General features: G+C 43.8%; 53 protein-coding genes. 27 read left to right on the plus strand and 26 right to left on the minus strand.

Annotated elements, in window-relative coordinates; translation table 11 throughout:
- The first annotated feature begins 197 nt into the window (after positions 1 to 197).
- Positions 198 to 947 (plus strand): tRNA-uridine aminocarboxypropyltransferase, encoded by a 750-nt coding sequence (locus tag R7P80_RS24220; RefSeq protein ID WP_225492026.1) that lies wholly within the window; start codon positions 198 to 200, stop codon positions 945 to 947.
- Between the two features lie 173 nt (positions 948 to 1120).
- The gene (nagK, locus tag R7P80_RS24225; protein WP_005495063.1) at positions 1121 to 2029 is read left to right on the plus strand and encodes an N-acetylglucosamine kinase; all 909 of its coding nucleotides are present in this window, start codon (positions 1121 to 1123) and stop codon (positions 2027 to 2029) included.
- 204 nt (positions 2030 to 2233) lie between these two features.
- Here the strand turns inward: nagK and R7P80_RS24230 are convergent, their stop codons facing one another.
- From R7P80_RS24230 to R7P80_RS24255, 6 genes are all read right to left on the minus strand, one after another.
- Positions 2234 to 2500 carry a DUF2960 domain-containing protein gene (locus R7P80_RS24230; protein WP_005377584.1) on the minus strand — a complete coding sequence of 89 codons (267 nt, stop codon included), beginning with the start codon at positions 2498 to 2500 and terminating at the stop codon, positions 2234 to 2236.
- A 74-nt stretch (positions 2501 to 2574) separates the two neighbouring features.
- The gene (locus R7P80_RS24235) at positions 2575 to 4353 is read right to left on the minus strand and encodes a bifunctional molybdopterin-guanine dinucleotide biosynthesis adaptor protein MobB/molybdopterin molybdotransferase MoeA (RefSeq protein WP_225492025.1); all 1779 of its coding nucleotides are present in this window, start codon (positions 4351 to 4353) and stop codon (positions 2575 to 2577) included.
- Positions 4350 to 4937, minus strand: coding sequence for a molybdenum cofactor guanylyltransferase MobA (gene mobA / locus R7P80_RS24240; RefSeq protein ID WP_005453897.1), 588 nt, complete (start codon positions 4935 to 4937; stop codon positions 4350 to 4352). Before mobA ends, R7P80_RS24235 begins: the two co-directional genes overlap by 4 nt.
- A complete protein-coding gene (locus R7P80_RS24245; RefSeq protein WP_017820675.1) occupies positions 4915 to 5634 on the minus strand; it encodes an energy-coupling factor ABC transporter ATP-binding protein in 720 nt (239 codons plus the stop codon). Before R7P80_RS24245 ends, mobA begins: the two co-directional genes overlap by 23 nt.
- Before the next feature lie 50 nt (positions 5635 to 5684).
- Positions 5685 to 6383, minus strand: coding sequence for an ABC transporter permease (locus R7P80_RS24250; RefSeq protein ID WP_005389524.1), 699 nt, complete (start codon positions 6381 to 6383; stop codon positions 5685 to 5687).
- Positions 6384 to 6389: 6 nt separating this feature from the next.
- Positions 6390 to 7208 carry a substrate-binding domain-containing protein gene (locus tag R7P80_RS24255; RefSeq protein ID WP_005389522.1) on the minus strand — a complete coding sequence of 273 codons (819 nt, stop codon included), beginning with the start codon at positions 7206 to 7208 and terminating at the stop codon, positions 6390 to 6392.
- 334 nt (positions 7209 to 7542) lie between these two features.
- Here R7P80_RS24255 and R7P80_RS24260 point away from each other — a divergent pair, with 334 nt between their 5' ends.
- From R7P80_RS24260 to R7P80_RS24270, 3 genes are all read left to right on the plus strand, one after another.
- The gene (locus R7P80_RS24260; RefSeq protein WP_225492024.1) at positions 7543 to 8994 is read left to right on the plus strand and encodes a sigma-54-dependent transcriptional regulator; all 1452 of its coding nucleotides are present in this window, start codon (positions 7543 to 7545) and stop codon (positions 8992 to 8994) included.
- Positions 8984 to 11023 (plus strand): cache domain-containing protein, encoded by a 2040-nt coding sequence (locus tag R7P80_RS24265; protein ID WP_225492023.1) that lies wholly within the window; start codon positions 8984 to 8986, stop codon positions 11021 to 11023. Before R7P80_RS24260 ends, R7P80_RS24265 begins: the two co-directional genes overlap by 11 nt.
- 216 nt (positions 11024 to 11239) lie before the next feature.
- Entirely contained in the window at positions 11240 to 12832 is a 1593-nt protein-coding gene (locus R7P80_RS24270; protein WP_025766654.1) for an ABC-F family ATPase, read from the plus strand.
- Between the two features lie 240 nt (positions 12833 to 13072).
- On the opposite strand, the gene R7P80_RS24275 is transcribed toward R7P80_RS24270, so the two are convergent.
- A complete protein-coding gene (locus R7P80_RS24275) occupies positions 13073 to 13897 on the minus strand; it encodes a formate dehydrogenase accessory sulfurtransferase FdhD (protein WP_005377552.1) in 825 nt (274 codons plus the stop codon).
- Between the two features lie 323 nt (positions 13898 to 14220).
- Here R7P80_RS24275 and R7P80_RS24280 point away from each other — a divergent pair, with 323 nt between their 5' ends.
- From R7P80_RS24280 to R7P80_RS24335, 12 genes are all read left to right on the plus strand, one after another.
- A complete protein-coding gene (locus R7P80_RS24280) occupies positions 14221 to 14685 on the plus strand; it encodes a DUF3305 domain-containing protein (protein ID WP_005377550.1) in 465 nt (154 codons plus the stop codon).
- Positions 14675 to 15301, plus strand: a complete 627-nt coding sequence (locus tag R7P80_RS24285) for a DUF3306 domain-containing protein (protein WP_225492022.1) — start codon at positions 14675 to 14677, stop codon at positions 15299 to 15301. Before R7P80_RS24280 ends, R7P80_RS24285 begins: the two co-directional genes overlap by 11 nt.
- Before the next feature lie 311 nt (positions 15302 to 15612).
- Entirely contained in the window at positions 15613 to 17274 is a 1662-nt protein-coding gene (locus R7P80_RS24290) for a 4Fe-4S dicluster domain-containing protein (protein ID WP_005377546.1), read from the plus strand.
- Positions 17275 to 17283: 9 nt separating this feature from the next.
- Positions 17284 to 17910, plus strand: coding sequence for a molecular chaperone (locus R7P80_RS24295; protein WP_225492021.1), 627 nt, complete (start codon positions 17284 to 17286; stop codon positions 17908 to 17910).
- 73 nt (positions 17911 to 17983) lie between these two features.
- Positions 17984 to 18184 carry a twin-arginine translocation signal domain-containing protein gene (locus R7P80_RS24300; protein ID WP_005377542.1) on the plus strand — a complete coding sequence of 67 codons (201 nt, stop codon included), beginning with the start codon at positions 17984 to 17986 and terminating at the stop codon, positions 18182 to 18184.
- Between the two features lie 10 nt (positions 18185 to 18194).
- The gene (locus R7P80_RS24305) at positions 18195 to 21050 is read left to right on the plus strand and encodes a formate dehydrogenase subunit alpha (protein ID WP_213870151.1); all 2856 of its coding nucleotides are present in this window, start codon (positions 18195 to 18197) and stop codon (positions 21048 to 21050) included.
- 11 nt (positions 21051 to 21061) lie between these two features.
- Positions 21062 to 21670 (plus strand): formate dehydrogenase FDH3 subunit beta, encoded by a 609-nt coding sequence (fdh3B, locus tag R7P80_RS24310; RefSeq protein WP_005377536.1) that lies wholly within the window; start codon positions 21062 to 21064, stop codon positions 21668 to 21670.
- A gap of 14 nt (positions 21671 to 21684) precedes the next feature.
- Positions 21685 to 22737 carry a formate dehydrogenase subunit gamma gene (locus R7P80_RS24315; protein WP_053307096.1) on the plus strand — a complete coding sequence of 351 codons (1053 nt, stop codon included), beginning with the start codon at positions 21685 to 21687 and terminating at the stop codon, positions 22735 to 22737.
- Positions 22721 to 23137 carry a hypothetical protein gene (locus R7P80_RS24320; RefSeq protein ID WP_053307097.1) on the plus strand — a complete coding sequence of 139 codons (417 nt, stop codon included), beginning with the start codon at positions 22721 to 22723 and terminating at the stop codon, positions 23135 to 23137. Before R7P80_RS24315 ends, R7P80_RS24320 begins: the two co-directional genes overlap by 17 nt.
- 422 nt (positions 23138 to 23559) lie before the next feature.
- The gene (locus R7P80_RS24325) at positions 23560 to 27939 is read left to right on the plus strand and encodes an RHS repeat-associated core domain-containing protein (RefSeq protein WP_225492020.1); all 4380 of its coding nucleotides are present in this window, start codon (positions 23560 to 23562) and stop codon (positions 27937 to 27939) included.
- A gap of 16 nt (positions 27940 to 27955) precedes the next feature.
- Positions 27956 to 28837 carry an immunity 49 family protein gene (locus tag R7P80_RS24330; protein WP_053307099.1) on the plus strand — a complete coding sequence of 294 codons (882 nt, stop codon included), beginning with the start codon at positions 27956 to 27958 and terminating at the stop codon, positions 28835 to 28837.
- 342 nt (positions 28838 to 29179) lie between these two features.
- Entirely contained in the window at positions 29180 to 30400 is a 1221-nt protein-coding gene (locus R7P80_RS24335; protein WP_017634904.1) for an ammonium transporter, read from the plus strand.
- Positions 30401 to 30432: 32 nt separating this feature from the next.
- Here R7P80_RS24335 and R7P80_RS24340 read toward each other — a convergent pair whose 3' ends face one another.
- Entirely contained in the window at positions 30433 to 30606 is a 174-nt protein-coding gene (locus tag R7P80_RS24340; protein ID WP_005377524.1) for a hypothetical protein, read from the minus strand.
- A 118-nt stretch (positions 30607 to 30724) separates the two neighbouring features.
- Between R7P80_RS24340 and cobB the strand changes: the two genes are divergently transcribed.
- Positions 30725 to 31456, plus strand: coding sequence for a Sir2 family NAD+-dependent deacetylase (gene cobB, locus R7P80_RS24345; protein WP_005377522.1), 732 nt, complete (start codon positions 30725 to 30727; stop codon positions 31454 to 31456).
- Positions 31457 to 31544: 88 nt separating this feature from the next.
- Here cobB and R7P80_RS24350 read toward each other — a convergent pair whose 3' ends face one another.
- The 5 genes from R7P80_RS24350 to potA form a co-directional block, all read right to left on the minus strand.
- Positions 31545 to 32582, minus strand: coding sequence for an extracellular solute-binding protein (locus tag R7P80_RS24350; protein WP_025766646.1), 1038 nt, complete (start codon positions 32580 to 32582; stop codon positions 31545 to 31547).
- A 249-nt stretch (positions 32583 to 32831) separates the two neighbouring features.
- Positions 32832 to 33863 (minus strand): extracellular solute-binding protein, encoded by a 1032-nt coding sequence (locus R7P80_RS24355; protein ID WP_033905300.1) that lies wholly within the window; start codon positions 33861 to 33863, stop codon positions 32832 to 32834.
- Between the two features lie 102 nt (positions 33864 to 33965).
- Positions 33966 to 34736: a spermidine/putrescine ABC transporter permease PotC gene (gene potC, locus R7P80_RS24360; protein ID WP_005389180.1), complete on the minus strand. Its 771-nt coding sequence runs from the start codon at positions 34734 to 34736 to the stop codon at positions 33966 to 33968.
- Positions 34736 to 35596, minus strand: coding sequence for a spermidine/putrescine ABC transporter permease PotB (potB, locus tag R7P80_RS24365; protein ID WP_005377512.1), 861 nt, complete (start codon positions 35594 to 35596; stop codon positions 34736 to 34738). Before potB ends, potC begins: the two co-directional genes overlap by 1 nt.
- Entirely contained in the window at positions 35577 to 36692 is a 1116-nt protein-coding gene (gene potA, locus R7P80_RS24370; protein ID WP_017634901.1) for a spermidine/putrescine ABC transporter ATP-binding protein PotA, read from the minus strand. Before potA ends, potB begins: the two co-directional genes overlap by 20 nt.
- Positions 36693 to 37092: 400 nt before the next feature.
- On the opposite strand from potA, the gene R7P80_RS24375 reads away from it, so the two are divergent.
- From R7P80_RS24375 to ttcA, 4 genes are all read left to right on the plus strand, one after another.
- Positions 37093 to 37890: a hypothetical protein gene (locus R7P80_RS24375; RefSeq protein ID WP_005389175.1), complete on the plus strand. Its 798-nt coding sequence runs from the start codon at positions 37093 to 37095 to the stop codon at positions 37888 to 37890.
- Positions 37883 to 38719, plus strand: a complete 837-nt coding sequence (locus R7P80_RS24380; protein WP_025766642.1) for a glucosaminidase domain-containing protein — start codon at positions 37883 to 37885, stop codon at positions 38717 to 38719. The genes R7P80_RS24375 and R7P80_RS24380 overlap by 8 nt, the downstream gene beginning before the upstream one ends.
- A gap of 13 nt (positions 38720 to 38732) precedes the next feature.
- On the plus strand, positions 38733 to 39395 hold the full coding sequence (locus R7P80_RS24385; protein ID WP_225492019.1) for a DUF2987 domain-containing protein: 663 nt from the start codon (positions 38733 to 38735) through the stop codon (positions 39393 to 39395).
- A 198-nt stretch (positions 39396 to 39593) separates the two neighbouring features.
- Positions 39594 to 40487 (plus strand): tRNA 2-thiocytidine(32) synthetase TtcA, encoded by an 894-nt coding sequence (ttcA, locus tag R7P80_RS24390; protein ID WP_005377502.1) that lies wholly within the window; start codon positions 39594 to 39596, stop codon positions 40485 to 40487.
- A 140-nt stretch (positions 40488 to 40627) separates the two neighbouring features.
- On the opposite strand, the gene uspE is transcribed toward ttcA, so the two are convergent.
- From uspE to ccoN, 10 genes are all read right to left on the minus strand, one after another.
- The gene (gene uspE, locus R7P80_RS24395) at positions 40628 to 41575 is read right to left on the minus strand and encodes a universal stress protein UspE (RefSeq protein WP_005377500.1); all 948 of its coding nucleotides are present in this window, start codon (positions 41573 to 41575) and stop codon (positions 40628 to 40630) included.
- A 180-nt stretch (positions 41576 to 41755) separates the two neighbouring features.
- On the minus strand, positions 41756 to 42502 hold the full coding sequence (locus R7P80_RS24400; RefSeq protein WP_005377497.1) for an FNR family transcription factor: 747 nt from the start codon (positions 42500 to 42502) through the stop codon (positions 41756 to 41758).
- A 90-nt stretch (positions 42503 to 42592) separates the two neighbouring features.
- Entirely contained in the window at positions 42593 to 43273 is a 681-nt protein-coding gene (locus tag R7P80_RS24405) for a sulfite exporter TauE/SafE family protein (protein ID WP_017634899.1), read from the minus strand.
- Positions 43274 to 43281: 8 nt separating this feature from the next.
- Positions 43282 to 43446, minus strand: coding sequence for a cbb3-type cytochrome oxidase assembly protein CcoS (gene ccoS, locus R7P80_RS24410; protein ID WP_005377493.1), 165 nt, complete (start codon positions 43444 to 43446; stop codon positions 43282 to 43284).
- 15 nt (positions 43447 to 43461) lie between these two features.
- Positions 43462 to 45825 carry a heavy metal translocating P-type ATPase gene (locus R7P80_RS24415; RefSeq protein WP_213987403.1) on the minus strand — a complete coding sequence of 788 codons (2364 nt, stop codon included), beginning with the start codon at positions 45823 to 45825 and terminating at the stop codon, positions 43462 to 43464.
- Between the two features lie 4 nt (positions 45826 to 45829).
- Entirely contained in the window at positions 45830 to 46306 is a 477-nt protein-coding gene (locus R7P80_RS24420; RefSeq protein WP_213987402.1) for a FixH family protein, read from the minus strand.
- 105 nt (positions 46307 to 46411) lie between these two features.
- Positions 46412 to 47386 (minus strand): cytochrome-c oxidase, cbb3-type subunit III, encoded by a 975-nt coding sequence (gene ccoP / locus R7P80_RS24425; RefSeq protein WP_005377487.1) that lies wholly within the window; start codon positions 47384 to 47386, stop codon positions 46412 to 46414.
- Positions 47386 to 47559 (minus strand): cbb3-type cytochrome oxidase subunit 3, encoded by a 174-nt coding sequence (locus R7P80_RS24430; RefSeq protein ID WP_005377485.1) that lies wholly within the window; start codon positions 47557 to 47559, stop codon positions 47386 to 47388. Before R7P80_RS24430 ends, ccoP begins: the two co-directional genes overlap by 1 nt.
- A 9-nt stretch (positions 47560 to 47568) precedes the next feature.
- Positions 47569 to 48189, minus strand: coding sequence for a cytochrome-c oxidase, cbb3-type subunit II (ccoO, locus tag R7P80_RS24435; protein WP_005377475.1), 621 nt, complete (start codon positions 48187 to 48189; stop codon positions 47569 to 47571).
- Between the two features lie 12 nt (positions 48190 to 48201).
- Positions 48202 to 49629, minus strand: coding sequence for a cytochrome-c oxidase, cbb3-type subunit I (gene ccoN, locus R7P80_RS24440; RefSeq protein WP_005396488.1), 1428 nt, complete (start codon positions 49627 to 49629; stop codon positions 48202 to 48204).
- Between the two features lie 257 nt (positions 49630 to 49886).
- Between ccoN and R7P80_RS24445 the strand changes: the two genes are divergently transcribed.
- From R7P80_RS24445 to R7P80_RS24455, 3 genes are all read left to right on the plus strand, one after another.
- The gene (locus R7P80_RS24445) at positions 49887 to 50243 is read left to right on the plus strand and encodes a hypothetical protein (RefSeq protein ID WP_005377473.1); all 357 of its coding nucleotides are present in this window, start codon (positions 49887 to 49889) and stop codon (positions 50241 to 50243) included.
- A gap of 113 nt (positions 50244 to 50356) precedes the next feature.
- Positions 50357 to 51538 (plus strand): FIST signal transduction protein, encoded by a 1182-nt coding sequence (locus tag R7P80_RS24450; protein WP_025766636.1) that lies wholly within the window; start codon positions 50357 to 50359, stop codon positions 51536 to 51538.
- Positions 51528 to 53249, plus strand: coding sequence for an ATP-binding protein (locus R7P80_RS24455; RefSeq protein ID WP_005389164.1), 1722 nt, complete (start codon positions 51528 to 51530; stop codon positions 53247 to 53249). Before R7P80_RS24450 ends, R7P80_RS24455 begins: the two co-directional genes overlap by 11 nt.
- Positions 53250 to 53922: 673 nt before the next feature.
- Here R7P80_RS24455 and R7P80_RS24460 read toward each other — a convergent pair.
- The 3 genes from R7P80_RS24460 to matP all read right to left on the minus strand — a co-directional run bounded on the left by R7P80_RS24460 (position 53923) and on the right by matP (position 55137).
- Positions 53923 to 54246 (minus strand): hypothetical protein, encoded by a 324-nt coding sequence (locus R7P80_RS24460; protein ID WP_054702349.1) that lies wholly within the window; start codon positions 54244 to 54246, stop codon positions 53923 to 53925.
- A 114-nt stretch (positions 54247 to 54360) separates the two neighbouring features.
- A complete protein-coding gene (locus R7P80_RS24465) occupies positions 54361 to 54672 on the minus strand; it encodes a DUF3634 family protein (RefSeq protein WP_005377468.1) in 312 nt (103 codons plus the stop codon).
- Between the two features lie 15 nt (positions 54673 to 54687).
- Positions 54688 to 55137 carry a macrodomain Ter protein MatP gene (matP, locus tag R7P80_RS24470; protein WP_005396497.1) on the minus strand — a complete coding sequence of 150 codons (450 nt, stop codon included), beginning with the start codon at positions 55135 to 55137 and terminating at the stop codon, positions 54688 to 54690.
- Between the two features lie 210 nt (positions 55138 to 55347).
- Between matP and R7P80_RS24475 the strand changes: the two genes are divergently transcribed.
- Both R7P80_RS24475 and fabA read left to right on the plus strand, forming a co-directional pair.
- Entirely contained in the window at positions 55348 to 56988 is a 1641-nt protein-coding gene (locus R7P80_RS24475) for an AAA family ATPase (protein ID WP_154204566.1), read from the plus strand.
- Positions 56989 to 57058: 70 nt separating this feature from the next.
- Entirely contained in the window at positions 57059 to 57577 is a 519-nt protein-coding gene (gene fabA / locus R7P80_RS24480) for a bifunctional 3-hydroxydecanoyl-ACP dehydratase/trans-2-decenoyl-ACP isomerase (protein ID WP_005390081.1), read from the plus strand.
- Positions 57578 to 57671 lie beyond the last annotated feature (94 nt).

Here is a 57671-nt window from a genome sequence, read left to right on the forward strand (position 1 = left end):
TGGCGATGGACTAAACAAAGGCCCCCTTTTAGGGGGCTCACACAAAGCCACCTTCTTTAGAAGGTGGTAATTTACTTCTTTATCTATGACCGAGATAAGAGTGAAATTATTTCAACACACTGCTGATGGGCTTATCTTGAGGCGAAACCATAATATCAGTAGAATCGCGCTCTACTTTTTACTTGGCATTACTTACCATGAGAATTCACGCTTTCCACCGTTTATATCAGTACCGACAATCTATCTCAACCAAGCCTTTCAACGCGCGTGGATGTAAAGTGGTTCGTTGCCAATATTGCCAGGTTTCTGAGCAACACTGTTTGTGCGACCTTCAGCCAAACATCAAGGCCAATATTGCATGTATGTTGATTGTTTCTGAAAACGAAGTGTTTAAGCCAAGTAATACCGGTCGTCTAATCGCTGATACGATTCAAGAGACTTACGTGTATCAATGGAATCGCACTGAACCTTCACAAGAGATGCTTGATCTTTTGTCCAACGATGACTACCAGCCGGTCATTGTTTTTCCTGCCGATTACGTTGATCAACCTGAGCGATTGCTAGATGGATTACACTCTGAGCACTTACATCGCACTGATGGTAATAGCAAAAAGTGGTTGTTGATTTTTATCGATGGTAGTTGGCGTGAGGCGCGAAAAATCTTCCGTCGCTCTGAGTTTTTACAGTCTCTACCAGTCTTATCTATCGAGCCGGAGTGTTTATCAGAATACATCATGCGTCGTTCTGAGAACGAGCAGCATCTTTCGACAGCTGAAGTCGCGACTTTAGTTTTGAAACAAGCCGGTGAGAACAAAGCATCGGAATGCCTTCAATTGTGGTTTGAAGCCTTTAGAGAAACCTACATGCTAACCAAGACCCGAGCCAAAAACGATCCTAATCGACCGCATTTGAAACGTTTCAAAGAGTGGGTGAAAACCGAGAGCTGACTCTAAGGAATGAACTTTTGTTGATGGCATGTTGTTCAACTGACTTCAGCGAGGGGATAAATCTGCATTCGGTCACGGTTTGCAGGCGTACAGATATGGATAATGCCACTAGTTTATACTTTTGACTCCAGCCATTTTGGGAGTCGTTTAAGCATTTTTTAGGAGAGAAATACATGTATTACGGCTTTGATGTCGGCGGCACTAAAATTGAATTTGGTGCATTTAACGAGAAGCTTGAGCGTGTAGCGACGGAACGTGTACCTACACCAACAGACAACTACGAGCTGCTGGTTGATACCATTGCGGAATTGGTTAACAAATACGATGCAGAGTTTGGTTGCGAAGGTACAATTGGCCTTGGTCTACCAGGCATGGAAGACGCAGACGATGCAACGGTATTAACAGTTAACGTTCCTGCGGCGAAAGGCAAACCACTGCGCGCGGATCTTGAAGCGAAAATCGGTCGCAGCGTAAAGATTGAAAACGATGCGAACTGTTTTGCGCTATCAGAAGCATGGGACGAAGAGCTTCAAGATGAACCTTCTGTACTTGGTTTGATCCTAGGTACTGGTTTTGGTGGTGGTTTTATCTACGATGGTAAAGTTTTCTCTGGTCGTAACCACGTAGCAGGTGAGGTGGGTCATACTCGTTTACCTATCGATGCTTGGTTCCACCTAGGCGAAAACGCACCTCTGTTGGGCTGTGGTTGTGACAAGAAAGGTTGTTTAGACAGTTACCTTTCTGGTCGAGGCTTCGAGCTGCTCTACGCCCATTACTACGGTGAAGAGAAGAAAGCGATCGACATCATTAAAGCGCACGCAGAAGGTGAGGCGAAAGCTGTTGAGCACGTTGAGCGTTTTATGGAGTTGCTGGCTATCTGTTTTGCAAACATCTTTACAGCGACTGACCCACATGTTGTTGTGCTGGGTGGTGGTCTTTCCAACTTCGAATTGATTTACGAAGAGATGCCAAAACGTATTCCTAAGTACCTGCTTTCTGTCGCGAAGTGTCCGAAGATCATCAAAGCAAAACACGGTGATTCAGGTGGTGTACGTGGCGCTGCGTTCCTAAACATCAAGTAGTGACTGAAACCTTACTCGATATAAAGTAAGAAGAAATTTAAAGCCCCGTTTAGACCATCAAGGTAAAACGGGGCTTTTTACTTATATATCGAAGTAACTCATATACCCAAGTAACTTCTGTATGTTCGGGTATAGAGCACGAACAAAAATAGCATGCATAAAAAAACTCGCGACGAATCGCGAGTTTTCTGTTTGCAGCTAAGCTTATTTGTTCTTTTTGCCTACGCCTAGGTTTTCTTTTTGAGCTAGGGTGATTTTGCTAAAGCCTAATTTTCTGAAGTAGTTATCGCGGTAGTTTCGCACCGCTTTAGTGTCAGACACTGCTTCGATTTGTTGCTCCATCTTTAGGAACTCAGTGATATCGATACCTTCTGCTTCTGCAACCGCTTCTTGAATGTTGCGGTGCTGCTGGTATGAGAACGTCAGTTCTTTGTCTTGGTCTTTGTAAGTGTAAAGAATGGTGCGAGCCATAGCTGTCTCTCTGAAAAGGTTTCTGTATTAAACAAAAAGGCCAGACTCGCTGACCTTTGAATTTCTAGTTTGGGCTAGATTCTGCCTTGAAGTGGGATAATTGTCACGCTTTCTCCCGCTTTTACTGTATCAATAGCTGGGGAGATTTCGATCAAACAGTTCGCCTCACTCATTGAGCGCAAAATACCAGAGCCTTGCTTGCCTGTTGTACGAACGGTTAAACGGCCAGTGTCATCCAGTTCATAGATTCCTCGACTAAACTCGGTACGACCTTGGCGAGAGCGAAGATTCTCAGTCGCGATGGCATTCACTTTCAGAGGCTTCCAGCCTTGTTCGCCTTGCATCTTACGCAGTGCAGGCTCGACAAAGTTAATGAAAGAAACCATCACGGCAACAGGGTTGCCCGGCAGACCAAAGAACGGCTTGTTGTTGATTTGACCAAACGCTAGTGGACGTCCCGGACGCATGTTGATTCGCCAAAAATCGATTTGACCAAGTTTATCCAAGGCAAGTTTGATGTAATCCGCATCACCAACAGATACGCCACCAGAAGTCATAACCACGTCCGCTTGCGCCGATGCGTTTTCCAACGCTTCAATCATTAACTGTTCGTTGTCTTCCAGAATACCGAAATCCAAGATCTCGCAGCCGAGCTTTTCAAGCATGCCCATGATGGTAAAACGGTTGGAATCGTAGATAGAATTCGCTTTTTGCTCTGTTCCCGGCGCTTGTACTTCGTCACCGGTGGAGAACACGGCAACTTTCAATTTGCGGAACACATTCGCTTCACCAAAACCAAGCGAAGCAATCATGCCCATTTCTGGAGAGGCTAGGCGAGTGCCTGCGGTAAAGACGTCACTGCCGATAGCGAGATCTTCACCTGCTTGACGAACGTTTTGGCCTGCTTTGATATTCGCACCGTTAAAGGTGACTTTGTCACCTTCTTGAGAGGCTTGCTCACGCATGACCACTGTGTCGCCGTTACGTGGTGTTGGTGCGCCAGTCATGATCTTCACCGCTTGACCAACTTCAAGAGGCTGATCGTAAGCATGGCCCGCCATCACTTCAGCAACCACTTGGTAGCTATCGCGGTCAACATCATCACTGCGGATGGCGTAACCGTCCATCGCGGAGTTGGTGTATTGTGGCACGTTTACTGGTGAAATGATATGTTCCGCGAGAATGCGGCCATAGGCGTTTTCAATCTTGCATGCTTCTATTTCCGAAACCGTGTTCACCAAAGAAAGGATTTTTTCTTGGCCTTGAACCACAGAAAGGAAAGCCGGAGAAAGAGTGTCGCAACATGCGGCGTCTTTCTCTTTAGATTTTGGTGCTTTTGCATCTTGAACGTATTGAAGAACAAATTGAGCGATGGCATCCAAATCATTGATGTTCATTTGAGGGAGCTCAGAATCTAACTCCGCACTGTCGGAAGCGATAGCAATGATGTTTTCATCGTGAGGGTAAAGCCAAGGTTTACCCACTTCTTCACGGTGCAATTCAATTTTAGGAAACGCGATGTTTTTACAGCCTTCGACCAAAACTACATCGAGCTTGTCTTCATCAAAACGAGTTAAGAGGTATTCAAACTCCGCTTCGGCTTCTGGCGTTTCTGTCATTAACGCAAAACGGTTGCGAGAAGCAATCAGCATTTGAGACGCGCCGGCTTTGCGTAAACGGTAGCTGTCTTTACCCGGCTTATCGACATCGAAGTTGTGGTGCGCATGTTTTAGCATGCCAATGCGTAAACCTGCTTCAGTCAGCTTTGGCAATAGGGCTTCAAGTAGCGTGGTTTTGCCTGTGCCTGAATAAGCTGCAAAACCAAGAATAGGAATGTTTAGCGTGTGTTTCATGATTCTAATTGTCCAAATTGCGCCAGTTCTTCCGGAGTGTTCAAGTTGACGAAACAGTTTGGTGAGTCGCTAAAGTCAACGTAACTGGTGTTGCACTCTTTGTAGAGCAGAATGATTTTGCGGTCGCCACGTTCTAAAAATGCGGTGAGTTTTGGCAGTACGCGCTTGTGGTAGAGCGTGAAAACAGGTTGCTGATGGTCACCATCATGAGCGACCAAAATATCGCTGTCTTCTTTGACGGCCTGGCAGAAACGCTCGACAAGGTCGGTGTTAATTTGAGGGCTATCGCAAGGTACAAATCCGACCCAGTCTGTTTCAGCATGCATCAAACCCGCGTGAATACCGCCCATAGGTCCAGGGAAATCTTTGAATTGATCACTAAATACGAAACCAAATTTGCTGTACGCATCTTGGTTTCGATTGGCATTAATTAAAATGCGTGGTGTTTGTGGAGATAAACGTTCAATAACGTGTTCGATGAGTGGCTTCTGATTTAATTCAATCAGACCTTTATCTTTTCCACCCATACGGCTGGCTTGGCCACCAGCCAAAATGACCCAACTAGTTTGTGTTGGTTGAAGCATATGCATTCTCTTGGGATGTTTCTTTTGGTATGACATACAACAGAGGAGACTCTATCAAAGTCTTGTCTTTAATCCACCACTGTTTTTTACATAAGTCGGTCAGTGCGTTGGCCTGATGGCTTGTCACCACGATACTGGAACCACGATCCAAAAGATCTTTCGCCATCACCACCAATCGTTCAATGGACTCTTGGTCTAAAGACGCACTTGGCTCATCCATCAATAAAATCGACGGTTTTAAAATCCAAGCCCTTGCCATGGCAACGCGCTGTTTTTCACCGCCGGACAACACGGAAATATGTTCGTCCGCTAAGGTTTCTAAACCTACCATGCGCAGCGCGTGAATAACTTGAGCTCGCTTATCTTTTTGCGTGTCTTGTTGATATTTCACTCCATAGACTACGTTTTCATATACAGTGCCGTCAAAAAGGTAAGGGGATTGATGGAGATAAATCACATCGACACGACCATTGCGACACGTCAGTCTTTTCAGCCACGTATCTTTTGGCGCAACAACATCGCCAGTAGAGGGTTTGAGCAAGCCAGCAAGGATTTTGAGTAGGGTAGTTTTGCCCACACCATTGTCACCCTTGAGATAAATGGCATCATTTGGGCCGATGGCTAACTCAGGGATGTGGAAAAGCACACGCTCTTTAAAGCGCATGGATAACTGTTCGGCGGTGATTTTTATAGTCATAATTCGCCTCGACATGGGGTTAATGGTGAGTCGTTTGTTTGCTTCATGTTCTATGTTCTGAGGTAGCCTTTGCCTCTCATACTTGATAAGAAGAAGTTTAGAGCCAACGCTAAAGATAGTAATACAATTCCTAATGCAACTCCTTGCGCAAAAGCACCTTTACTGCTTTCCATTGCGATAGCCGTGGGAATATTTCGCGTCACGCCCATAATGTTACCACCAACCATCATTGAGCAGCCCACCTCGGTCACGATACGTGAAAACCCTGCAATGATAGCCGCAAGTAGAGGAAAGCGGGTTTCCCAAATCATCGTAGCTGCCAAGCGCGGAATGGAGACGCCCAGTGTGATGGCAGTTTCCACTGCACGACGGTCGCTAGATTGCAATGCACCATGCATCATCGATACCAAAACAGGGAAGCAGATCACCATTTGGCCGAAGATCATCGCCTTCTGAGTGAACAGCATTTGCCAATCTCCCCAAGGGCCAGCACGCGACAGCAACATGTACAGCAACAGGCCAATCACCACGGTAGGGACCGCTTGCAGCGTATTTACGATCGACAACAAAAACCATTTACCGCGAAAGTCGGTATACGCCAGTACAAAGGACATCAAAATAGCCGGCAATACCACTAGGGATATTGCCGTAATAGAAACACTAAAGGAGACCGCAACGATCTCCCATAGGTCTGCATCAAAATTCACCAGTAAGCGAAGCGCTTCCAGTGTTGTATCAGCAAGATTCATATTGCGTTATTTGCTCTCAGCATTCGCAACAAACAGTTGTTTACCGTTTAGGCGGAAACCATTGATAAGTTCCTGTCCGCGAGGGTTTACCAACCAATCACTGAATGCCTTCGCACCTTGGTAGTTGATCGTTGGGTAACGCTCAGGGTTAACAAGAATAACTTGGTACGGGTTAAACAGTTTTTCATCGCCTTGGAACAGAATTTCTAGATCCAATTTGTTTTGGTAAGCCAGCCAAGTGCCGCGGTCCGTCATGGTGTAGCCTTGCATTTCAGACGCCATGTTTAGAGTTGGGCCCATACCTTGACCTACGCTACGGTAGCCACCAAAGTTCGGTTCGATTTTAGTTTGAGCCCAGAAGCCCATTTCTTTTTTGTGCGTACCAGAATCATCGCCGCGAGAGATGAACGTTGCGTTTTTGTTTGCGATCTCTTTGAATACATCTAACACGCCTTCGTCATTTTTGATTGTTGCTGGGTCAGCTTTCGGGCCTACAATCACAAAGTCGTTGTACATTAGCTTGCGAGGTAAAACGCCGTAGCCTTTCTCAACAAATGCGCCTTCAGCTTTTGGTGCATGTGTCATCACCAAATCTACGTCACCGTTTTCGCCCATTTTTAAGGCTTTACCAGTACCTGCAGCAATAACATCGACTTTGTAGCCCGTGTCTTTTTCAAATTGTGGAAGCAGGTAATCAAGTAAACCTGAATGGTAAGTACTGGTTGTGGTTGCAAGGCGAACGTGTTCTCCGTCTTGAGCAGAAAACGCAGAGTAACTTACAAGCGTGATTGACGTTGCAGCCAGAGTTAGCGCAATTTTTTTCATTTTTATGTGTTCCTTTCCAATGATTCTTTGGAATCTCTCCAGGTTTTAGGGAGAAGCCTTTTTGGACGAGAGCGATTAGCGTAATACGCAAGTTGTCTCAGGGTGTTGGAATAAGCAAACATCAACATCCTGAGATCACTTAAATGCGCTCCGTATCCACCTTATAGCAAACAAGATGCCAACCTTTTACAAGCTTAAAGTGCTTGGTTTATGCACTAAATCATGGGGTTATTTGCATAAAAGTTTGCGTTGGTACAAAATGTCGCACTTTTTGTAGGGTATCTCTGTTTAAACTTGGTACACTCTGTCCCATCGAAATCCATCTGGGGTAAATATGTCTACTCAATCCCATCTTAGTACAAACCAACAATATAGCGCCTTTTCCGTACTGGTCGTCGATGATGAATTAGGCATGCAAGCCATCTTGAAAAAGGCATTGGGTAAGCTTTTTTCACATGTCGATACAGCTGGTAGCATCGAAGAAGCAGAACAACTGCGTAATTCTCGACATTATGATCTGATCTTACTGGATATTAATCTGCCAGGGCGTTCTGGAATTGAGTGGGAAGAAGCGTTTGAAGATGATGACAAACGTGCCGATGTGATTTTTATGACGGGTTATGCGGATTTAGAAATTGCCATTCGAGCGCTACAGCTCGGTGCTTCCGACTTTATCCTCAAACCATTCAACCTTGAGCAGATGTTAAAAGCGGTCAGTCGCTGTATGGATCGCCGTTTGAACGAACGCATGCAGTACGCCATGACACGCGATTACCAACGTCACAATACCTCAGAGATCATCGGCGGCTCAGAAAAAACGCGTCTGCTTAAGCAACTTATTAACCAATTTGCACCATCACGTGCTTCTGTTTTGGTGGAAGGTGAGTCGGGTACGGGTAAAGAGCTAGTTGCACGAGGTATCCACCAGGCGAGTGGGCGAACGGGCCCGTTTGTGCCAATCAACTGCGGTGCGATTGCACCAGAGCTTTTAGAAAGTGAGTTGTTTGGTCATACATCGGGCGCGTTTACCGGTGCAAAAAAATCGCGTGAAGGTTTGTTCCGTGTTGCGAACGGTGGCACCTTATTTCTTGACGAAATCGGGGAGATGCCACTTGCAATGCAGGCATCATTATTACGTGTGTTAGAGCAGCGTACAATTCGCCCTGTCGGTTCAGAAAGAGAGATCAGTATTGATGTCCGTATCGTAGCGGCAACCAACCGAAACCTGCAAGAAGAGGTCAATCAAGGTAATTTCCGCAGTGACCTCTATTACCGTTTAAACGTTCTGAAAATTGAAGTGTGTCCGCTGCGAGAGCGCAAAACCGACTTATTTGAGTTGGTGCCATTTTTCAGCAACATGCTGACGCGCGAGCTCGGTATGCCTGCGCCCAAATGGGCGCACGAGGACATGGAAGCCATGAGTGAGTACGATTGGCCGGGAAACATTCGTGAGCTGAAAAACTTGATTGAGCGTTGTATCTTGCTTGGCAAACCACCTGCACACTATTGGCGAGAGCTGAATGGCGGGCATTCACTGCCTAATGTATCGATTACTGTTTCTCACTCAGCTGAGTTACCAACCTTTAGAGAAGGCAAAGAATTTACTGGCGAGGGCTATCCAAACAGCTGGACGTTAAAAGAAGTCGAGAAAGCACATATTAAACAAGTCGTTAACTTGCATGAAGGCAATAAGTCTGCTGCTGCTCGTGACTTGGGCGTAGCTCGCAAGACCTTAGAACGTAAATACAAAGAATGGGATTCTGAGGATGAGGAATATGCCAGCTAACGGCCCACAACACAAAGGATTGTCAAAATGGACGCACCGTTTTAAAACCATGGTGCGTTATCGCTTGTTATTCTTAACCTCTGCGCCGATTTTCCTCACATTGTTAGCTCTTATCGGCATTACGATTTATTGGTCTATTCATTACACGTGGCAAAATGCGCTGCTTGATGTCTCGGAACGTCTTGGTGTTGCAAATAACAGCGTAACGTTGTTACAGCAAAAGCAAGCCAATTACGTGCGGGCGTTTGCCGATTCGTACGATTTCCGTATTCGCATTAATCAAGGAACGCCACAAGGTGACCTGCAAAAGTGGGTCACAGAGCAGAAGAAAAGATATGCTTTAGATTTTCTCTCTTTCCAACGCGTTAATTCCATGGAAAACAAATTCCGCTTTATGGATCTCACCAAGCGCGAATCGTTTTTTGATGTACTCAATAAAGAAGAACTCGAACGCCTCGATCCTGAACTCGCCAAACGAGCAGAAGTGCCTATTCTTGCTGATGGTGACAGGGAGGTGCGTGGGTTAGTCAGTCGGACCGTGATTCCGGTATACAGCCAAGCGAACGATTTGATCGGCTTTCTTGATGGTGGTTTGCTCCTTAACAACAGCACAGTGCTGGTGGATCAAATCCGCGATCTCATTTACTTAAGTGATAACGACCGCCTTCGCCCTGTGGGTACGTTGACGGTATTTCTCGATGATTTGCGTGTGAGCACCAACGTTCCTCTAGACAGCGATCATAGACTAGGGCGCGCCATAGGCACTCGCGTGAGCGCCGAAGTGTATAACCAAGTACTTTCTAAGGGTGAACAGTGGGTTGATCGCGCTTATGTGTATGACGCTTGGTATATTACGGCGTATCAACCGATCAAAGACCAATACGACAATGTTATTGGTATGCTTTATACCGGTTACCTCATGTGGCCATTCGTTAAAGCCTACATGACGAACATTGCCGAAATCAGCTTGATTACGGTTATGTTATTGCTGGTTTCCGGCGTGATGGTATATCGCGGTTCTTATGATCTGTTTCGACCGATCGAACGCATTCATAAAGTGGTGAAGCAGGTCCAACAAGGTAAAGAAAAACGGATTGGCCCGTTAGGATTAGATGCCGATCATGAACTTGCGCAGTTAGCCAGACAGTTTGATGATATGTTAGACGCGCTAGAAGAGCGCAAAATTGAACTGAAAAACTCCGCAGCTCAACTTGAATGCAAAGTTCAAGAGCGTACGGCAAGCCTGAGAGAAAAAACCCAAGATCTTGAACTGCATATTCAATTGCTCAACCAAACCCGCGACAAACTCGTTGTTCATGAAAAACTGGCAGCACTGGGAGAACTCACCGCGGGGATTGCTCACGAAATTAATAACCCAACCGCCGTGATTCTTGGCAACGTAGAATTGATCCATTTTGAATTGGGTGACGATGCAAGTCGAGTACAAGAAGAAATTGATGCGATTCACGCGCAAATTGATCGTATCCGCAATATCACACGCAGTTTATTGCAATACAGTCGCCAAGGCGGTGTTCAAGATGAAATCACTTGGCAACATGTCAATCCTATCATTGATGAAAGCATCACCTTGGTTAAAACTGGCACCAAGAAACGCGACGTTGAGTTTGTGACTGACCTACAAGCGCACACGTCCGTTGAGATAAACCGTCACCACTTGCTACAAATCTTAGTTAATTTGCAAATGAACGCCATTCACGCAATGAGCGGTAAAGGAACTTTAACAGTAGTCAGTGAAGACTGGATTGAAGAGGGCGAAGTGAAAGGAGCCGCGATTCATGTTATCGATGAGGGCTGCGGTATTAAACCAGAAAACTTGAGTCGAATCTTCTCGCCATTTTACACAACGAAACGAGAAGGCACAGGGTTAGGGCTATCGGTCTCCCAAAGTATTCTCAGCCAAACGGGTGGTGAGTTAAAAGCAGAGTCTGAATGGGGAACAGGCAGTAAATTCAGTATTTATTTACCTAAAAAAGCCGAACTGATCCTAGAGGTGACGAACATCGCTTAGTCACTTTTTTGAAGCATTAATGGAAAAAGAGCCACTGACGATAGTGGCTCTTTTTTGTATTTGATGACGCATTTATGTTTACGCTTTTGCTTCTTAGAAACCTTACAATGATTTCACTTGGAGTGAATTAATAAAAACAACACTTGCAGTATGTAGCATGAACAAGTACCGTTGCCCGGTTTTTCTAAATACACCCCAATTGCTAAGGTAAAGGTTTTGATCTCCACAGCGAATATTACTCAACAATTCGGCGCTAAGCCGCTATTCGAAAACATTTCAGTTAAGTTCGGCGAAGGCAATCGCTACGGCTTAATTGGAGCTAACGGTTGTGGTAAATCAACCTTTATGAAGATCCTCAGCGGCGAGCTTGAGCAAACCAGCGGTAACGTAAGCTACGATCCAAACGAGCGCGTTGCAAAACTGAACCAGGACCAGTTCGCTTACGAAGAATTTACTGTAATCGATACCGTTATCATGGGTCATAAAGAGCTATGGGAAGTGAAGAAAGAGCGTGACCGCATCTACTCACTTGCTGAAATGAGCGAAGAAGACGGCATGAAAGTGGCTGACTTAGAAGTTCAGTTTGCTGAAATGGACGGCTACATGGCAGAAGCCAAAGCGGGCGAGCTTCTTCTTGCTGTAGGTATCCCAATGGAGCAACACTTCGGTCTAATGAGTGAAGTAGCACCAGGCTGGAAACTTCGTGTGCTTCTAGCGCAGGTTCTATTCGCAGACCCAGATGTGATGCTTCTTGACGAACCTACCAACAACTTGGACATGGACACAATTCGTTGGTTGGAAGACACGCTAAACGCGCGTAACTGCACAATGATCATCATTTCGCACGACCGTCACTTCCTAAACTCAGTATGTACACACATGGCTGACTTGGACTACGGTGAACTACGCGTTTACCCTGGTAACTACGACGAGTACATGACGGCGGCTTCTCAAGCTCGCGAACGTCTACTAAACGACAACGCTAAGAAGAAAGCACAAATCGCTGAGCTACAAACGTTCGTTGCGCGTTTCTCTGCAAACGCATCGAAAGCAAAACAAGCGACATCTCGTGCGAAGCAAATCGACAAGATCAAATTGGACGAAGTGAAAGCGTCTAGTCGTCAAAACCCATTCATTCGTTTTGAACAGTCTAAAGAGCTGTTCCGTAACGCTCTGATTGTAGAAAACCTGAGCCAAGGTTTTGAAGAGGACTTGTTCTCAGACTTCAATGCAATTTTTGAAGTGGGAGAGCGCGTTGCGATCATCGGTGAAAATGGTGTGGGTAAAACAACACTTCTAAACACGCTTGCTGGTGTACTTGAACCGCGTGCTGGTGAGTTCAAATGGTCTGAAAATGCAAACATCGGTTACTACGCGCAAGACCACGCGCATGACTTTGCAGAAGATATGAATCTAACGGATTGGATGGGTCAATGGCGTCAAGAAGGTGATGACGAGCAAGTCGTTCGTGGTTTCCTTGGTCGTATGCTGTTTGGTCAAGATGACATTAAGAAGTCAGTAAAAGTACTGTCTGGTGGTGAGCAAGGTCGTATGCTGCTTGGTAAGCTAATGATGCACAAGCCAAACATGCTGCTAATGGACGAACCAACCAACCACATGGACATGGAATCAATTGAATCTTTGAACACCGCGCTTGAGCAATACAAAGGCACGTTGTTCTTCGTCTCTCACGACCGTGTATTCGTAGACTCGTTAGCAACGCGTATTATCGAAATCCGCGATGGTAAAATCACAGACTTTAAAGGCACTTACTCTGAGTTCCTAAAATCTCGTGGCGTTGACGCGTAATTACTCGCAAAGCGTTTAAAAAGCAAAAGCCTCGCTATTTAGCGAGGCTTTTTTGATATTTGGCCTTAATCCTTAAACTGACCGGTTATATACGCATAGAGCCCGACCACGCCAAAGGTAATAATCATAGAAAGCATGATACCGCTGGGCGTAAGCAGAAAATTCCACAATTGGTCATTATTCATAGTCCACATCCTCTGTGAATCCGCATTATTGGTTTTAGTTTACACTGAAAAGGTGTTATTGGTTGCCTTTTACATCAAATTCAACCTTGTCGGCTCCTGTAAACACTTGGAAGCGCAAACCTTTCGCACGCGCAATGGTCGTAATACCAAATTGCTTCGCTAGATCTAACCCCATTTGAGTAACGCCAGAGCGAGAAAGCAGAACAGGAATGCCCATTTGAGCCACTTTAATCACCATCTCTGATGTAAGGCGACCAGTTGTGTAGAAAATTTTATCTTCACCTGTTTCTTCTTTGAGCCACATCTCACCTGCAAGTGTATCCACTGCGTTGTGACGGCCGACATCTTCCACAAATGACAACACTTCATTACCTTTGCAAACCGCACAGCCGTGTACTGCGCCCGCTTTTTTGTAGGTGTCGTTGTAATGAGTTAACGCTTCCAGCGCAGAATAAATTTCTGACTGCTTAAGAGAAACTTGAGGCACTTGATAATTTTCAAGCTGCTTCATCACGTTGCCATACATGGTGCCTTGGCCACAACCTGAGGTGACGGTTTTCTTTTTCAGGGCGCCTTCTAAGTGTTCAGTGTTTTCTTTAGTAATCACCGCTGCGGAATGCGTTTCCCAGTCAATAATAACGGATTCAATCGCGGCTGGATCGGACAGGAAGCTTTGGTTTTTTAAATAACCCAGTACTAGTGCTTCTGGACGCGAACCTAGCGTCATGAGCGTGACCACTTCTTTCCAGTTCAGCATGACCGTAAGAGGACGCTCGCAAGCGATTTGCTTCGTGAGCTTTTCGCCGTACTCGTCGTACACATCGACTTCAATGGTTTGCAGGGGATTTTCACTGGTTTTAATAATATTTGGTTTCAGCACAGTCGTGTCCTAGTGATTAAGAGCGTTAGGTTGCTAAGCATTTTAGCTTGTTAAGTGGCTAGCAAATCTCATTCCAAAATAGCGGTTCCCACAGAAATTGCGAGGTTTTATGTCAACAATGCATTAAAACTGCGAGTTCGCAGTAATGACACATCAATACATTTGAGTTTCGTCTAGTTTGGTACTTATAGCCTGAGGGAGTATATAGACTAAGTTATATCAGCTTGGCGCGTTTATTGCTTCGAAGACAATAAAAATGGTCGAAAACGGGGGCAAAATCTCTTGTGTGTTTTCAGACCAAAAATAGAAAGACTGGGTGAGTTATGTCGGATAAGAAAGATTTCGAAAAAAATTACGAAAAGACTGAGGATACATGGCCAATCGGCGTAGAGCTTGTTGAGCATGAGATCAGTACAGGGATTTGGGTGACAACCCAATGGCAGTTGACAGGATTTGCGCTGAATCCGACGGAAGAGACTCCAGATGTTTGTCCGTTGCAATTACATAAAGATGAACGTACAGACTACCGCTTTAACTTAAGCTCTCAGCAACCTAAACTCTTTTTAGTGATGGATAACGTCGAGTCTGGTGAAAAACCAGCGATACAGTTACTGACGGCTTCACAATCTGTTGCGGCGCAATATATGGATGGTGATAACCTTGTACTATCTAACGATATGCCGTTAGCCGTTCAGGCTTGGATGGAAGCCTTTATTGGTCGTCACGGTGAGTTGTTAGAAGTAAGACGCAAGAAACGCAAAGGAGCAGGCAGAGCAAATGGCAACTAGTTTTTTAAGCCGTTGGTCGAAACGTAAACTAGAAGAATCTTCCCAACATGCTGAAGAGATCACGCCGATAGCAGAGACGGAACAATCCGAAGATAGTGTCACAGCGCTTTCAAACGCTGACGAAAGCTTAGATACTTTGAGCGTCAATGAGGATAGTCAGGCTCCAGACATTACCGCGAGTGTAGAGACTGAAAAAAACGAAGAAATGTCTGTGGCGCAACTGCTGGTTTCTGAAGCTTCAGAAAGCGTTAAGAAAGCTGCGCTGCGCAAAATGTTCTTGTCCGAAGAATTTAACGTGCGTGACGGCCTAGACGATTACGATGATGATTACAGTAACTTAAAGTCACTTTCTCAAGACGTCGCTGAGACGCTGCGTGATTGGGTTAAAGATAAAGTGGAAGACGAACCAGACGCTGAAACTGCGCAAGGGTCTGAGCTTAACGCTAACGATATCGCATCTGAGGTAGTTGAAGACGCAGAGTCAAACACCGACAAAAGTGGCCAAATTACTCAAGATGAAAATGAACTGTATATAAATACAGTATCTGGCGAAAGTGATACTTTTGCTGAAGAATCACAGCCTAACGAGGTGAGACAAAATATACCACATAAATAATAGGTACATTTTGACTAAACACTCAATGAGCCGGCTGAGACAAAATGTCTCAACCGGTTTTTTTATCCCTACTATTTGTCAGTAAAATTGATAACCTATTGATTTTAATTTGATATTTTATTGGCATGACACTTGCTATTTGTTGCTCAATACCAATCTGGTTGAAGTTAGTACGGACGCACTGCGTAGTATTCATCGCCTATAGATGGCGGAATAAGAATTCTCATTGATAAGTTAATCAGCAGAATCTCCGGCGCTAACTACACTAAGAGATGGAAAAGACTATCCATGTTCATAAATGGAATTGAGCAATGCTGAAACAATTATTAGAACAAGCAACTTCCAATAACGGTAAAGCGAGGCTGTACGCTTTCGAAAATACCGTAGAGTTGACCAATCTTATTCCACCAACCGTAAGCTATGAAAGCGGCGGTAATACTTTGATTGTGGGCCCAACAGCAATCATCGAAAGTGCGGCAGCGCAATTGTCGCAAATGAACAGCCTAACGCTGCTTTCTACCGATGGCGAAAAGGGCACAAATCCCGAGCTTTATTACGCCAATTCGGTTCAGGTTTCAGGGTTCTTAGGTACGTTTGAAGTTCTGATTGAAAATCATGGTTTGACCAACAACCTTGCCAAGGTCGCGACCAATAGCGATTGTTTCGATATCGTACTCGATCTTTGCCTTAACAGCTGCATGTCGGAAGAAGTCCCAGTACCGGGCTACTACCCAGTAGGTCGTGGCTATCCGAAACTGGCTGAAGCGTTGGAAGAGATTCCAACCTTAATGGGGACGTTCGATAAACCGAAATTCTTCCGTTTAGATACCGATTTATGTGCACACAGCTCTCGTGGCGTAAAAGGTTGCGAACGGTGTGTGGATGCTTGTCCGGCAGGGGCACTATCGAGTGAAGGCAGCGACAGAACGGGCCATCGCATCGAGATCAACCCATACCTATGTCAAGGCGTGGGTACTTGTGCTACAGCGTGTCCGACAGAAGCGATTCATTACGCACTGCCAAACCCTGAAGATACGCAAAAGTTTATTGAACGTACGCTCGCCAACTATGAGCAAGCGGGTGGTTTAGATCCTATCGTATTGATTTGTAGTTCTCGCCACGAGAGCTACAACGTGATGGCACTAAAAGCACTGCCAGATAATGTGATTCCAATTGTGGTGGAAGAACTGCCTTCGGTTGGTATTGATACTTGGTTCGCCGCGCTTGTGAATGGTGCTACTCAGGTGCTGTTTGCGGCTTCACGTTTTATGCCTCAAACCATTATTCGCGTGCTTAATAGCGAAGTAGGTATTGCTCAAGAGCTGCTCGGTCAGCTTGGTATCGCCAAAGAAACCATCGACATTCTGTATCTAGAGTCACTACGTGAAGGTGCTCCGACACTTTGTACTGAGTCTTTTGATTTGGCATTAGGTGATTTGCAAGGTAACAAACGTCAGCGTCTATTTACGGCGTTGGATGCGTTGTCCGCATCACGTATTCCAGTTGAGAACATTGTTGAACTTCCAGCGAACGCACCTTACGGCACAGTCTCTTGTGAAAGTAAAGGTTGTACGTTGTGTATGAGCTGTGTGGCGGTGTGTCCAACACGTGCATTGCATACGGACGGTCGATCTCCGTCGCTTAAATTCGTCGAGCAAGACTGCATTCAATGTGGGCTGTGCGAGAAAGCGTGTCCAGAGAAAGTGCTGACGCTTACTCCTCGTATGAACTGGGTGAAAGAAGAACGCCAGAAAGCGGTTGTGATTCATGAAGAAAAGGCAGCCGAGTGCATTCGTTGTCACAAGCCTTTTGCTCCGCAATCGATGATCGACATGCTACAAAACAAGTTACGCGGTCACTCTCATTTCTCTGATGAAGCGGCGATCAATCGTATCGCGATGTGTGAAGACTGCCGTGTGATCGACATGTTTGAGTCGATGGCAGAAGACCCAATGAAACAACTGAAATACTAGGAGCTCGCAGTGGACACACAACAAGAACAAACACTGAGAACAGACATTTATCTCGTTCTATCTGCACTTTTTCGTAGTGCGCCTAGTGATGAAATGCTGGCGTTCCTGAAATCGCTAGAAATTGAACCGTCTGAGAGCGCGATGCAAAAAGCTTGGCTCGGACTGCAACAAGCCGCGAACGAAGCGCAACGAGAAGCGTTAGAAGAAGAATATCAAGATCTGTTTATTGGAATCGGCCGTGGTGAAGTTGTGCCATTCGGATCTTGGCATCGCACGCGCTCGATGATGGAAAAACCGTTAGCGGAAATTCGTCGCGATTTGGATCTTTTAGGCATCGAACGAGAAGAGAGCGTGAAAGAGCCTGAAGACCATATTTCTGCACTGTGCGAAGTGATGGCAATGCTGACAGGTGAAGAGGAAGAACTTCAACAAGCGGTGTTTAACAAACACATCGCCCCTTGGTTCCAATCTTTTACGCGCCAACTAGAGAGCGCAGAAAGCGTGAACTTCTACAAGCCAGCTGCACAGCTTTGCGACGCGTTTTTAACGTTAGAGCAAGTGCGCTTTAGCGTGAACACCAAAAGCAGTAAGAACAAATTAAAAATTGATGTGAAAAACGTCACTGATTACGAGTAATCGAGCAGTACTTGGTCATATCGATAGAGAGGCATGAGTCTCCAAAGATCTACCGTAAGGTAAGGAAGCAATGATGAAAGATAATAAAGAAATAAACACAAGCCGTAGGGATCTCCTAAAAGGCTTCACAACCGCTGCCGTTGCCGGTGCTGTTGTTGCGGGAACCACGAAAGTGGCCGTTGCTTCAGAAACGGTTGAGCCTTCTGAAAACGACGTGAAGAAGAAAGGGTATCGTGAAACTCAACACATTCGCGATTACTACGACACACTTTAGGAGATAACGGATGAAACTTGTCAAACGCTCCGACAGTGTGAGCAAAGAAACGAATCAGCTTGGCGTATCTCGTCGTGCATTCATGAAAAACACTTCGCTTGCCGCTGGTGGCGCAGTGGTTGGTGCTAGTCTATTCGCACCGGGAATGATGAAAAAAGCGCAAGCAAAATCAGTCGGTCCAGAAGCGAAAACAGAAATAAAACGTACTATCTGTTCTCACTGCTCAGTGGGTTGTGGTATTTACGCAGAAGTTCAAAATGGTGTTTGGACGGGTCAAGAGCCTGCATTCGACCACCCATTTAACGCCGGTGGTCACTGTGCAAAAGGCGCAGCACTGCGTGAACATGGTCACGGTGAGCGTCGTCTAAAATACCCAATGAAGCTTGAAAACGGGAAGTGGAAAAAGCTTTCTTGGGATCAAGCGATCGAAGAAATCGGTAACAAGGTGATGGACATCCGTAAAGAGTCCGGCCCTGATTCGGTTTACTTCTTGGGAAGCGCAAAGCACAGCAACGAACAAGCGTACTTGTTCCGCAAAATGGCATCACTTTGGGGTACGAACAACGTTGACCACCAAGCGCGTATTTGTCACTCAACAACCGTGGCGGGTGTAGCGAACACTTGGGGTTACGGTGCGATGACCAACTCTTTCAATGACATGCACAACTGTAAGTCGATGCTATTCATTGGTTCAAACCCAGCTGAAGCACACCCAGTAGCGATGCAGCACATTCTGATCGCAAAAGAGAAGAACAACTGTAAGATCGTCGTAGCGGATCCTCGTCGTACACGTACGGCAGCGAAATCAGATCACTATGTCTCACTTCGTCCTGGTTCTGACGTAGCATTCATTTGGGGTGTGTTGTGGCACATCTTCGAAAACCAATGGGAAGATAAAGAGTTCATCCGTCAACGTGTATTCGGTATGGATGAAATCCGTGCTGAAGTGGCGAAATGGACGCCAGCAGAAGTTGAGCGCGTAACAGGCGTAAGCGAAGAAGACGTTTACCAAACAGCAAAACTGCTTTCTGAAAATCGCCCGGGCTGTATTGTTTGGTGTATGGGTGGTACTCAGCATACTACTGGTAACAACAACACACGTGCTTACTGTGTGCTTGAGCTAGCGCTTGGAAACATTGGTAAATCAGGCGGCGGTGCAAACATCTTCCGTGGTCACGATAACGTACAAGGCGCAACCGACCTTGGCGTGCTCTCTGACACGCTACCGGGCTACTACGGCCTTTCTGAAGGCGCTTGGCGTCATTGGTCAAAAGTGTGGGAAATCGATTACGAATGGATCAAAGGTCGTTTCGATGACAACGCTTATAGCGGTCAGAAACCAATGCACAGTGCAGGTATTCCTGTATCTCGTTGGGTTGATGGTGTACTGGAAAACAAAGACAACATTCGTCAACGCGAAAACATCCGCGCAATGTTCTACTGGGGACACGCAGTGAACTCTCAAACACGTGGTGTTGAGATGAAAAAAGCGATGCAGAAGTTGGACATGATGGTGATTGTGGACCCATACCCAACGGTTGCTGCGGTAATGAACGACCGTACCGACGGCGTTTACCTGCTTCCTGCAACAACACAGTTTGAAACACACGGCAGCGTTACCGCATCTAACCGCTCTCTACAATGGCGTGATCAGGTGATTGAACCTTTGTTTGAATCAAAACCAGACCACGAAATCATGTACCTGCTTTCGAAGAAACTGGGCTATTCCGATCTTCTGTTCAAAAACATCCGTGTTGAAAACAACCAGCCGGTGATTGAAGACCTAACGCGTGAATTCAACAAAGGCATGTGGACGATTGGTTACACAGGCCAAAGCCCAGAGCGTTTGAAAGCGCACCAACAAAACTGGCATACGTTCCACAAAACCACATTGGAAGCGGAAGGTGGCCCTGTCAACGGTGAAACCTACGGTCTACCTTGGCCATGTTGGGGTACACCGGAAATGAAACACCCAGGTACACACATTCTGTACGATACGTCTAAGACGGTTGCAGAAGGTGGCGGTAACTTCCGTACGCGCTTTGGTGTGGAATTTGAAGGCAAGAGCCTTCTTGCAGAAGACAGTTATTCGAAAGGCTGTGAAATCAAAGACGGTTACCCAGAGTTCACTGACAAGTTGTTGAAACAACTTGGTTGGTGGGACGACTTAACTGCTGAAGAGAAAGTGGCAGCAGAGGGTAAAAACTGGAAGACTGACCTTTCTGGCGGTATTCAGCGTGTCGCGATCAAGCACGGTTGTATTCCATTTGGTAACGCGAAAGCGCGTGCGATTGTTTGGACGTTCCCAGACCGTGTGCCACTGCATCGTGAACCACTTTACACACCACGTCGTGACCTTGTAACGGATTACCCAACTTGGGAAGACAAAGATGCAATCTTCCGTGTTCCTACGTTGTATAAATCCATTCAAGAGCAAGACAAATCGGGCGAGTACCCAATCGTTCTGACTTCTGGCCGTCTGGTTGAATACGAAGGTGGTGGTGAAGAGACGCGTTCAAACCCTTGGCTTGCCGAGCTTCAACAAGAAATGTTTGTTGAAGTGAACCCGAAAGACGCGAACGATCTTGGCTTTAGAGATGGTGATGATGTTTGGGTTGAAGGTGCAGAGAAAGGACGAATCAAGGTGAAAGCGATGGTAACACGTCGTGTGAAACCTGGTTTGGCGTTCATTCCGTTCCACTTTGGCGGTAAGTTCGAAGGTGAAGACCTACGTCCTAAATACCCAGAAGGTACACAGCCTTACGTTGTTGGCGAATCGGCCAACACGGCAACCACTTACGGTTACGACCCGGTTACCTTGATGCAGGAAACCAAAGTAACCCTATGTAACATTCGTAAAGCGTAAGGAGTCTGACAATGGCACGAATGAAATTTCTATGTGACACCAAACGCTGTATCGAGTGTAACGGCTGTGTTACTGCATGTAAGAACGAAAACGACGATGCGCTTGAATGGGGCATTCAACGTCGCCGCGTGGTGACACTAAACGACGGTGAAGCTGGTGAAAACTCCATCTCTGTTGCTTGTATGCACTGTACCGATGCGCCTTGTATGGCAGTTTGTCCAGCAGACTGTTTCGAACATACCGAAGACGGCATCGTTCTTCACAATAAAGATCTGTGTATTGGTTGTGGTTACTGTTTGTTTGCTTGTCCGTTTGGCGCACCTCAATTTCCTAAACAAGAAGCGTTTGGTGAACGTGGCAAAATGGATAAATGTACTTTCTGCGCGGGCGGCCCAGAAACAGAGCCAGGCTCTGAGGAAGAACGCCAAAAGTACGGTGCGAACCGTATCGCAGAAGGCAAGTTACCGATGTGTGCATCGCTTTGTTCAACCAAAGCGCTGCTTGCGGGTGACGCAGAGAAAGTCTCTGACATTTTCCGTCAACGTGTGGTAGAACGCGGCGCGAAAAACGCAGGTTGGACAGACGGAAACGATCTTTCTTACGATGCGACAAAAAGCTAAGTAAGGAGAGGCACATGTTAAACACGCTTAAACGTGCATCTCTAGCAATGCTGTCAATGATGACGGCATTGCTGCTGACTTTCGCAATGCCTGCTTCAGCAGAGGAACAATCTTCTAAAGTTATTCAACAGGAGATCACGCAACTCGCCGGGGCAGACTATTGGCGCGAAGTCAGAGAGGGGCAAGAAGGCTACACCACGTCTCAATCGCCAGAACATGGCGTATTGATCAGTAAACCTGGTGAGACTTGGTACATTCTAAAAGAGAAATGGATGTCTCCAGCGGGTGCTGTCGCGATTTTCGGCAGTATCGCGATGGTTATCATGGCTTACGTATTCGTTGGTCCTTTGATGCTTAGCAAGCCGCGTACCGGTAAAAAGATGAAGCGTTGGTCTCGTTTAGACCGCGCGCTTCACTGGAGTATGGCGTTTACATTCTTAACGTTGGCATTCAGTGGTTTGATGCTGGTTTACGGTAAGCACTTCTTAAAACCGTACGTTCCTACTGAGTTCTGGGGCTTTATCGTCATGTTGGCGAAGCAGTACCACAATTACATGGGACCATTGTTCTTCATTTTACTGATGCTCGTGCTCTTTAAATGGTGGCGCAAGTCGATTCCAAACATGACAGATGTTCGTTGGTTTATGAAAATGGGCGGCATGGTTGGTAAACACAAAGGCACACATCCGTCAGCTGGTTTCTCAAACGGTGGTGAGAAGGCAATCTATTGGTTGTTAATCTTCTGTGGTGCTATCGCGGCAGTGAGTGGCTTAGTTCTGGACTTTCCTATCTTTGGCCAAACTCGCCGTGACATGGAGCTTTCTAACTTAGTTCATGCGATTTCGGCGCTGATTCTAATCTGTGGCTTTATCTTCCATATCTATATTGGTCTATTCGGTATGGAAGGTGCGCTAGAAGGCATGGTGACAGGTGAAGTTGATGAAACATGGGCGAAAGAGCATCACGATCTTTGGTATGAAGAAGTGAAATCCAAAGAAGCAATGGGCGAAACAGATACGGCACAAACGGAAGTAAAAGGAGCGAAAGCGAATGAACAAACCTCATAACGGAATTTGGGTTGCGTACATCCTGAGCTGTCTGACCCCGTTTACGTTTCTGATTTCAGGCGTTATCGCAATTATCTATGCGGGTTACCGATTAGATAAGGGAGAAGACAGCGACGTAGTGATTTCTCATTACTACGGTTTAATTCGCACCTTCTTTCTCTACCTGACGTTTTTTGTTGTGTTGATCGTCACCGTCGCGACTTCTAATGGTGTACTCGTTGGCGTGAGTGATTATTGGTTGCATAGTACTTTGCTTAAAACCATCGCTTACTTTATTCCTTGGGTAGGGATGGTGTTTGCTGCATTAGCCATCTTGGTGTGGTTTATGCGAATGTTTCAAGGGATGCAGCAACTGCTCAATAACCAACCACACAGACCATCGACAGGTCCAAACCTTTAATCAGTATTCTTTAAGCAAAACCGCCTTAATAGGCGGTTTTTTGTTGCTGTTTTGTCTCAAATATGAAGCGTTGAGTCGCAGGGGTGATACTTGATGCAACTTATTGAGTGAATTTACGTAACTGGGCAGAAAATCATAGTTAAGTAAGAAACATGTAAAAAAATCGCGTCACGATGAGACATTAGTCTCACTCACGCTATTGTTCATTTACTCAGGATTCATCGTCCCGTTAAAGTACGCAGCGCTCAGAAACTCAAAGAGTTGCATACGTGAAAATTGCCATCAATACATTCAGTCTACGCATACAGAGGAATCTCTATCGGAGGATGTTTGATTAAGGCATCTTGCTCTCACAAATAAAAAGAGCGAAACGAGCATTAAATGATGCGGCAAGGTAAGAAAAGGACAAACACGTTACGGCTATGATCCCTCAATTCGTCATTCCTATCACGAATCGCTTTGGCGAAAGTTATCACTTCTCTGGTCAGTTACTTACTAGCGGCGAACCTAAAACATTCGTGACCAAACAAGAGGCAATAGAGTTTCTTGAGAGCTTTGGTGAGCTTGACCTTCGCTCTGTCGAGGACTTGTTCTATGCGATTGGTCAATTCAAGCCAAACATACCTGACGGTGAGCTTACTTCCCAACACTATAATTCAACGTTTGCCAATGCTTTGGTGAACGGTGACTTGCATGTCGCTCGAATTGTACCTACCGGCGAAAACTACGCACTCTCGTCAGCGGTTACGCCTCCACCGACTCAAAATACCGTCAATGCAAAACCATCGAAGGGAAAGGGGAAGTCGAATAAAAAGAGTGGCAGAAGTGCCGCATCCGCCAAGCCTCAGCAACAAAGCAGCGAAAAACATGAGAAAGCCGGTGATCCTGTATCACTTGTGACGGGTGAAGAAATTCTCGAACTCTATGATATCGAGCTACAACAAGGTACTACTTGGCAGCGTACTTACCGCTCTTCGCAGTCGGATGTAAATCATGGAATGGGCTTTGGTTGGCGACATGCATTTCAGTTTGAATTACGCGAAAAGAGGGACGAGAAAGACAATGTTATCGCTTGGGAGTTTGTTGACGATAAGGCAGATATCACAGAATTTGAGCCAGTAGATATTGGAGCAACAAGTTACCAGATATACACTGGTGCGAGCTGTTATTTCCTAAATTCAGCAACTCGGATCGTGACGCTCGCTAATGGGCATCAATATCGATTTGAACAGAAAGATGATCGTTGGCTTGTTAAACAAGTCAGAAATGGCACGTTTTCAACGTTTCAACTGCAGTATTCTCGAAACCGTCGATTGATCGAGATTGCATACAACAAGCGTCCGGTTCTTGAATGTCAATATGATAAGCAAGGACGCCTTGTAGAACTGCTAAATGCAAAGTCCCAAAAAGTTCTGACAACTTATACCTATGATGAGCACGATGATTTGGTCAGTACAACTAATCATTTAGGCTTAAAGGAACAGTATCAATACCGCGGCCATTTAATTGTTAAGCGTGTACGACCAACTGGCTTTACTCATTATTTTGAATGGGATGGCGAAGGTGCAAAAGCGAAATGCATCAGAAACGTTGGGGACGCAGGAATTTATGACTATCGCTTCCATTATCAGGGAAATCACTCTTCTTATTCTGACTCGTTAGATCATCAATGGTCTTTCTTGCATGACGAGCAGGGTAACTTACTCGAGAAAATAAGCCCCACAGGTAAAACTTGGCGATGGCAATATGATGAATTAGGGCGAAAAGCGCAAGCTATCTATCCTGATCAGTCAACGGTCAATTATCAATATAATCAGCATGGTCAATTAGTTTCTAAGTTTCATTCCTCTGGCAAAGAAATTCAATATGGTTATGACGGCTTAGGTAAGTTAGTTAAAACGGTTTCGCCAGATGGGGATATCGAGAAGGCTTACTACAATAGCCTCGGTCAAAGAGTTTGGGATACCGACCAGTTTGGCTGTGTCACGGAATATGATTACGATAAACACGGGCAAGTCGTCAAAAAAGAGTCTGAAGATGGTAAGAAAAGTCAGTGGTGGTGGGATGAACAACAAAGACTTATCGCGAATGAAATAGACGGTACATTACTTCGTTATAGCTACAATGAAGAAGATTTAGTGAATGGCGTTGCTTATCCCGATGGGTGTATTGCTCAACTCGCTTATGATCAATTTGGCAGGCGTACATCAGTTCGTTATTTTAACGACGAAGACAAAGTCGGTTATAGCGAAGAATATTCTTACGATGAGCACAGCCGTGTTGCTCAGATTCGAACGCCAGCAGGCATTACCTCATATCAATGGGGAGCACTCGCGCAACAAGAAGCAGTCATCTTTCCCGATGGCAGCCATATTTCTTACGAATACGATCAACAACGTAACCTGACTAAATTAGTTCGGAGTGACGGCTTAGAGTTCGAATTCCTGTATGACGATGAAGGCCAGCTGTCAGGAACTGTCGGGTTTGATAATCTACAAAGCCAATTTGATTATGACGATATGGGGCGGATCCATCGTAAGCAAGTCGCCGATAGGACGGTGCTGTATCGCTATGACGCTGCGGGTTATCTCAAGCACGTCAAAGCAGGAAATGGTAGCAATATTGTAGAGAACCACTTCAATTATACGCTTGGTGGGCGACTTACTTTCGCATCCAATCGCCATCACACATTGCAATACCAATACTCTTCATTCGGGCATTTAACAAAGCGCATTCAAGGCCAGTTTGAGATAGCGCAGGAGTTTAACAGAGTTGGCCAACGCGTATCTCAGGTACTGCCAGATAATACGGAGCTGAACTTCTCTTATGATCGATATGGGCGTTTTTCAGCGATTCGGTTTGGAAACCTAGATTTACCTCAAATCAAATTTCATTACGATGAAATGGGACGAGTTTCCCAAATTGAAACGGCATATTTTAATGAGCGCATCATTTATGATGGTGTTGGTCGTTTGGTTGAACAGCATTGGCCAGATAGAGAGAAAAAGTACGTTTACAATGCGCAAAACCGTATTTCATCAATCATTGATAATACGGCAGGAGCAACACACTATCAGTACGATGCCTTAGGGCAACTTAAACGAGTCAATGCTTCCGGAGATGTGACTAAATTTGAATACGATAGTTTTGGCAATCCTACTTTGCCATCTTCAGAGGTATTCGCTGATCGTATTGAAGTACACGATGATGTACGGTTCAAATATGACGCGCAAGGAAATCAGACAAAACGTGAGGGGCAAGGACACGTTCAGACTCGCGTATTTGATGCGTTAAATCAGCTCATTGAAGTTCACACCGACGATGGCATCAGTCAATATGAATATGATGCATTAGGGCGCAGAACGAAGAAAATTACACAACAAGGCGTTACGGAGTTCCTGTGGGAAGGTGAACGTTTAATTGGTGAACGCTCTTCAGGTGCTTTCCGTTGGTACCTATATCAACCAGAAACCTACACGCCAGTGGCACTGCTAGAAAATGACGTTATTTATTGGTACCAGTGCGATCAAGTTGGTAAACCAGAGCGACTGATCGATTGCGAGGGGAATGTTGTATGGAGTGCCAGCTACGATGCTCACGGCTTTGCTCATGTACATATTGAAAATGTAGCAAATCCACTGCGTTTTCAAGGGCAGTACTTCGATCAAGAAACCAACTTACATTACAACCTCGCTCGGTATTACGATCCTAAACTAGGACGTTTTATCCAACAAGATCCGATATCTATTGCTGGTGGTATTAATCATTACCAATATGCAGTCAACCCTATCCAGTGGATTGATCCAACAGGTTTCCTTTGTGAAGAAGGGCTAAAACGCTTGGGTCAAATGTTGGCAGAGTATCAGGCGCAAAGCGATGTCCCCCAAGAGGTTTGCGATCAGATTTTAGAAGCAGCAAAAGAATCATCCGTCGGAGAAGATGGCGTTCGCTCGCAAGTCAAAATCCGAAAACCAAAAGGTAAAAATCATATCCGATATGAGTACGATTTAGACCATATTGATTGCGAGAAGAACGAGATTACTTTTTATCGTCATATCAATCACTCAGATGGCAGCCGACACGAAGTGCAGTATGTTGTTGGGATTGAGGAGTTTGTCAATGCGCATGTTTTTGACTCAGAGAAAGTTGGCGGGGAAGAAAGTTGCACGATCTTTACTGAAGATCTTGTGCTAAATAAAGCAGAGTATAAAGAAAACTCTGAACTCAATACGAGTGATTATGAGCTAACAGAAAGAAACAAAGCAAAAATTGATGAATGCTTGAAAGAGCGTCAAGAGGCAATGGACGCTCGATCTGGCGAAGAGGGATATAACGCTCAAATTGGTAATATTAACCAACAGTCTGCAAAAATAGGTGAGTTGGCCGCGGATGACTTTGTCCGGAGTAAACGTCCTAATGCTAAGCTGCTTCATCCCAAAGATATTGGAACCTCAATTTCGAAGCCGGGCGACTTTGATATGGTTTACAAGGTGGAAGAGCCACCACCAGGCGAAATTATAATTGTTGAGGCTAAAGGTGGCAGCAGTTCGCTCGGTAGCCGTAAAATTGGCAATGAAGCATATCAACAAGGGACAAGCAAATATGCGGCGGAAATCGTTAAATTAATGTCTGAACAAAAAGCTGGTACAACAGAAAGAGCTGCTGCAGACGAAATTACATCAGCAGTGCAAGATGATATTCCAGTCAGGTATTTACATACCCAAGCAGAAATTGATGCTTCAGATGGCGTATCTAAAGTGAATGTAAAAGAGTTTGATATTAGCCTCGAAGAATTAGGTTAAGGGAAGTAAAGTTAGTATGAAAAAGATAAATAGAAAAGCAGCCTACGAGTTGAATACTGAGGAACTTAATTACTATACAAAACAAATAGAAAAAAACTTAGAGAAAAGAAAACATCGTATCACAATAAAGCGAGAAAACTTGATATATCTAACAGACGGGGTTTGGGAGCAAGTTAGGTTATATACTTTATTTCCAGTGTCTGAACTAAATGACCGAATAGGAACGCTGCGTCTATTTGAAGCCTCGATAATGCAAGCTAGCTATCATCGACTGGCTCAAAAACCTGAAAGCTCTTTGACGGTTAAGGTACCTGATCATCCTGAAATAACTTGGAAAGGCGAAGGTATTTTAAAAACAGGTTTCATTTGCCCCTCAATGTGGCTAGATGCGTATTTTACCTCTGTCATCGTTCGTGATAAACCTAGCATGGACGTATTGGCAAACTTTCCTATTTCTTTGATGAGACAGAGCTCTACCAAAGCGGGTGAGCTGTCTTATATGCTAGTAGACGTCATTCAGTCGTTCCACAATCGCACATCAGATTATCCTGATAAGCTGGTTTCAGCAATGGACGCGGCGGTAGCTCAAGGAGATAACTGGGCGTTGGAAATTGCGATGGGGATCCTAGAAACCTTCGCAGCGCTCACTACTAATATTGGTTATGATTTTGAGGAAGCGCTCGTTAAAAACCTACAGTTCCAAGAGAAATATCATCTTAGAGAATTAGGACCAGATAGGATAGGCATCAGAACTTTTATCAACTTCCCTCTGCTTGGCATGGCTTGCATGTGGTACGACAAAGGCAACCGTCTATCTGTTGAAACTGGTTGGCTTCCTCCCTATCTTGTCGAAGGACGTTGGTTAGAAGATGTAAAAGCAGGGAAGATCACTCGATAAACCCCTTTAGTTAGCAATTCAGTATATAAGCCACCTCTCATGAGGTGGCTTTTATGTTTATGGTGGGGAGTTTGCTGCTTGTTGAGCTATATGGTGCGCATTATGTTGGTGCACTAAAACCACATTGGTGCATTTATTAGCGTGTTAAGCACCATTTCAAGAATGCATAATTTTATTAAAGTTCATACAAAACAATAAATTAAAGTGTAAGTGTTAGAAATGTAAATTATGGAATGAGAATTGCTCTGTTAGACGCTCTATAAACTAAGTTCACCAAATTGGTGATGAGCCTAACTTTGATGCACAGGATAAGTGCGCTACAGATCAACGGAGACAATCATAATGAGTGTAACTGCCAATCAGGTACACGGCGCTGTACAAACTCTCACGCAAAGTTCCGACACACTTTTCTTACTACTTGGCGCAATCATGGTTTTTTTGATGCATGCTGGTTTTGCTTTTCTTGAAGTAGGAACCGTGCGCCAAAAGAACCAAGTTAATGCTTTAGTTAAAATCTTGGCCGATTTCGGTATATCCGCCATCGCGTATTTTTTCATTGGATACTGGGTCGCTTATGGCGGCACCTTCTTCGCTGATGCTGAGACATTATCTCAAGGCAATGGTTACGAGTTAGTGAAGTTCTTTTTCTTGCTGACCTTCGCTGCAGCGATTCCCGCTATTGTTTCAGGTGGTATCGCAGAACGAGCTCGTTTTTATCCGATTTTAATCGCAACATTTTTCACTGTCGGTATTGTATACCCACTATTTGAGGGAATGATCTGGAACGGAAACTTTGGTGTTCAAGCTTGGTTTGAAAATACCTTTGGTTATGGCTTCCACGATTTTGCAGGTTCAGTCGTTGTGCATGGTGTTGGCGGCTGGATAGCGCTTGTTGCCGTCGTGTTTTTGGGCATGAGAAAAGGCAGAGTTCGAGCAGGAAAGCACACCAACTTTGCACCTTCGAATATTCCGTTTTTGGCTTTGGGAGCTTGGGTCTTATGTGTGGGGTGGTTTGGCTTCAACGTCATGTCAGCTCAAACTGTGTCAGGCATAAGTGGCTTGGTGGCTATGAACTCATTGATGGCAATGGTCGGGGGCATTGTCGCGTCACTGTTGGCTGGTAAGAATGACCCTGGCTTTATTCATAACGGCCCACTAGCTGGCTTGGTTGCTGTATGTGCGGGCTCAGACTTAATGCATCCTATCGGTGCTTTAGTGACAGGTGCGATTGCTGGCGTGCTATTTGTTTATCTTTTTACCCACCTACAAAACAAAACCAAGATTGATGATGTGCTAGGTGTCTGGCCTTTACACGGTGTATGTGGCGCTTGGGGTGGTATTGCCGCTGGGATTTTTGGTCAAAGCGCATTGGGTGGGCTAGGTGGCGTGAGCATTATCGTTCAGCTTCTAGGAACGCTTTTGGGCCTTTCCATCGCAGCGCTTGGTGCACTTGTAGTCTACGGTGCGATTAATACCAGTATGGGACTGAGGCTTTCAGAAGAAGACGAATTCAATGGCGCTGACCTAGCCATTCATAAAATATCTTCGACCAACGAGGATTGAGGCCAATATGGGAGCGGCATAAAGCCGCTCTTTTAGCAATTGTCTTTCTTGGCTTGGCCCGGAGGACAGAAATTACCATTACCTCGATGGTCATCATCATTGGTGCTGACTCTTACCTTTACATCATCGACTTCGCCTTCAACATTGGTAAGTTGACAGCCTGCCAAAGTCAGAAGCAATGTAAACGTTAGAGATACTTGTCTCATTGCTGTTCCTCTTAAATTGTAATTCTAATAGTGACCATTACGACTATGGTCTAATCCATATTACTACTGTTGCTATTCTTTCAGTGTTAAGCTAATGAAAAAACAGCAAGGATGAGTTATGAATTTCCCTTATAGAAATATTGTAGTACTTACTGGTGCAGGTATCTCGGCCGAATCTGGTATTCAAACATTTCGTGCGCAAGATGGCCTATGGGAGAATCACCGTATCGAAGATGTAGCAACGCCTGAAGGGTTTGCTCGCGATCCGGACCTTGTTCAAGACTTTTACAACCAACGCCGCAAGAAACTTCAAGATAATGCGATAAAGCCTAATGCAGCGCATGAAGCATTAGGTCGTTTAGAGGCTGAGTTAGAAGGTAAAGTGACGGTCATCACTCAAAATATAGACAACCTTCACGAAAGAGGCGGCAGTCAGAATGTGATTCACATGCATGGTGAGTTGCTCAAGGCGCGCTGTAGTGAATCTAACCAAGTAGTAGAGCACAATGAGGACATTAAGACAGGCGAACTTTGTCACTGTTGTCAGATCCCTTCACAAATGCGACCACATATTGTTTGGTTTGGTGAAATGCCACTGCGAATGGGTGATATCTACGCGTCATTAGAAGAAGCAGATTTGTTTATTTCTATTGGGACTTCTGGCGTTGTGTATCCCGCAGCAGGTTTTGTTCATGATGCAAAAATGCACGGCGCACATACCATTGAAATTAACCTAGAACCTAGTGCGGTAGAAAGTGAATTTGAGGAAAAACGCTACGGAAAAGCAAGCGTTGAGGTTCCAAAATTAGTTGACGAGATACTGGCTCTAGAAGGAAAAGAAAGAGCGTAATAACTTCAACAGGAAGAGTTTTTGTCTTGTCATTAAGAACAAAAAAGCGGCTCATGAGCCGCTTTTTCATATCTTTAAAACTAACGAATTAGTTGTTCACTTTTAGCTTTTGGAAGTACTCATCGTACATTACGCTCGCTTCGCCAACTTCATCTTGCCAAGTACCGCTGTCCATCACTTCTTGTGGTGGGAAGATGCTTGGATCATTAGCAAATTCTTTCGGTAGCAGATCGTGTGCCGTTTTAACTGGCGTAGGATAACCAATCTCTAGTGCAATCTTAGCTGCGTTCTCAGGACGTAGTAGGAAATCGATCATCTTATGAGCTGCGTCAACGTTCTTCGCACCAGCTGGAATTGCTAGGCTGTCCATCCAGAAGATAGTGCCTTTTTCTGGCCAGATGATGTCGATGTTCGCACCTTCTTGACGAGCCATGTATGCAGAACCGTTCCAAAGCATGCCTAGTGAAACTTCACCCGCAAGGTAAGGGTTTGCAGGAAAGTCTGAGTTAAATACTAATACGTTTGGCATTAGCTTTTTCAGTTCTTCGTAAGCGGCTTTGATTTCTTCTGGGTTAGTCGTGTTTGGTGAGTAACCAAGCTTAGTCAATGCAATGTGGAATACTTCGCGAGAATCATCCATCAGCATTAGTTGACCTTCCCACTTACTATCCCAAAAATCATCCCACTTAGTAACCGATGATTTGTCTAGCATGTCAGCATTGATACCAATACCGGTCGCACCCCAAATGTATGGGATAGAGTAGTTGTTGTTCGGATCGAACGGTTTGTTTAGGAAGTTAGTATCAAGATCGGCAAAATGAGATAATTTCTCTTTGTCGATCTGTTGTAGCATGCCTTCTTTACGCATTTTAGAGACGAAATAGGTAGACGGTACTACCAAGTCGTAACCAGAACCTTGAGTTTTTAGTTTTGCGTACATACTCTCGTTAGATTCGTATGTAGAGTAAATAACTTTGATTCCGGTTTCTTTTGTAAAGTCTTCAAGAACTTCGTTTGGAATGTATTCCGACCAGTTGTAGAAATACAGTTCTTGATCAGCAGCCATTGCAGGGGTAGCGATGAGCGTCGCTGCACATAGAGCGCTTGCGTAGAATTTACTTTTCATTTGTTTTCCGTTTTGTTTCGCGATTGGACAAGTCAATACTAGCTGGAGTTATCGAGTTGAGCCAAATCGCAGTAAGCACAAATATGTTCATTTAGCTTGAATATCGTTGTCTCCTTGTTATGAGACGATAAATCTATGATACCAAGACAAATAAACCTAGCAACGCGCGATTATATCAGCCTAAGACAAAAATAGGCAGCGTATTGCTGCCTATTTTCCTATGGTTGATGACTTGTTACACAAGCTAGATTATTGTCCCGCTTTCAGCTTGAGGAAATAATCTTCGTACTTAACGGTTAGATCACCAACCGCATCTTGCCATTCAACGCGGTCAAGGTCTTCTTGAGAAGGGAACAGTGGGGCAACGTCTTTAAACTTAGCATTCGATTCTTCCACCGCCGTTAGGTAGCCAGTATCACGAGAGATTTGCTCTGCGATTTCTGGGCGCAGTAGGAAGTCAATCATCTTGTGAGCGGCTTCTACGTTCTTCGCACCGGAAGAGATAGCGAAGTTATCAACCCAGCCGATACCGCCTTCTTTAGGAAAAACGAGTTTAAGGTTCAGGCCTTCACTTTGTGCCGCTGCGGCGCTACCGTTCCAAAGCATACCAACGCCCACTTCACCAGACATGTAAGGTGCGCCAGGGTTGTCAGAGTTGAAAACTAAAACGTTAGGCATCAACTTTTGTAGCTCAGCGTACGCTTCATCGATTTGCTTAGGGTCTTTTGAGTTACCTGAGTAGCCAAGTTTACGCAGAGCGATATGGAACACTTCACGAGTGTCGTCCATCAACATTACTTGACCTTCAAGCTCAGGCTTCCATAGGTCAGCCCAGCTTTGGAAGTCGTTTGGATCGTACATATCTGCGTTAACCGCTAGGCCTGTAATCGCAACAACGTGTGGGATAGAGTAGTCGTTACTTGGATCGTAAGGCTTGTCTAGGTAGTTTTTATCTAGGTTGCCGAAGTTTTTCAGCTTAGTCTTATCGATCTTTTGTAGCATGCCTTCGTCACGCATCTTCGCTACGAAGTACGTTGAAGGTACTACTAGGTCATAACCTTGGTTATGAGTTTTTAGCTTTGCATACAAAGTTTCGTTCGACTCGTAAGTCGAGTAGATTACTTTGATGCCAGTTTCTTTAGTAAATTGCTCTAGGATATTACTGTTAATGTAAGGACCCCAGTTCATAAATACTAATTCTTTATCATCCGCTGCCGCTGTACCAGAGAACAGAGAAAGCGCACATGCACTACCAGCTAATAGAGTAGCCCATTTTTTCATTGACGTTAGCTCCAAACCAAACGTTGTCCAATTTTGGACGATAGATAGAAAAACAGAATGGCATGTAACCATTCTGTTTCGTGATGTTAACGGGTGCGGATTCTACTTCACTTTTTCTCTTGCTAGCAACTGAGAAATTACTACCAAGACCAAAGAAACAATCAACATCACCGTTGCTAGGGCGTTCACTTCCGGTGAAATGCCCACCTTAACCATGGAGTAAATCTTCAATGGCAAGATTTCGTATGTTGGACCCGTTACAAACGAACTGATGATCACATCGTCCAAAGACAGGGTAAAGCTCAATAACCAACCTGCGGCAACCGCTGGTTTAGCGAGAGGAAGGATGATCTGTTTCAAGATAACCCACTCGCTTGCACCAAGGTCTTTTGCTGCTTCCAACATTTTCACATCAAAGCCATTTAAGCGGCTGTATACAGTTACCACAACGAATGGTAGACAAAAGGTGATGTGAGCAATCAATAGTGTAAAGAAGCCAAGCTGTGCGCCCAATACCAGGAACAGAGCAAGTAATGAAATCGCCATTACAATATCTGGAGACATCATCACGACAAACAGCATGCCGTTTACCGCACCCTTACCTTTGAACGAGTAACGGAATAGGGCAACGGCCGTTAAGCTACCAATGATGGTTGCTGCTGTCGCTGAGAATACCGCTACGTTCAATGAATGCCATGCAGCTTGCATTAGGCTATCGTTGTTTACTAAGGTTTCGTACCATTTCGTGGTGAAACCACCCCATTTCATACCAAATTTGTTGGCATTAAATGAGTTAACAATTAAGACGATGATTGGCAGATACAAAAATGCATACACCAGCGCCATAAAGCTAAATCTAACTGTGCGTCCCATTAGTCTAGCTCCACTTTCTTATTCAATAGTTTGCCTGCTCTGTAGTAAGCGTAAAGCATCACAGCCATTGCGAAGGTGAGGGCGATACTGGTCGCAGCACCAAATGGCCAGTCACGAGCGTTCAATACTTGGCTCTTAATAACGTTACCAATCAGTAGGTTCTTCGCACCACCAAGAAGGTCAGAGATGTAGAACATACCTAGTGCTGGTAGCAGAACCAACAAACAACCACCGATAATGCCAGGCATTGTAAGAGGTAGAATCACTTTCGTAATGGTTTGGAACTTGTTCGCACCAAGATCTTTCGCCGCCTCGATATAAGTGTTGTCCAACTTCTCGATTGCCGAGTAAAGCGGCAGAATCATAAATGGAAGCAGGATGTACACAAGACCAATCATTACTGCTGTTTCGGTGTACATAATACGTAATGGCTTATCGATGATTTCCATCGCCATTAATGATTTGTTCAAAATACCTTGTGTACCCAGAACAATCTTCAGGCCGTAAGTACGGATAAGAGAGTTTGTCCAAAAAGGTACGATAACTAAGAACAACATGAATGGGCGCCATTTCTCTGGCATTTTCGCTATGATGTAAGCAAATGGGTAACCAATTACTAAACACAACAACGTCGCCACAATCGCCATGTAGAACGAGTGCATCAGCACTTTCGCATACAAGGGATCGAGTAGACGTAAGTAGTTGTCGAAAGTAAATGTCATTTCGATTAAGTTTGCTTCATCACGCGTTAAGAAACTCGTACCGATAATCATCACATTTGGTACCAACACGAAAAGTGTTAACCAACCGACGATTAAGGTAATGATCGCGTTTTGAAGATTAATCTTCTTGCTTATCATTGAGGACTACCTCCCAGCTCTCAACCCAAGTGATAGCGACTTTCTGGCCAAGTGAGTGGTCCACATCAGGATCATCTTCGTTAAAGAATTCGCTAACCATTACACGCATGCCTGAATCCAATTGGATAACTGAATCAAGCGTCATACCTTTATAGGTACGCTCTGTTACGTGACCTACGATGCCTTTTTCTTCAGACTCTTTGATCTCTTCGATACGTAAGTCTTCTGGGCGAAGTAGTACTTGCAGTTTTTCACCTGCTTGCGCTTCCTGATCGTAGTAAACAACAGACTCGACACCTTCGATTTCTGCACGGATACGTTTCTCGTCGATACGCTCTAGCATGGTTGCGTTGAATACGTTGATCTCACCGATAAAGCGAGCAACAAATAGGTTCTTCGGCTCTTCGTAAATCTCACGTGGAGAGCCATCTTGTTCGATAACACCGTCGCGCATAACAATAATGCGGTCAGACATCGATAGGGCTTCTTCCTGATCGTGCGTAACGAAGATAAAGGTAATACCAAGTTGACGCTGAAGCTGTTTAAGCTCGATTTGCATTTGCTTACGCAGTTTGTAATCAAGTGCAGATAGAGATTCATCTAGCAGCAGTACTTTTGGTTTGTTAACAACCGCACGCGCAATGGCGATACGTTGTTGCTGACCACCAGAAAGCTGATGAGGCTTACGCTGTGCCATTTTTTCTAGGCGCACCATGCGTAGCGCTTCCATTACTCGTGGTTCAATGTCCGCAGTAGGCGTTTTCTGCATACGAAGACCAAAAGCGACATTCTCATATACGGTCATGTGTGGAAACAATGCGTAACTTTGAAATACCGTGTTGACGTGCCTTTGCTCTGCAGGAACCTGTGTTACATCCTGGTCATCCAAAATAATTTGACCGTTATCTGCCGTTTCAAAACCTGCAATCATGCGTAAAACTGTTGTCTTACCACAACCAGAAGGCCCGAGAATCGTCAGAAATTCACCATGATTAACATCCAGATTTAAATTACCGATGATTTCCTTACCATCGAAACTTTTACTAATACCAGATAAACGAATAACTGGCTTTCCTGCTTGCGGTTTTGCGTTCAACGTCTGTATTTCCCCCACGTTCAAGCCGGGATTATCCCAGCTGATGTGACACTAACCATTCACTTTTGAGGCGCGCATCATAATCACCAAAAGTGTGAAATTAAAGCATTTTCTTATCTTGAAACAGAAATAATTTTGCAGGAAAAAGCCATCATTCCTTACCATACTGTTTTTATGAGATTAATTGGCATCTAGACACAGTTTGATAGCACTAAACTTTGTTCAACAATTGTTTCAATTTCATGACCTTGAAAGTGGTTAATTATCAACCATACAGTTGAGATTGCAAGGATTGTAGGTGAGTTGTGATGTTAGATGTGGAAAGATTTCTTTATAATGACGATTACATTAATTGACTGGAATTCCAGTCAAAATTTTACAAGTTAGTCTTGGATAAACTATGAACGACGATTTTGAGAAAGATTTCAATCTTGGGGGGAGTGTAGAGCGAGCTTTGTCTGGCAACTACGAGCTTAAAGCTGGCGCGGTTTTTAACGAAGCTTGGCGAGCAACCATCCAGCACTTTTTATCATTTTCTCCTGCCATTATTGTATTGCTTTTTGTCCAGTTAGGTATTTTCTATATTGCATTAAAACTGCAGTTGGGCGATTTGAGCGTTATTCTTGATGCATTTGAGAACCCAGAGTCGTTCACAAACGATATTGTGTCTTCTATTTATGTCGCGAATTTCAGTTATGAGGTGATTAGCGCACCAATTTATGCGGGGATCAGCTTGATGGCTATGAGCCATGTCGCTGGCCTGAAGACTAAGTTGCGCCATGTTGGAAAGGGGTTGCAGTTCACCATTCCTGTTATTCTAGCAACGCTCATGAGCTTAATGCTACAAGGTGTGGTTGGTATGATTTTTCCTTTACTGTCGCTGTATCTTTCCTTGGCATTTAGTCACTCTATTTTGTTGATTTGTGAGAAAAGGGTGCCACCAATGCAAGCGTTGCTGTTATCACTTCGCGCAATCAACAAGAAGATTTTTGTGGTCGCGGGGCTTTACTTAGGCGTGATGTTAATGTTTATTATTGCAGCAATGTTCTACGGTATTGGCTTGATTTTTGTGCTGCCATTCTTCTTCCATTTGAAAGGCATACTCTACCGCGAAATGTTTGGAATTAAGCTTAAGATCGTTACAACACAGAAAAACGATAATGATCACGATGGTAACTCACAGGTGTTTGATGCCTAATTCTTTGAAATCAATAAGTTTACGAGTGGCGGCAACCTGTATAGCCGCCACTTTCATTTCTATAGGCCCATATTTACACTACGAGAAACAGTTTAAATATGTGGAAAATCCTGACGTACTCTCTGGCAAGATTAAGCATGTCGATTTATCACACTTGCCATACATCGGTGATATCCCAGACTTCAATTCAATAAAAGATACGAAAGAGAAAAAAGCTGCTTTTTTTGATTTTTTAAGGCCTAAAATTGCTCTTGAGAATCAACGAATTCGTCATGAGCGGGCCTTTCTTACCTCTTTAAAGGTGGGACAAGTGACGCAAGAACAACAAGAGTATGCTCAGCGGTTATCATCTCTGTATTCGTTGCCCTTGAGTAACGATAAGATTGATCAAACGTGGCTAGATGAGATGCTTGTGCGAGTGAACGTCTTACCTGAAGCCTTGGTTCTAACTCAAGCGGCAAATGAATCTGCGTGGGGCACTTCTCGTTTTGCTACTCAAGCAAACAACTTGTTCGGCCAATGGTGTTATAAAAAGGGCTGTGGAATTGTTCCAGCGCAACGTGGCGCTAACAAAGTTCATGAAGTTGAAAAATTCGATTCTGTACAACAGTCTGTTCATGGCTACTTTATGAACGTTAATCGAAACCCAGCGTATGCAGACCTGCGTGAAATCAGAACATCTCTGGCTGAAAAGAACAAGGGCTTGTTAACGGTCGCAACCGCGTCAGAGTTAACGCATGGGTTGCTAGCCTATTCTGAACGTGGCATCGCCTATGTACACGATCTTCGCGCTATGATTCGTCATAACAACGCCTACTGGACGCAATAAAATAACGGATAAAATGAAAAAGTTAAGCCTAAGTCTGTTGGGAAGTGCGGCGCTAATTCTTGCATCGCCGATAACCCAAGCTCAAGAGTACATGTTCACGTACTCAAAGTTATATACTCAACTAAAAAACAACAATAAAAAAGGGCATGACGATGTGAAAGTTGGTGTCTTTTTTGTGGACGCAAAAACTAAACAAATTTGTATGATAGAAAAAGCTTGGATGGAAAAAGAAGAGCACTATGAAGAGTTTGTTATCCCTGCTTCACAAGAGTTGCCTTTACCTGTTGATACAAACTTAAAGTCAGCGAATCCGTTGGTTTTTGTCGATACCCCAAAAGATACACGTTGCGATTACTCACTTGTCGTGATGACCAAAGAACCATTACAGGGTAACGTTTCTTACGACCAACTTAAGCCTCTTCTACCTCAAATGCAGACGATGCTGGAAGATTTAGGCGGTATGTTTGCGGGTTGGTTTACACCGGAGGTTCAAGGTGTGACGATGGAGTTTGCAAATCAACTGAATGATAAAGTGATTTTCTCAAACGGAACCGAAAAGCCAATTGTCAATGGCAAGATACAAGTCGCACTAAGTGAAATAGGGCAAGGTGGCACAATGACACTACCAGAACCGACGATGCGAGTGTTACCTTATCTACCTAACGCAAAGAAATGAACACTGAACGTTTAGAAAGGGCTGCAATCGCAGCTCTTTTTTAATTTTGACCGTAACTAAAGTATCTTTCACACTCTTTTCTTAAAGACTCAATAAGACAAGCATTTAATCCTGCGTAAAAAGCTCGTATAATCCACGCCCCAAAGAAACCCATGTTAGGAAGTCCTAGTCGATTTATCGGCGATGTGAGAGCCCGCAATGAACCAAATAGATACAAGAAAAGAAACCCTAGAATTCAACAAGCTTCAGAAACGCCTAAGAAGACATGTTGGAAATGCCATTACTGATTACAACATGATCGAAGAAGGCGATGTTGTAATGGCATGTATTAGCGGTGGTAAAGATTCATTCGCGATGCTTGATATCCTGCTGAATCTTCAAAAAGCCGCACCGATCAAATTTGAAGTGGTTGCGGTAAACCTAGACCAAAAACAACCGGGCTTCCCTGAGCACATTCTGCCAGAGTATTTCGAAACACTGAATATCCCTTACTATATCGTCGATAAGGACACGTATTCCGTCGTAAAAGAGAAGGTACCAGAAGGCAAAACCACTTGTGGTCTGTGTTCACGCCTGCGACGTGGTACGCTGTATTCATTTGCAGAGAAGATTGGTGCAACTAAGCTTGCGCTAGGTCATCACATGGATGACATCGTCGAAACAATGTTCTTGAATATGTTCCACGGCTCTCGCCTTAAAGCGATGCCACCAAAGCTACGCTCTGATGATGGCCGTAACGTGGTCATTCGTCCATTGACTTACTGTCGTGAAAAAGATTTGATCAAATACGCTGAGCACAAGGATTTCCCAATAATTCCGTGTAACCTTTGTGGCTCTCAAGAGAACCTTCAGCGTCAATCTATAAAAGCAATGTTGATTGAATGGGATAAGAAGACGCCAGGGCGTGTGGAAGCAATTTTTAAATCAATTCAAAACGTAAGCCCAAGCCAACTAGCAGACCGCGAATTGTTCGACTTTGTTAACTTACCGCTAGATCGTGAAGGTAACCGCGAAGAGTATGAATTTAATGAGGCTGTCGTTTCTTCGACGAATATTGATGAATCGATGTTCATCGATGTTACGAACATCTAACTCGTAAAAAAGGAGGTTAATTAGACCTCCTTTTTTGTACCCAACGCTTTAACTGTTCCCAAACAAAAATCCCCCTGTATTCGGGGGATTTATTAGCGCTTATTTGAAAGCGCTCAATACATAGCAATACTAAAGAGAGATTAGGTTGCTGTATTTGGGTCGAGAGGGCTAATGTAGCCTTTTGGTTTTAGAGCCAACACGTCGCAATTTATTTTATCAATTACGTGCTCCGCTGTATTACCAATAAAGACAGCAGAAAGCCCTGTTCGCCCTGTGGTACCTAAAATAACCATTGCTGCGTTCAAGCGCTCTGCAGCTGCCGGAATGACATCTTCAGGTAAACCTTGCTCAACTATCGTTTGTTCTTCATCAAGACCATGTTTTTGGCGTAGTGCTTTCATAGCCGTTAAATGATGACCTCGCACTGCATCGGTATAAGTCGTTGGGTCAAATTCAGGAAGTTCAATCGTAATGTTCGCCGGTGTAACGGGGTAGGCGTTAACAAGATATGGCTTGGCCTCAAGCCGAGTGGTGATTTCTTTTAATCGCTCGACCATCGTATCGTTGAGATCAATATGAGTCGGGTTTTCTGAGCCCACATGTACTGAGGCAAGGATACTTGCTTGTTCCGGCCAAGCAGCATTCTTAATAAGAAGCACTGGAATAGGGCATTTTCGCAACAAGTGCCAATCTGTCGGTGTGAAAATGACAGACTCTAAAACATCATGCTTACGTGTGCCTTTGATGACTAGGTCATGATTGCCTGCATAGACTTCAGCAATAATCGCCTCATAAGGGCGGTTGTGCCAGACAACACAAACATCAAAGTCGAAGCCATCGTTTAGGTATGGTTGAGCAATTTTACGCATCCACTGCTCACGCTGATGAATGACACCTCGACGCATAGCATCTCTTTCATCCACTGATAGCATTGACGTCATGTCATACGAGAAATCGTAAATGGATAAAAAGAAAGTGATTCGGCTTCTAGATACACTTTTCTGAGCTAATTGAACAGCTCTTGCAAGTGCGGGCTGCTCATCATTATTGATGTCAGCTACAACAAGGATCTTACTGTATATACTCATAACTAAGCCCACTTCTATTGCAAAACCAGATACTGAATGTAAATTAAATCAGTATTTTGGAGTACTCACCGTACATTTTTACTGTAGCTTAGTTTGGAGAACTTTTTGAGGACTTTCGAAAGGAATTTATGAGAAATATGATGTAGCTCATTTTCGAGCTACATCAATAATTAGGGTGTATTATTCTTTAGTTACACCAGCAAGTTCCATCAATGCATCGTGGTCTAAGATAGTGATATATTTACCTTTTACGCTTAGGATCTCAGATTTCTGGAAACGACCTAACAAACGACTGATCGTTTCGACTGTAAGACCAAGGTAGTTGCCAATATCACCACGAGTCATAGTTAAACGAAACTCTCTAGGGCTGAAGCCACGCTGAGAAAAACGCGTTGATAGGTTGTAAAGGAAAGCAGCTAGTCGCTCTTCTGCGTTCTTTTTAGAAAGAAGCAAAATCATTTCCTGATCACCTTTAATTTCGTTACTCATCAAACGCATGATTTGCTGGCGAAGCTTAGGCATTTTACCCGATAGATCGTCTAAAATTTCGTATGGGATTTCACATACCATCGACGTTTCGAGTGCTTGAGCAAAGCTAGGGTGGGAGTCACCAGTGATAGCATCGAAACCGACTAAGTCTCCAGCTAAGTGAAACGCTGTGATTTGCTCATCACCTTGCTCTGTGATCGTATAGCTCTTGATGGTACCAGAGCGGATAGCGTATAGCGATTTTAGCTCATCACCGGCCTTAAAAAGCTCTTGTCCTTTTTGAATAGGCTTCTTACGTTCGATGATTTGGTCAAGCTGATCAAGTTCTGCCTCATTTAGAGTGAACGGGATACACAGTTGACTAATGCTACAATCTTGGCAATGAATGGCGCAACCGCCTGATTGGATACGCTTTGTTGCAGGTTTTTCAGAAATCATAACAACCTTTCACTATTTGATATACATCAATATTTTAGCATCGCTTAATCCTAAAGGGTAGCAAAAATGTCACCTCAATAGAGTTTAACGTTATATGAAACCGAGTAACGCTAAGGCTCCTACAGCGGTATACGTACCATAGCCAATAAGGATTAATGCTGAAATATTTCTAAATATTAATGATTTTTGTAATTTCTGAAAATGATTGGCACCGTATCCAATAATAAGCATTGCAGGTAGCGTTCCGAGCCCAAACGCAAGCATAATTAGGCCGCCGTTCATCGCACTACCAGAAACCGCCGACCAAGTAAGCGCTGAATAAACTAAGCCACATGGTAACCAACCCCAAATAAAGCCAAATGGCAACGCGTGAAGAGGATGCTTTAGTGGCAACAGATTCTTCCCTGCCGGCGAGATAAAGCGCCAGATATACTGCCCTAGCTTTTCTATTAAAAGTAAGCCTTGCCACCATTTAGCAATATACAGCGCGACCAGGATCATGAATAACGCAGCAATCAGCCTTAACCAAGCAAGAGAGTGCGTTAACCCACTAAGCTCAGATAAACCTGATATAGCACCACCCACTAATGCACCTATTAAGGTATAACTGATCAATCGTCCGAGGTTGTAGAAGAGGGGGATAAGAGGGGTAGTTTTATTTTTAGCAGAAGAGCCCATGGTAAGCAGAGACGCGATACCACCACACATACCCATACAATGACCGGCTCCTACTAAGCCGATCATCAACGCACCGATAAAATCAGGAGTCATAAAGGTCGCTACTTTTTATCACTATTAGATTGGTCTTCTTCGTCGAGAAGAATGTTGTGCCCTTGCCGTTCAAGATCTTCAAACTGATCGCTTCTTACCGCCCAAAGAAAAACGGCGACAGCAACACAAACGAGAACGATAGCGATGGGAATCAATATATAAAGACTTTCCATGTTTGCTTTCTCTACTTATTTCTCTTTGAGCAGGCGCAAAGAGTTAGATACAACGATAATTGAGCTTGCAGACATGCCAACTACTGCAATGTAGGGAGCCACTAAACCTGCGACCGCCAAAGGCAAAATTAACAGGTTGTAACCCAAAGACCAAGCCAAGTTTTCTCGAATAATCTTTCTTGTACGCAGTGCAAGCAAACGTGCCTCTAGTAGCTTTTCGAGATTATCCCCAAGTAACGTCATATCTGCAGAAGCTTTAGCGACATCTGTACCACCGCCCATTGCGACAGAAAGGTGAGCTCCGGCGAGAGTCGGCGCGTCATTGATTCCATCACCAACCATCATAGTGATACTGTTTTCGTCCAAGCTCTTAAGGTATGCAAGCTTATCTTCTGGCTTTGCTGACGCGACGATGTGATCGATACCAATTTCATTCGCCACTGGTTGGGCGTTTGAGAGAGAATCACCAGTTAGCAGGGTTGTCTTAATTCCAGCGTCAGCAAAACGTTGAATAAAGGCTTTGCTTTCTTTTCGGATAGGGTCGCGGTAGTAAAAGCTAGCGACATGCTTGCCATCAACCGACAGATAGACCGCCTGGCTTTCACCACTTTCTTTGCCTTGAACAAAAGCAGCACTACCTATCTTAACGATTTTGCCATTCCACATACCCTCAATCCCTGAACCAATCACGTTTTGCACGTCAGACACGATAAAGTCATCATTGGTGTAAGTTGCAAAAGAACGAGCGATAGGGTGGTTTGCATGAGCCTCTAAAGCTGCAGCTAGTGATAGACAATCTTTCTGTGGGAGATCACTAAGTACCTTTGTTTCACAGATCTCAATATCACCTTTCGTTAGAGTGCCTGTTTTATCTACAACTAAGTGGTTGATCTTACATAGTGTCTCAAACACATGGCCTTTACGAAGCAAAATGCCAAAATTACCCATTCTAGAGGTAGCACAAGTGAGAGCGGTCGGAGTGGCCAGAGATAGCGCACATGGGCATGTAGCGACTAACACAGACAGCATGATCCAAAACGCATCATCTGGTTTTGTTTGATGCCAGTAAAACCAAGTACCAGCAGAGATGATAAGAATCACACCAACAAAGTAACGGGCGACAATGTCTGCAATTTCCGCAATTTTAGGTTTGGAGTGTTGAGCTTCATCTTGTAAACGCACGATGTTAGAAATCATTGAATCGGCCTTTGAGCTTACTACCTCAAGTTCAAATGATTCGTCTCCGTTTAGCGTTCCTGCATAAACAATATCGCCTTCTCGTTTCACAACGTGCACTGACTCGCCCGTTAGCATGGATTCATCAATATGAATACGGCCTGAAATAACTTTACCGTCAGCGGGGATATGTTCACCAGGTAGAACGCGAATACGATCGCCAACTTTTAGCGTCTTCACGGGTATCTGATCACCGTCCAGCGTTGTAGCAATTGCAGGAATCAACTTAAGAAGGTTACCACTCGCTGCAGCAGCTTTGCGACGAGCGCGCATCTCTAAGAATCGACCTACTAACAAAAAGAAGGTAAACATCGAGATAGATTCAAAGAAGACTTCGCCTTGTTCAGTTACTGTTGCAACTAAACTTGCAACATAGGCAAAGATCAACGCGATAGAAACCGGGACATCCATACCAAGGGTTCGGCCTTTGATACTGCGCCATGCGTTTAAGTAAAATGGAAGAGCGGAATAAAGCAAAACAGGAGTAGCAAAAATCAAACTTACCCAACGAAAGTAACTTTTAAACTCTGGCTCTAAATCACCAAAGACTTCGAGATACAGTGCAACGGCGAGCATCATGACCTGCATGGTTGCTAAACCTGCAATACCTAGCCGATATAGATATTGCTTCATCATTCGATGGTAAGAGGCTTCTTGCTTATCTGCTTCAAAAGGTGCAGCTTTGTAACCAAGTTTATGAATAACGGAAAGGAGCTCGCTTAACCGTACCTGAGTTTTATCCCAGGCTAGTAACGCTCGATTGGTGGTTGTATTAACACGGATAGATACCAACCCGGCCGTATTAGAAACTTGCTTTTCGATTAACCACGCACAAGCGGCACATGAAACGCCTTCCAAAGAAAGGGTTACTTCAGAAACATTTTCGCGATTTCGTACGAATTCAGATTGTACATCCGCATTGTCATAATGAATTAAAGCTTGGAGTTGCTCTGGTACTAGATCTGCCTTTTCTGAAGGCGCAGTGCGGTATTGGTAATATGATACAAGACCACTATCGACAATAGTCTGCGCCACAGTTTCGCAGCCCGGACAACACATGTCGCGAATTTCACCCAATATTTCTACTTTGAAATCCGTGTTGGCTGGTACATCTTCACCGCAGTGATAACAGGATTTACACATATGCTTACTTCATTAACGGTGTTGAAGAGGCAGGAAACTCAACTTTACCTTGGATCATCCATTGCTTGTCGTGTGGTTGTAGTTCAACAAACCATGGTCCTTGAATAGATTCCTCAGCTTTTAGTCGGTAATTACCATATGCATCCGCTGTTACAAGCTTTGTGAAGTCACGATCAGGAAGAGTACGATGAGTGAAAGTGGCCGTTAGAGCAGGGTAATGAGGTAGCTTCCCTTTAGCGAAAACAATCACAACATTGTTATTTTCAGAGGAAATCTCAGCGTTAAGACCTAGGTCACGAGCGACATTCATTTTACTAATGTCGATATTAATGCCTTTGCCTTTTTTATAGTAATCCTCGGCGACTAAAGAAACAGAGTTGTTCGAGAAAACGACCACAGTAATCACAGTCCAAACTACGACAGTAAGAGGAAGGATGATTAGGAACCACGGCCAAAATTGTTTATACCAAGGCTTTACCATAAAAAAGTTCTCAACAGCTAAATGAAAAAATGTAAGGCGTTAAATTTAAAGGAAAGACAGCCCCTATGAAAGGGGCTGTTATTGCTATGTTACGTAATATCTCAGTTACTTACTCTCTGAGTTACTTAAACTCCAGACATATGAGGCAACGAGCTGAACTTTATCTTCACCCAAAATGTCTTTCCACGCAGGCATTACGCCTGAGCGTCCGTTCATTACGGTTTCTGTTACAGCTGCACGAGAGTCACCAAATAACCAGTCTTGGTCTGTAAGGTCAGGCGCACCGACTGCAGGGTTACCCTTACCATCGGTACCATGACAAGCTGCACACACTACGAAGCGTGCTTTACCTGCCGCGGCTTCACGAGCATTTACTTTACGACCAGATAGACTAAGTGTGTAACTTACAACTTCTTGAACACCTTGCTCACCAAGGGCATCTTTCCATGCTGGCATTTGACCAATACGGCCGTGCATGATGGTTGTAACGATCGCTGCTGGCTCGCCACCATATAGCCATGCATCATCAGTCAGGTTAGGGAAGCCTTTCTGACCACGTGCATCAGAGCCATGGCATTGAGAACAGTTTTGCAAAAACAAACGCTGACCAACTTTTAATGCTTCAGGATCTTGCGCAATTTCAGGAATTGGGCGTAGACCACTGTCATTGTGCGCAAGTTTACGGAATGCTTCGCCGAAGTAAGCGTCGGCATCATCCAGTTCTTTTGCATATTGGTTTAGTTGCTTGTTCTCTTGTGCTGCAGCGATGGCTTCTTTTGACTCTTCTAGTGAGCGAACGGTTTGAGCCGAACTCTGCCAGTTTAAAAAGCCCTTGAAGCTACCTAGACCTGGGAATAGGGCAAGGTAAACTGCTGCGAACACAAATGTGCTTACAAACAGGTAAGTCCACCACTTTGGTAGAGGGTTGTTTAGCTCGCGAATACCATCGTACTCGTGGCCCATGTCTTCCCCTTCCTCGACGCCCATTTTATCTTTAGCGCACCAAGTCAGGAGAATCGCACAGCCTACTAGCGTACCGACAGTAATCACGATAATCCAGAGACTCCAGAATGTAGTCATTACTTCTTCACTCCTTGGTTATTAGGGGTCTTTTGTTCTTCGTCAGCAAACACCAAGTTGGCATCTTCTTCAAAGCGTGCTTTACGCTTTTTACTAAATGCCCACCATACGATGCCAATAAAACTAGCGAAGAGTACAACGGTATAAATACTATGAATTGTACCGAAATCCATATGATCCCCTTACTTCATTGCATGACCAAGAGACTGAAGGTAAGCGATGATTGCATCCATCTCTGTTTTACCTTCTACTTCTTTAGCCGAATTCGCGATCTCTTCATCAGTGTATGGAACGCCGAACTGATCACGAAATAGCTCAAGTTTCTTCTGAGTTAGCTTACCGTCTAAAACGTTTTCAGCTAGCCATGGGAAACCTGGCATGTTTGACTCAGGTACAAGCTCACGAGGATCTAACAGGTGAACACGGTGCCATTCGTCAGAATAACGACCACCAACACGAGCTAAATCCGGGCCTGTACGCTTAGAGCCCCAAAGGAATGGGTGTTCCCAAACACTCTCACCAGCAACAGAGTAGTGACCGTAACGTTCAGTCTCTGAGCGGAAAGGACGAACCATCTGGCTGTGACAAACGTTACAACCTTCACGGATGTAGATATCACGACCTTCCATCTCCAAAGGAGTGTAAGCGCGCAGATTTTCTACAGGTTCAGTCGTTTGCTTTTGGAAAATCAGAGGAGTGATCTCTACAAGAGCACCCCAACTAATAGCAAACACGATAAAAATAGCCAACAAACCGACATTACGTTCTAAGATTTCATGGCGATTATTAGAATTATTACTCATTCTTAAATCTCCTTATGCCGGATGTGGGATAGCTTTTAGGCTTTCTTTAGGTGCACTTACCGTTTTGTACGTGTTGTATGCCATTAGGAACATACCAGATAGGAAGATAAATCCGCCTAGGAAACGTACAAAGTAGAACGGATAAGACGCTTCTACAGATTCAACAAAACTGTAAGTTAGCGTACCGTCAGAGTTAACCGCGCGCCACATAAGACCTTGCATTACACCAGAGATCCACATCGCAACGATGTAAAGAACGGTACCGATTGTTGCTAGCCAGAAATGCACATTAACTAGACCAACAGAGTACATACGCTCTTGGCCAAATAGGCGAGGTACCAAGTGATATACAGAGCCGATAGAAACCATCGCAACCCAACCTAACGCACCAGAGTGAACGTGACCAATGGTCCAGTCTGTGTAGTGAGAAAGTGCGTTAACCGTCTTAATCGACATCATCGGGCCTTCAAAGGTAGACATACCGTAGAACGACAGTGAAACGATTAGGAAACGTAGGATAGGGTCATAACGAAGCTTATGCCATGCACCAGATAACGTCATAATACCGTTGATCATACCACCCCAAGAAGGAGCAAATAGAACCAGCGACATAACCATACCTAGAGACTGAGTCCAGTCTGGTAGCGCTGTATAATGAAGGTGGTGAGGGCCTGCCCAAATATATAGAGAAATAAGTGCCCAGAAGTGAACGATAGATAGACGGTAAGAATAAACAGGACGTTCAGCTTGTTTAGGAACGAAGTAGTACATCATACCTAGGAAACCAGCGGTCAGTAGGAAACCTACCGCATTGTGTCCATACCACCACTGAACCATCGCATCCACTGCGCCCGAGTAAATCGAGTAAGATTTACCAAGTGACACAGGAATAGCCATGCTGTTCACGATGTGAAGTACTGCTACTGTGATAATAAAGGCACCGAAGAACCAGTTTGCCACATAAATATGTGACGTGTTTCGCTTCACTAGTGTGCCGAAGAACACCACCGCATATGATACCCATACTAGCGCAATTGCGATATCAATAGGCCATTCTAGCTCAGCATACTCTTTACCCGATGTTAAACCGAGAGGCAAAGTAATGGCTGCTGCCAGGATGATTGCTTGCCAACCCCAAAAGGTGAAGGCAACGAGTGGGCCACCAAAAAGACGTGTTTGACATGTGCGCTGTACAACATAATAAGACGTTGCGAACAGAGCACTGGTACCAAACGCAAAAATTACCGCATTAGTATGCAGTGGACGTAAGCGACTGTACGTCAACCACGGCGTATCAAAGTTTAGCTGTGGCCAAACTAATTGAGCGGCAATCAAAACACCAACAGCCATACCAACTATGCCCCATAAAATGGTCACAAGGGTAAATTGGCGAACGACTGTATAGTTGTAGTTTTGTTCAAGCTGCTTTACTTGGCTCATTTGCATGCTTCCAATTTCTAATTAACTACACTTTTACTTCCAACACGACTTGCGTCGTAACACCACCCAAGTAAACTCTAGAATTCAAGTGTTATCATCACCTTATTTCCATTGCTGACTTTAATAAAAAGTGGCATTTTCAGCGTGACACTATACTTGAATTAACAATTCAATGACAGGGTAGTAACCTTACTGGACCTCTGGAAATCATTTTTTATTTAAAAAGTTTGAAGTTTGTAACAAGGATATTAGTAATTATGCCTGCACAAAAGTTAACAAAGGCGCGACTTGCACAAATCTTAATCATGCTCAGTGTTTTAATAGGCGCATTTTTCTGGCGTACCTTTACACACGAGAGTGTTAATAGCGTTGACTGTTCACAAAAAGAACGATGCGATGTAACAATTGAAGGAGAAATAATCACGATTAATCGTGACTCAATGGGAATTTCGCTCGAAACGACAGAAAGTAGCACTCTAAAAATTGATCTAAATCAATCTGGTAATTTTATCAATCTCAACGAGAAGCATAAGTCAGTAGAATGGGACATCATGCCTGAATCGAAAAAAATCACCTTTAAAAAAGGTGAAAACATTGTTGTAGTTCAATTATAAATACGATCTATCACGAGATAATCGTAACTTATTAATGAAATTAACACCTTCTTACCTAGAGAAAATTGGTTGGAATGGTATAACAGCAGAGTGATATCCAATTATAAAATCGTATGCATTGCCAATCAGTTTTTACTCATATTAAAGATGAAGACTCAGCGATAAAAACGCTCAGGTCCGAATTGACACAACAGAGCTTGTCTTACGTGATGTGTTACTACACGGAAGAATACAATTTTGAGTTGATTCGAGAAGCGTTTCTTGCGCATTTTCCTGGTGTGCCTTTTCATGGCGCCAGTTCATGTCAAGCCGTAATGACAGATCAGGGCTTTCATACAGGCCCAGTAATTGCGGCACTTGCTGTTTATGATACAGGTCCTCATGCTTATGGTACTGGTATTTCTAATCACAACTCAGGTGACAGCGTCACCAAGGCTTTGGATATGGCCCTTGAGAACGCAAACCGTGTAGGAGAGGTACCAAACTTAATTCTACTTCATGCTACACCAGGGCAAGAGGAATCAATCATTGCGTCTATAGATGAAAGATTTGGAACTCTAATTCCAATTATTGGTGGTTCGGCCGCTGATAATAACATCGCTGGGAAATGGTCTGTGATAACCGCCCAAGGCTCTCAAACTTCAGGTTTAAGCTTAACTCTCTTTTACTCCTCTCAACCTGTTGATATCGCTTTTAGCGCTGGGCATACACCAACTAATATCAAAGGTGTTGCAACCAAGACCAACGATAGATGCTTACTTGAAATTGATAATGAACCTGCGCTCAATGTTTATAGAAGGTGGACAAATCACCAGGATAACCAAGTAGGTAAAGATAATATGCTGTTTACAAACTCGAGTGCTTATCCATTAGGGCGGATCGCAGGTCATCTCTATGATCGCCCATATTACAAGTTATCCCATCCGATCCGTGAGACGCCAGATGGTGGAATCGAGTTGTTTACACGAATAGAAGAGGGTGACGAGCTCACATTAATGAAAGGAAGTCGTGAGCATCTCGTTGCGCGCGCTGCAAAAGTCGTCAATGCCGCTTTTAACCAAAAATTAGAAGAGTCTCGAAAAATTGGAGTGATAAATATCTTTTGCGCAGGTCCCATGTTGCACTTAATGCAAGACATGAATAGCGTTTGTGAACAAATTAACCAAGAACTAGAACATTTGCCTTTTATTTGCCCTTTTACTTTCGGCGAGCAAGGTAGATTTATTGGTGGTGAGAATGGACATGGAAACCTGATGATTTCATCGGCTATATTCCATAAACCTTATGAAAGATAAATACTTAGACATATATCAACAGGAAGCGCTTCAAGAAGCGTTAGTTGAGCTAAAGCAGGCTAGACAAAGAGAACGACTACTCGCTGATGAAAACAAGGCCATTCTTTCCGCGATATCTGCGATGAGTGAGGCAAAGAATCGGCATGAGATATTTACGGGATTAAACAATGTCCTCAAAAAGTACATCAACTTCGATGATTTTATTGTACTGACTCGTGATGGTGAACGATATCCCTTCAGAACATTGATATCAACTAATAGCGTATTTGATAATGTATCCTGGTTACACGGTAACACCTATCAGAGAGCTCTCAATGGTGAATGCATTCTGCTGTTCGAGCCAGATAAACTCGCTGAGTTTGTTAACTTAAACAGCTTTATAAAAAGCCATGTAAACTCGGTCGTTTTAACTGGTATACGTTCAGAAGTAACGCAAACCGTAATCCTACTTATTGGAGCTCAGAAAGGGCACTTTAGCATAGAGAATAAGGAAACCTTGAGGCGGTTTCGTCCCTTAATTGAAAGGGCGGTCATTGATATCGAGACCAAAGAGAAGTTACAACGTATCGTTGAGGTAAGAACAACTCAGCTCGCTAAAGCAAGAGAAGAAGCAGAGCTTGCGAACCGCTCTAAGTCGGAGTTCTTAGCGATGATGAGCCATGAAATAAGAACCCCTTTAAATTCCGTTCTTGGAATGCTAGATATACTGAAGCAATCAACCTTGTCAGAAGAACAAATTGATGCTTTGAGCCAAATGGAGTGCTCTGCAGAGTTACTTCTCGCGATAATCAGTGACATTCTTGATCTTTCTAAAATCGAGTCAGGTCGCTTTCAGCTCAATGAACAATGGATTAACTTAAGAGACACTGTCACTTTTGTTATTTCTCAGCAAAAACAAATCGCTAAGAAGAAAAATCTTAAATTCAAGCTCAACTGTACTGTCACTAATGACAAACAATTTTGGATTGACTCCACGCGGTTATCTCAAATTCTGTTTAATCTAATAGGGAATGCAATAAAGTTTACAGACGAAGGTGAAGTAAAAGTTTCTGTATCTGAGCAAGATGCTGAACTTGTGATCTCAATATCTGACACTGGAATTGGTATATCTAAAGCAAAGCAAGAGCACTTGTTTACGGCATTTCATCAAGGAGACCGTTCCATCACGAGACGCTTCGGTGGTACAGGACTGGGGCTCGCAATAACCAAGCATTTAGTCGAAATGATGCGTGGCAAGATTGCCGTTAAAAGTGATGAGCATGTTGGTTCAACCTTTACGATTTCGATTCCAGTTTTGACTCGTTGTAATCAAAATCGTCCAGTTAGAATCGAAACCAATCAACCGACAAAAGCAATGGAACTTCTCGTCGTAGAAGATACCGAGTCGAATCAGTTCGTAATAAAGCTTATCTTAAATAAGCTTGGCCATAATGTTCATATCGCAAGCCATGGAGCAGAGGCATTAACATTTTTAGAAGAGAATGAGGATTTAATCGATTTGATTCTCATGGATGTCTCGATGCCAGTGATGGATGGAATTACCGCAACAAGACTTATTCGAGATAAAGGTCTCAGGACCCCAATTATAGCGTTAACTGCACATGCGCTAGAAAGCGATAGAGATAAATGCCTGGATGCCGGTATGGACGGATTCATTTCCAAGCCAGTTAGAAGACAAGATATCTTTGAAGCTATACAGTCATTTCAATAAGTAAAAAGGCGTTAATATAGATCTTAACAATCGATAGATTATTAAGATCTATATTAAGTATTTTATGGTAAATCAGAATACTGTTAAATATGCATACTCTTATGAACCTAACAAAAACCTAGAAACACCAACACATGAAGTTAGCGCACAATAGGCAAGTGATTGGAAAGCAGGGTAAGTGATTGAAATAGATCTACTTATGAACTTAACTAAAAACCCGATTTATTTAACATAACACATATAATGCGCACCAAGGAGTGAGATCTCAAAGCAATAATGTCCGGTTTTAGCTACTTTAAAATGTCCTCCTAAGATTAACAACATTGTTTGCTTTTGAGGCTTTAACCGAGGTTCCTGTGGACTTGCAATCGCTAGTTTGGTTTGTGGTTATGCTTACGAAGCAAATCAAATCTCTTATTGAAAATTGATGCGCGCTTAGTCCCCGACTTACTGGCGTGTCCTTCCGTAAGCACCTGAATCAATCTATGTATGGTGATGATGGCTAACTCACTGAATTTGCCATTCAATGGCATCACGATTACTAACTTAAGCGCTACCAAACAAAAAAGCCTTTCATACTCGCCTCGTACAACAGCAAAAATCAGCCAAACGCTCTAATCGCTCCGCAACGAAATCTGCCAAAAATCACGAGCTCAGTTGCGTTCTGAAACATTTATAAGCCTGTGGTTATATGGAGGCGAATGTACTTTTCGGGGGATTTGTAACGATAGCGTTTTCCTTTCTTCAAGTTGGACTTAACGTACCTACACACTTTTTGGTCACCACTACTGGTTACTCTTTTTATTACTGCGTTTTTACTTTTGTGCTCCATTTCTATCATGACGTCACAATAACCTTGATAGCCATCAAACTTATTGTCTACTTTCTTTTGAAGCTTAGTCTTAATCTTTTTAGCCAACAGGTTCGTTTCTGAATCGTCAGCAAAAACTGAATTACTTGCAAAGATCAATATCATTAAAGTTACAACGTATCTCATCGTTTTGGTCCGTTTATGTTGTTGATTGTTCAATGATAAGTAATTTTTCTGTAGATACGAAAATGGGACGTCACATTGCGTCCCATTTAACATGATGAAGTAACTGATATGTAATTAAGCGCGCTTCTTGCCTTTGTTTGCTTTGAAGCCCTGGTGCGGAAAAACGTTACGAATCCTCTGTTGAACTTTTTTGGGAATGCCTTTGGAAAAGCTTAAGCGCATTCCTGTTCGTTGGCTATACACCTTCATTTCACCAGTAAACGGGTTATGCTCACTAATATCCTGTAAGTTGTGTTTGAAAGAAGGAGGTAGATGCCCTTTTACGTTACTAATATGGCCATTATCGAACTTTACTTTTAACACCGGCCTATCGACTGCGATCAACCAAAAGATCACGATGGCTGCAATTAAGATTACATATAACATTTGGCACTCCCTATCCTAGCTAGATAGCAATTTACTCAAATCCTCTTTAATTGAGGTAACTTTTTGACTCGCTTTTTCACTTCTCGACGCTTCGGAAAGCAAATATTCAATTGCGTCAGATAACGTACAACCAAGTTCATTCGCTCTACTAGAAAGCTTTTCCCAAACTCGGTAATCTAAATCAATGGATTTCTTCTTTGTATGGACTTGCTCTGCATTGAAGTGACGTTTCCGTTTCGCTCGGATAGCCTGCTTGAGTTTATTATCTAACTCTTCTGACATGTGGTTTTCTATCCAAGCCAAGACAAGTGTAGGCTCGTGTTCAAGGCGTTTTAGTTCTGCGACCGCTGCATCTGCTTCGCTTGTATCAATATGTCGGGTAATCGCTTCACCATCTTTCCATTTTTTGATGAGATACTTCCATTTCCACCCACATTCTAGATTCTCAAGCTGTTGATATTTCATTTGTTCCGACCCATAAACATAACCTAGTGACAGCGTAACCCAGATGGTTTACTTGGGCAAATAAAACTCTTAGAAGTATCGATGTTGATCACTCATTTGTCTAAGTATTGTTCATTGAGAGTTGAATGCCGAGAGCAAACCAAATTGGTGCTAGGGTGTTATAGTCCGTTTCGTTATAATGTCGGCAAGATTGAATTACGATGAATTTTAATGAACCAACTTAATTGGCAAGACGTAACACCTTCACTTGAGCAGTACGAAGCACTTTTAAAGTCTGCACCTTCGTTACCAAAGAAGTCTTTTACTGATCTCCAACCGAGAATGTCGGCAACGATATCTCGTTTTTCAAAAATTTCCGGATTGACGCGAGTACTACTCATTAACTGCGTAGATAATTCTGTATATAGAGAGTTCATCAGTAAAGCTCTTCAGAGCCAGTCTAACGCTGCGATAGTTTTTTCGGAATCACTTGATGCCAAACGTTTATTTGACCGTTACAGTGTTGATGTAAGTGGTGATATTGCCTTCCAACCTGGTTTAATTTCACAGGCAGATAACGGTTACTTAATTGTACCGGCTAATCTAATTTTGGCTAACCCAGGACTTTGGCCAAATATAAAGTCTGCAATTCAACAAAACCTTATCGAACCACTGAACCTAAGCCCTACTCGTTTACCTACTTCAGTACCGCAAGCTAAAGCTTATGATGTAAAACTGATTGTAACAGGAGAAAGAAGTCAGTTAGCAGAGCTAGAATACATCGATGAAGACTTCTGTTCTGGCTTTGCCATGTATACGGAAGTTGAAGAAGATATTCATCTGTCAGGGCAGAATTTGACAGATTACTTTGGTTTAGTGAACTGGATATGTTCTCAATATCAGCTGCCTCACTTAACTGAATGTGGTTTTAGAAGATTGTTGCTAGCCGGTATGAGATTTACTGAAGATCAACATTATCTGCCTTTAGGAGTAATGTGGCACTCTCAACTTCTAACGCTTGCCAGCCAGTTCAGTGATGGTCACGCATTAGATTACAAGTCGTTAGATAAAGCGATTGACGACAAGTATTACCGAGAATCTTACCTTCCTCAGCGTGCCGTGTACGATATTTTAGATGGCCAAGTCATCATTGAGACAACTGGGGAACAAGTTGGTCAAATCAATGGCCTAACCGTTATTGATATGGCTGGGCACCCTGTCAGCTATGGTGAGCCTGCACGAATATCTTGTGTAATTCATTTTGGTGATGGCGATGTTTCCGATGTTGAGCGCAAAGCTGAGCTTGGAGGCAATCTACATGCAAAAGGCATGATGATTATGCAAGCTTTCTTGAGCTCTGCTCTGAAACTGGATGAACCACTGCCTTACTCAGCCTCCATCGTATTTGAACAGTCTTATAGTGAAGTTGATGGTGACAGCGCATCTCTTGCAGAACTTTGTTGCTTGGTAAGTGCTTTATCTGAATCTCCAATTAATCAACAAGTTGCGGTTACAGGGGCTGTTGATCAGTTTGGTCGAGTGCAAGCCGTTGGTGGCTTGAACGAAAAAATTGAAGGTTTTTATCAGGTTTGTAAACATCAAGGTTTTACAGGAAATCAAGGTGTTGTGATGCCAAAATCAAACCTTAAACACCTTGCATTACATAAAGATGTAATAGAAAGCATTAAAAATGGTGAGTTCCATATTTGGTCCGTTTCTACCGTAGATGAAGCTATTCCGATTGTAATGAATAAACCTTTTAGAGGTGAAGACGATAGCATTATTGGCAAAATAGCGGAACGTATTGAAAACTTTGAAAGACATGAGCATCCAGAAGGAATTGTGCAGCGCATCAAAAACTGGTTTGTCTAGTACTGATCGGAGTTGTTTAGCGTACACGTGTTCACTAAGATGCAGCTATCAAAAATTGGAGTAATTGATAATGCAAAACAAACGTGATTCTTATAACCGTGACGATCTACTTGCTTCTAGCCAAGGCGAACTGTTTGGGCCTGGTTACCCTCAGCTTCCTGCGCCAAACATGCTAATGATGGATCGTGTTACTAAAATGTCTGAGACTGAAGGCGATTTTGGTAAAGGTTTGATCTTGGCGGAATTGGATATTACTCCAGATTTGTGGTTCTTTGACTGCCACTTCCCTGGCGACCCAGTAATGCCGGGTTGTCTTGGCCTTGATGCGATGTGGCAACTTGTTGGTTTCTTCCTTGGCTGGGTTGGTGGCAAAGGAAAAGGTCGTGCTCTGGGTGTTGGCGAAGTGAAGTTTACAGGTCAGATCCTGCCAACAGCGAAAAAAGTGACGTACGAAATCCACATGAAACGCGTTGTAAACCGTAAACTTGTGATGGGTTTGGCCGACGGTCGTGTATGTGTGGACGGCAAAGAAATCTACGTAGCAAAAGATTTGAAAGTTGGCTTGTTCCAAGACACTTCAAGCTTCTAATCACGATTTTAATCGATTTATTAAGGCTCCTATTTAGGAGCCTTTTTGTTGTCGAGTGTTAACCTACTTCCCTATGTCCCTATAATGTAGAAAA

It is taken from the genome of Vibrio sp. 2092 (genome assembly GCF_033339635.1).
GTDB lineage: Bacteria > Pseudomonadota > Gammaproteobacteria > Enterobacterales > Vibrionaceae > Vibrio > Vibrio alginolyticus.

What these genes read in the sequence shown, in the direction of transcription:
- potB (WP_005377512.1), bottom strand. Translation starts at nt 35,596, where the DNA reads ATGATAAGCAAGAAGATTAATCTTCAAAACGCGATCATTACCTTAATC.
- R7P80_RS24405 (WP_017634899.1), bottom strand. Translation starts at nt 43,273, where the DNA reads ATGACTCCTGATTTTATCGGTGCGTTGATGATCGGCTTAGTAGGAGCC.
- R7P80_RS24415 (WP_213987403.1), bottom strand. Translation starts at nt 45,825, where the DNA reads ATGTGTAAATCCTGTTATCACTGCGGTGAAGATGTACCAGCCAACACG.
- R7P80_RS24400 (WP_005377497.1), bottom strand. Translation starts at nt 42,502, where the DNA reads ATGATTTCTGAAAAACCTGCAACAAAGCGTATCCAATCAGGCGGTTGC.
- ccoO (WP_005377475.1), bottom strand. Translation starts at nt 48,189, where the DNA reads ATGAGTAATAATTCTAATAATCGCCATGAAATCTTAGAACGTAATGTC.
- R7P80_RS24245 (WP_017820675.1), bottom strand. Translation starts at nt 5,634, where the DNA reads ATGACTATAAAAATCACCGCCGAACAGTTATCCATGCGCTTTAAAGAG.
- R7P80_RS24235 (WP_225492025.1), bottom strand. Translation starts at nt 4,353, where the DNA reads ATGAAACACACGCTAAACATTCCTATTCTTGGTTTTGCAGCTTATTCA.
- R7P80_RS24280 (WP_005377550.1), top strand. Translation starts at nt 14,221, where the DNA reads ATGTCGGATAAGAAAGATTTCGAAAAAAATTACGAAAAGACTGAGGAT.
- R7P80_RS24220 (WP_225492026.1), top strand. Translation starts at nt 198, where the DNA reads ATGAGAATTCACGCTTTCCACCGTTTATATCAGTACCGACAATCTATC.
- fabA (WP_005390081.1), top strand. Translation starts at nt 57,059, where the DNA reads ATGCAAAACAAACGTGATTCTTATAACCGTGACGATCTACTTGCTTCT.
- R7P80_RS24260 (WP_225492024.1), top strand. Translation starts at nt 7,543, where the DNA reads ATGTCTACTCAATCCCATCTTAGTACAAACCAACAATATAGCGCCTTT.
- R7P80_RS24385 (WP_225492019.1), top strand. Translation starts at nt 38,733, where the DNA reads ATGAAAAAGTTAAGCCTAAGTCTGTTGGGAAGTGCGGCGCTAATTCTT.
- R7P80_RS24330 (WP_053307099.1), top strand. Translation starts at nt 27,956, where the DNA reads ATGAAAAAGATAAATAGAAAAGCAGCCTACGAGTTGAATACTGAGGAA.
- R7P80_RS24420 (WP_213987402.1), bottom strand. Translation starts at nt 46,306, where the DNA reads ATGGTAAAGCCTTGGTATAAACAATTTTGGCCGTGGTTCCTAATCATC.
- R7P80_RS24380 (WP_025766642.1), top strand. Translation starts at nt 37,883, where the DNA reads ATGCCTAATTCTTTGAAATCAATAAGTTTACGAGTGGCGGCAACCTGT.
- R7P80_RS24320 (WP_053307097.1), top strand. Translation starts at nt 22,721, where the DNA reads ATGAACAAACCTCATAACGGAATTTGGGTTGCGTACATCCTGAGCTGT.
- R7P80_RS24255 (WP_005389522.1), bottom strand. Translation starts at nt 7,208, where the DNA reads ATGAAAAAAATTGCGCTAACTCTGGCTGCAACGTCAATCACGCTTGTA.
- R7P80_RS24475 (WP_154204566.1), top strand. Translation starts at nt 55,348, where the DNA reads ATGAACCAACTTAATTGGCAAGACGTAACACCTTCACTTGAGCAGTAC.
- fdh3B (WP_005377536.1), top strand. Translation starts at nt 21,062, where the DNA reads ATGGCACGAATGAAATTTCTATGTGACACCAAACGCTGTATCGAGTGT.
- R7P80_RS24465 (WP_005377468.1), bottom strand. Translation starts at nt 54,672, where the DNA reads ATGTTATATGTAATCTTAATTGCAGCCATCGTGATCTTTTGGTTGATC.
- R7P80_RS24355 (WP_033905300.1), bottom strand. Translation starts at nt 33,863, where the DNA reads ATGAAAAAATGGGCTACTCTATTAGCTGGTAGTGCATGTGCGCTTTCT.
- R7P80_RS24430 (WP_005377485.1), bottom strand. Translation starts at nt 47,559, where the DNA reads ATGGATTTCGGTACAATTCATAGTATTTATACCGTTGTACTCTTCGCT.
- R7P80_RS24290 (WP_005377546.1), top strand. Translation starts at nt 15,613, where the DNA reads ATGCTGAAACAATTATTAGAACAAGCAACTTCCAATAACGGTAAAGCG.
- matP (WP_005396497.1), bottom strand. Translation starts at nt 55,137, where the DNA reads ATGAAATATCAACAGCTTGAGAATCTAGAATGTGGGTGGAAATGGAAG.
- R7P80_RS24230 (WP_005377584.1), bottom strand. Translation starts at nt 2,500, where the DNA reads ATGGCTCGCACCATTCTTTACACTTACAAAGACCAAGACAAAGAACTG.
- uspE (WP_005377500.1), bottom strand. Translation starts at nt 41,575, where the DNA reads ATGAGTATATACAGTAAGATCCTTGTTGTAGCTGACATCAATAATGAT.
- R7P80_RS24450 (WP_025766636.1), top strand. Translation starts at nt 50,357, where the DNA reads ATGCATTGCCAATCAGTTTTTACTCATATTAAAGATGAAGACTCAGCG.
- R7P80_RS24350 (WP_025766646.1), bottom strand. Translation starts at nt 32,582, where the DNA reads ATGAAAAGTAAATTCTACGCAAGCGCTCTATGTGCAGCGACGCTCATC.
- R7P80_RS24305 (WP_213870151.1), top strand. Translation starts at nt 18,195, where the DNA reads ATGAAACTTGTCAAACGCTCCGACAGTGTGAGCAAAGAAACGAATCAG.
- R7P80_RS24335 (WP_017634904.1), top strand. Translation starts at nt 29,180, where the DNA reads ATGAGTGTAACTGCCAATCAGGTACACGGCGCTGTACAAACTCTCACG.
- R7P80_RS24460 (WP_054702349.1), bottom strand. Translation starts at nt 54,246, where the DNA reads ATGAGATACGTTGTAACTTTAATGATATTGATCTTTGCAAGTAATTCA.
- potC (WP_005389180.1), bottom strand. Translation starts at nt 34,736, where the DNA reads ATGGGACGCACAGTTAGATTTAGCTTTATGGCGCTGGTGTATGCATTT.
- R7P80_RS24375 (WP_005389175.1), top strand. Translation starts at nt 37,093, where the DNA reads ATGAACGACGATTTTGAGAAAGATTTCAATCTTGGGGGGAGTGTAGAG.
- mobA (WP_005453897.1), bottom strand. Translation starts at nt 4,937, where the DNA reads ATGCTTCAACCAACACAAACTAGTTGGGTCATTTTGGCTGGTGGCCAA.
- nagK (WP_005495063.1), top strand. Translation starts at nt 1,121, where the DNA reads ATGTATTACGGCTTTGATGTCGGCGGCACTAAAATTGAATTTGGTGCA.
- R7P80_RS24315 (WP_053307096.1), top strand. Translation starts at nt 21,685, where the DNA reads ATGTTAAACACGCTTAAACGTGCATCTCTAGCAATGCTGTCAATGATG.
- R7P80_RS24455 (WP_005389164.1), top strand. Translation starts at nt 51,528, where the DNA reads ATGAAAGATAAATACTTAGACATATATCAACAGGAAGCGCTTCAAGAA.
- R7P80_RS24340 (WP_005377524.1), bottom strand. Translation starts at nt 30,606, where the DNA reads ATGAGACAAGTATCTCTAACGTTTACATTGCTTCTGACTTTGGCAGGC.
- R7P80_RS24445 (WP_005377473.1), top strand. Translation starts at nt 49,887, where the DNA reads ATGCCTGCACAAAAGTTAACAAAGGCGCGACTTGCACAAATCTTAATC.
- ccoN (WP_005396488.1), bottom strand. Translation starts at nt 49,629, where the DNA reads ATGAGCCAAGTAAAGCAGCTTGAACAAAACTACAACTATACAGTCGTT.
- R7P80_RS24250 (WP_005389524.1), bottom strand. Translation starts at nt 6,383, where the DNA reads ATGAATCTTGCTGATACAACACTGGAAGCGCTTCGCTTACTGGTGAAT.
- R7P80_RS24325 (WP_225492020.1), top strand. Translation starts at nt 23,560, where the DNA reads ATGATCCCTCAATTCGTCATTCCTATCACGAATCGCTTTGGCGAAAGT.
- ccoS (WP_005377493.1), bottom strand. Translation starts at nt 43,446, where the DNA reads ATGGAAAGTCTTTATATATTGATTCCCATCGCTATCGTTCTCGTTTGT.
- R7P80_RS24265 (WP_225492023.1), top strand. Translation starts at nt 8,984, where the DNA reads ATGCCAGCTAACGGCCCACAACACAAAGGATTGTCAAAATGGACGCAC.
- R7P80_RS24285 (WP_225492022.1), top strand. Translation starts at nt 14,675, where the DNA reads ATGGCAACTAGTTTTTTAAGCCGTTGGTCGAAACGTAAACTAGAAGAA.
- ttcA (WP_005377502.1), top strand. Translation starts at nt 39,594, where the DNA reads ATGAACCAAATAGATACAAGAAAAGAAACCCTAGAATTCAACAAGCTT.
- R7P80_RS24300 (WP_005377542.1), top strand. Translation starts at nt 17,984, where the DNA reads ATGAAAGATAATAAAGAAATAAACACAAGCCGTAGGGATCTCCTAAAA.
- cobB (WP_005377522.1), top strand. Translation starts at nt 30,725, where the DNA reads ATGAATTTCCCTTATAGAAATATTGTAGTACTTACTGGTGCAGGTATC.
- ccoP (WP_005377487.1), bottom strand. Translation starts at nt 47,386, where the DNA reads ATGACTACATTCTGGAGTCTCTGGATTATCGTGATTACTGTCGGTACG.